48 protein-coding genes, 1 tRNA gene and 1 riboswitch (1 of these 50 running past the window's edge) are annotated in these 57671 nt (G+C 67.1%); of the genes, 30 read left to right on the forward strand and 19 right to left on the reverse strand.

From position 1 onward, the window contains the following. Positions 1-73: 73 nt before the first annotated feature. Both PV768_RS02820 and PV768_RS02825 read right to left on the reverse strand, forming a co-directional pair. Positions 74-988 carry a DNA-methyltransferase gene (locus PV768_RS02820; RefSeq protein ID WP_421092228.1) on the reverse strand — a complete coding sequence of 305 codons (915 nt, stop codon included), beginning with the start codon at positions 986-988 and terminating at the stop codon, positions 74-76. Positions 989-996: 8 nt separating this feature from the next. Beyond that, on the reverse strand, positions 997-2688 hold the full coding sequence (locus tag PV768_RS02825) for a DEAD/DEAH box helicase (RefSeq protein WP_421092229.1): 1692 nt from the start codon (positions 2686-2688) through the stop codon (positions 997-999). A 26-nt stretch (positions 2689-2714) separates the two neighbouring features. On the opposite strand from PV768_RS02825, the gene PV768_RS02830 reads away from it, so the two are divergent. Beyond that, positions 2715-2855 carry a hypothetical protein gene (locus tag PV768_RS02830; protein ID WP_157241710.1) on the forward strand — a complete coding sequence of 47 codons (141 nt, stop codon included), beginning with the start codon at positions 2715-2717 and terminating at the stop codon, positions 2853-2855. A 137-nt stretch (positions 2856-2992) separates the two neighbouring features. Here PV768_RS02830 and PV768_RS02835 read toward each other — a convergent pair whose 3' ends face one another. Further along, complete coding sequence (locus PV768_RS02835; RefSeq protein ID WP_421092230.1) at positions 2993-4513, reverse strand: RNB domain-containing ribonuclease; 1521 nt, start codon at positions 4511-4513, stop codon at positions 2993-2995. Between the two features lie 76 nt (positions 4514-4589). Next, positions 4590-5345, reverse strand: a complete 756-nt coding sequence (gene thiE / locus PV768_RS02840) for a thiamine phosphate synthase (protein WP_421092231.1) — start codon at positions 5343-5345, stop codon at positions 4590-4592. A 28-nt stretch (positions 5346-5373) separates the two neighbouring features. Then, a riboswitch (TPP riboswitch) is annotated at positions 5374-5491 on the forward strand. Here thiE and thiO point away from each other — a divergent pair. The 4 genes from thiO (at position 5486) to PV768_RS02860 (ending at position 8241) form a co-directional block, all read left to right on the forward strand. Further along, positions 5486-6805: a glycine oxidase ThiO gene (gene thiO, locus PV768_RS02845; RefSeq protein ID WP_421092232.1), complete on the forward strand. Its 1320-nt coding sequence runs from the start codon at positions 5486-5488 to the stop codon at positions 6803-6805. It overlaps the preceding riboswitch by 6 nt. After that, positions 6802-7038, forward strand: coding sequence for a sulfur carrier protein ThiS (thiS, locus tag PV768_RS02850; protein ID WP_321213979.1), 237 nt, complete (start codon positions 6802-6804; stop codon positions 7036-7038). Before thiO ends, thiS begins: the two co-directional genes overlap by 4 nt. Before the next feature lie 5 nt (positions 7039-7043). Further along, entirely contained in the window at positions 7044-7859 is an 816-nt protein-coding gene (locus PV768_RS02855; protein WP_421092233.1) for a thiazole synthase, read from the forward strand. Positions 7860-7902: 43 nt separating this feature from the next. Then, positions 7903-8241, forward strand: a complete 339-nt coding sequence (locus tag PV768_RS02860; RefSeq protein WP_421092234.1) for a 4a-hydroxytetrahydrobiopterin dehydratase — start codon at positions 7903-7905, stop codon at positions 8239-8241. A gap of 92 nt (positions 8242-8333) precedes the next feature. Here PV768_RS02860 and PV768_RS02865 read toward each other — a convergent pair whose 3' ends face one another. The 3 genes from PV768_RS02865 to PV768_RS02875 are packed head-to-tail and all read right to left on the reverse strand — an operon-like array spanning position 8334 to position 9616. After that, positions 8334-8636, reverse strand: a complete 303-nt coding sequence (locus PV768_RS02865) for a hypothetical protein (RefSeq protein ID WP_321213977.1) — start codon at positions 8634-8636, stop codon at positions 8334-8336. Between the two features lie 40 nt (positions 8637-8676). Next, positions 8677-8901: a DUF3107 domain-containing protein gene (locus PV768_RS02870; protein ID WP_321213976.1), complete on the reverse strand. Its 225-nt coding sequence runs from the start codon at positions 8899-8901 to the stop codon at positions 8677-8679. Between the two features lie 49 nt (positions 8902-8950). Continuing rightward, positions 8951-9616 (reverse strand): TetR/AcrR family transcriptional regulator, encoded by a 666-nt coding sequence (locus tag PV768_RS02875; protein ID WP_104998498.1) that lies wholly within the window; start codon positions 9614-9616, stop codon positions 8951-8953. Between the two features lie 83 nt (positions 9617-9699). Between PV768_RS02875 and moeB the strand changes: the two genes are divergently transcribed. Beyond that, positions 9700-10899, forward strand: a complete 1200-nt coding sequence (gene moeB / locus PV768_RS02880; protein ID WP_421092235.1) for a molybdopterin-synthase adenylyltransferase MoeB — start codon at positions 9700-9702, stop codon at positions 10897-10899. A 200-nt stretch (positions 10900-11099) separates the two neighbouring features. On the opposite strand, the gene PV768_RS02885 is transcribed toward moeB, so the two are convergent. Continuing rightward, complete coding sequence (locus tag PV768_RS02885; RefSeq protein ID WP_323056608.1) at positions 11100-12416, reverse strand: glutamyl-tRNA reductase; 1317 nt, start codon at positions 12414-12416, stop codon at positions 11100-11102. 158 nt (positions 12417-12574) lie between these two features. On the opposite strand from PV768_RS02885, the gene hemE reads away from it, so the two are divergent. From hemE to hemL, 10 genes are all read left to right on the forward strand, one after another. After that, a complete protein-coding gene (gene hemE, locus PV768_RS02890; protein WP_157241720.1) occupies positions 12575-13669 on the forward strand; it encodes a uroporphyrinogen decarboxylase in 1095 nt (364 codons plus the stop codon). 4 nt (positions 13670-13673) lie between these two features. Further along, complete coding sequence (gene hemG, locus PV768_RS02895; RefSeq protein ID WP_421092236.1) at positions 13674-15131, forward strand: protoporphyrinogen oxidase; 1458 nt, start codon at positions 13674-13676, stop codon at positions 15129-15131. A 106-nt stretch (positions 15132-15237) separates the two neighbouring features. Beyond that, positions 15238-16143 (forward strand): hypothetical protein, encoded by a 906-nt coding sequence (locus tag PV768_RS02900; protein WP_421092237.1) that lies wholly within the window; start codon positions 15238-15240, stop codon positions 16141-16143. A gap of 116 nt (positions 16144-16259) precedes the next feature. Further along, positions 16260-16961 (forward strand): hydrogen peroxide-dependent heme synthase, encoded by a 702-nt coding sequence (gene hemQ, locus PV768_RS02905; RefSeq protein WP_157241723.1) that lies wholly within the window; start codon positions 16260-16262, stop codon positions 16959-16961. Next, on the forward strand, positions 16958-18226 hold the full coding sequence (locus PV768_RS02910) for a ferrochelatase (RefSeq protein WP_421092238.1): 1269 nt from the start codon (positions 16958-16960) through the stop codon (positions 18224-18226). Before hemQ ends, PV768_RS02910 begins: the two co-directional genes overlap by 4 nt. Further along, positions 18223-19221 carry a hydroxymethylbilane synthase gene (gene hemC / locus PV768_RS02915; protein WP_321213970.1) on the forward strand — a complete coding sequence of 333 codons (999 nt, stop codon included), beginning with the start codon at positions 18223-18225 and terminating at the stop codon, positions 19219-19221. Before PV768_RS02910 ends, hemC begins: the two co-directional genes overlap by 4 nt. 8 nt (positions 19222-19229) lie before the next feature. After that, positions 19230-20096, forward strand: a complete 867-nt coding sequence (locus PV768_RS02920; protein ID WP_321213969.1) for a uroporphyrinogen-III synthase — start codon at positions 19230-19232, stop codon at positions 20094-20096. A gap of 60 nt (positions 20097-20156) precedes the next feature. Then, positions 20157-21137 carry a porphobilinogen synthase gene (gene hemB, locus PV768_RS02925; RefSeq protein WP_421092239.1) on the forward strand — a complete coding sequence of 327 codons (981 nt, stop codon included), beginning with the start codon at positions 20157-20159 and terminating at the stop codon, positions 21135-21137. Continuing rightward, positions 21137-22234 carry an LLM class flavin-dependent oxidoreductase gene (locus PV768_RS02930; RefSeq protein ID WP_321213968.1) on the forward strand — a complete coding sequence of 366 codons (1098 nt, stop codon included), beginning with the start codon at positions 21137-21139 and terminating at the stop codon, positions 22232-22234. The genes hemB and PV768_RS02930 overlap by 1 nt, the downstream gene beginning before the upstream one ends. 36 nt (positions 22235-22270) lie before the next feature. Continuing rightward, a complete protein-coding gene (gene hemL / locus PV768_RS02935) occupies positions 22271-23602 on the forward strand; it encodes a glutamate-1-semialdehyde 2,1-aminomutase (RefSeq protein WP_421092240.1) in 1332 nt (443 codons plus the stop codon). Positions 23603-23684: 82 nt separating this feature from the next. On the opposite strand, the gene PV768_RS02940 is transcribed toward hemL, so the two are convergent. The 4 genes from PV768_RS02940 to PV768_RS02955 form a co-directional block, all read right to left on the reverse strand. Next, positions 23685-24422, reverse strand: coding sequence for an amino acid ABC transporter ATP-binding protein (locus PV768_RS02940; RefSeq protein ID WP_157241729.1), 738 nt, complete (start codon positions 24420-24422; stop codon positions 23685-23687). Then, complete coding sequence (locus PV768_RS02945) at positions 24419-25183, reverse strand: amino acid ABC transporter permease (protein ID WP_104998485.1); 765 nt, start codon at positions 25181-25183, stop codon at positions 24419-24421. The genes PV768_RS02940 and PV768_RS02945 overlap by 4 nt, the downstream gene beginning before the upstream one ends. 16 nt (positions 25184-25199) lie before the next feature. Beyond that, on the reverse strand, positions 25200-26135 hold the full coding sequence (locus PV768_RS02950; protein ID WP_157241730.1) for a substrate-binding periplasmic protein: 936 nt from the start codon (positions 26133-26135) through the stop codon (positions 25200-25202). Between the two features lie 332 nt (positions 26136-26467). Next, positions 26468-27178, reverse strand: a complete 711-nt coding sequence (locus PV768_RS02955; protein ID WP_421092241.1) for a 3'-5' exonuclease — start codon at positions 27176-27178, stop codon at positions 26468-26470. A 63-nt stretch (positions 27179-27241) separates the two neighbouring features. Between PV768_RS02955 and PV768_RS02960 the strand changes: the two genes are divergently transcribed. The 3 genes from PV768_RS02960 to PV768_RS02970 are packed head-to-tail and all read left to right on the forward strand — an operon-like array spanning position 27242 to position 34613. After that, positions 27242-27658 (forward strand): MGMT family protein, encoded by a 417-nt coding sequence (locus tag PV768_RS02960; RefSeq protein WP_421092242.1) that lies wholly within the window; start codon positions 27242-27244, stop codon positions 27656-27658. After that, entirely contained in the window at positions 27655-31023 is a 3369-nt protein-coding gene (locus tag PV768_RS02965) for an ATP-dependent helicase (RefSeq protein ID WP_421092243.1), read from the forward strand. Before PV768_RS02960 ends, PV768_RS02965 begins: the two co-directional genes overlap by 4 nt. A gap of 8 nt (positions 31024-31031) precedes the next feature. Next, positions 31032-34613 carry an ATP-dependent helicase gene (locus tag PV768_RS02970; protein WP_421092244.1) on the forward strand — a complete coding sequence of 1194 codons (3582 nt, stop codon included), beginning with the start codon at positions 31032-31034 and terminating at the stop codon, positions 34611-34613. Here the strand turns inward: PV768_RS02970 and PV768_RS02975 are convergent. After that, entirely contained in the window at positions 34600-35847 is a 1248-nt protein-coding gene (locus tag PV768_RS02975; RefSeq protein ID WP_421092245.1) for a macrolide 2'-phosphotransferase, read from the reverse strand. The genes PV768_RS02970 and PV768_RS02975 overlap by 14 nt on opposite strands. 143 nt (positions 35848-35990) lie before the next feature. On the opposite strand from PV768_RS02975, the gene nudC reads away from it, so the two are divergent. Genes nudC through PV768_RS02990 form a run of 3 tightly spaced genes read left to right on the forward strand, consistent with a single transcriptional unit; the run spans position 35991 to position 39806 of the window. Then, a complete protein-coding gene (nudC, locus tag PV768_RS02980; protein WP_421092246.1) occupies positions 35991-37013 on the forward strand; it encodes an NAD(+) diphosphatase in 1023 nt (340 codons plus the stop codon). Between the two features lie 58 nt (positions 37014-37071). Beyond that, positions 37072-39207 (forward strand): ATP-dependent DNA helicase UvrD2, encoded by a 2136-nt coding sequence (locus PV768_RS02985; protein ID WP_421092247.1) that lies wholly within the window; start codon positions 37072-37074, stop codon positions 39205-39207. Positions 39208-39251: 44 nt separating this feature from the next. Continuing rightward, the gene (locus PV768_RS02990; RefSeq protein WP_323056595.1) at positions 39252-39806 is read left to right on the forward strand and encodes a M48 family metallopeptidase; all 555 of its coding nucleotides are present in this window, start codon (positions 39252-39254) and stop codon (positions 39804-39806) included. 33 nt (positions 39807-39839) lie between these two features. Here PV768_RS02990 and PV768_RS02995 read toward each other — a convergent pair whose 3' ends face one another. Then, complete coding sequence (locus PV768_RS02995) at positions 39840-41315, reverse strand: zinc-dependent metalloprotease (RefSeq protein WP_421092248.1); 1476 nt, start codon at positions 41313-41315, stop codon at positions 39840-39842. Positions 41316-41448: 133 nt separating this feature from the next. Here PV768_RS02995 and PV768_RS03000 point away from each other — a divergent pair, with 133 nt between their 5' ends. The 4 genes from PV768_RS03000 to PV768_RS03015 all read left to right on the forward strand — a co-directional run bounded on the left by PV768_RS03000 (position 41449) and on the right by PV768_RS03015 (position 47103). Further along, entirely contained in the window at positions 41449-42648 is a 1200-nt protein-coding gene (locus tag PV768_RS03000) for a YlbL family protein (protein ID WP_416235542.1), read from the forward strand. 167 nt (positions 42649-42815) lie between these two features. Continuing rightward, positions 42816-45788 carry a UPF0182 family protein gene (locus PV768_RS03005; RefSeq protein WP_323056691.1) on the forward strand — a complete coding sequence of 991 codons (2973 nt, stop codon included), beginning with the start codon at positions 42816-42818 and terminating at the stop codon, positions 45786-45788. Positions 45789-45955: 167 nt separating this feature from the next. Further along, positions 45956-46029 (forward strand) — tRNA-Met (locus PV768_RS03010). A gap of 141 nt (positions 46030-46170) precedes the next feature. Next, a complete protein-coding gene (locus PV768_RS03015; RefSeq protein WP_421092249.1) occupies positions 46171-47103 on the forward strand; it encodes a cytochrome b/b6 domain-containing protein in 933 nt (310 codons plus the stop codon). A gap of 19 nt (positions 47104-47122) precedes the next feature. On the opposite strand, the gene PV768_RS03020 is transcribed toward PV768_RS03015, so the two are convergent. The 3 genes from PV768_RS03020 to PV768_RS03030 form a co-directional block, all read right to left on the reverse strand. Further along, a complete protein-coding gene (locus PV768_RS03020; protein WP_421092250.1) occupies positions 47123-48556 on the reverse strand; it encodes a cryptochrome/photolyase family protein in 1434 nt (477 codons plus the stop codon). Positions 48557-48664: 108 nt separating this feature from the next. Beyond that, positions 48665-49456: a PspA/IM30 family protein gene (locus PV768_RS03025; protein ID WP_157241740.1), complete on the reverse strand. Its 792-nt coding sequence runs from the start codon at positions 49454-49456 to the stop codon at positions 48665-48667. Between the two features lie 106 nt (positions 49457-49562). After that, positions 49563-51602, reverse strand: coding sequence for a TPM domain-containing protein (locus PV768_RS03030; RefSeq protein ID WP_421092251.1), 2040 nt, complete (start codon positions 51600-51602; stop codon positions 49563-49565). Positions 51603-51885: 283 nt separating this feature from the next. Between PV768_RS03030 and PV768_RS03035 the strand changes: the two genes are divergently transcribed. From PV768_RS03035 to PV768_RS03050, 4 genes are all read left to right on the forward strand, one after another. Beyond that, positions 51886-53436 carry a trypsin-like peptidase domain-containing protein gene (locus PV768_RS03035; protein ID WP_421092252.1) on the forward strand — a complete coding sequence of 517 codons (1551 nt, stop codon included), beginning with the start codon at positions 51886-51888 and terminating at the stop codon, positions 53434-53436. Positions 53437-53711: 275 nt separating this feature from the next. Continuing rightward, the gene (locus tag PV768_RS03040; protein WP_104998470.1) at positions 53712-54503 is read left to right on the forward strand and encodes an electron transfer flavoprotein subunit beta/FixA family protein; all 792 of its coding nucleotides are present in this window, start codon (positions 53712-53714) and stop codon (positions 54501-54503) included. A gap of 14 nt (positions 54504-54517) precedes the next feature. Beyond that, complete coding sequence (locus tag PV768_RS03045) at positions 54518-55471, forward strand: electron transfer flavoprotein subunit alpha/FixB family protein (protein ID WP_421092253.1); 954 nt, start codon at positions 54518-54520, stop codon at positions 55469-55471. Positions 55472-55475: 4 nt separating this feature from the next. Then, positions 55476-56255: a PIG-L deacetylase family protein gene (locus PV768_RS03050; RefSeq protein WP_421092254.1), complete on the forward strand. Its 780-nt coding sequence runs from the start codon at positions 55476-55478 to the stop codon at positions 56253-56255. 100 nt (positions 56256-56355) lie between these two features. Here PV768_RS03050 and PV768_RS03055 read toward each other — a convergent pair whose 3' ends face one another. Together PV768_RS03055 and sigK are read right to left on the reverse strand one after the other, a co-directional pair. Beyond that, complete coding sequence (locus PV768_RS03055) at positions 56356-57234, reverse strand: anti-sigma factor (protein WP_421092255.1); 879 nt, start codon at positions 57232-57234, stop codon at positions 56356-56358. A gap of 1 nt (position 57235) precedes the next feature. Then, on the reverse strand, positions 57236-57671 hold the 3' portion of the coding sequence (gene sigK / locus PV768_RS03060) for an ECF RNA polymerase sigma factor SigK (protein WP_321213956.1). Its footprint extends 203 nt past the window's final position; 436 of the gene's 639 nt are visible here — the last part of the coding sequence; its start codon lies off the right edge, out of view; the stop codon is at positions 57236-57238.

Raw genomic sequence — 57671 nt, forward strand, 5'->3', positions numbered from 1 at the left:
AGCGCAGGCCCCACACCGCACTCAAAGGCGCCTCACCGGCCAGCCGTGTCACCAACCAACCGGGTTAGTACAGCTAGGTGTCGTTTTGCTGGGTCAAAACGACACTTGGCGCTACCTGGTTGGGCGGGAACGCGGTGAGCTCCGCGTGGGCACCCAGGCGCCTGGCCATGATGTCGATCGCCGGCTGGTTCTGGTCCACGCACACGAACTTCCGGTCCATCTTGGCCGCCACTGCACCCAGGGTCCCGGAGCCGGCAAAGAAGTCCAGGCACCAGTCTCCGGGCCTGCTTGAGGCGGCAACCACCCGGCGGACCAGGCCCTCGGGCTTTTGCGTCGGGTATCCGGTTTTCTCCTTGCCGGTGGGGGAGACGATGGTGTGCCACCAGACGTCGGTGGGCAGTTTCCCCAGTTCGCGCTTGGCGGGCGTCACAAGGCCCGGTGCCATGTACGGCTCGCGGTCCACCTCCGCGCTGTCGAAGTGGTACTTCGCCGGGTTCTTGACGTACACCAGGATGTTGTCGTGCTTGGTGGGCCAGCGGTTCTTGGCGCGGGCTCCGTAGTCATAGGCCCAGATGATCTCGTTCAGGAAGCACTCGCGGCCAAAGATGGCATCCAGCATCACTTTGGCGTAGTGCACCTCGCGGTAGTCGAGGTGCAGGTAGAGGGTGCCGTCATCGGCCAGCAGGCGCCACGCTTCCACGAGCCGGGGCTCCAGGAAAGACCAGTAGTCGCTGAACGCGTCGTCATACCGGTGGAGCGCGCCCTTGATGGTGTCGTAGGAGCGCCCCTTGAATCCGACGCGGTCGCCGGCGCCGTCCGCATTGGCCACCATGGTGGTCTGCTGGCGCCGTTGGGCCCGGCCGGTGTTGAACGGCGGATCCACGTATATCAGTGTGAAGGCGCCGTCCGGCAGCGAGGGAAGGAAGTCCGCGTTGTCCGCGTGGACCACCAGGCTGCTGCCGTCCGGCGCCCAGACAGTGTCAGTCATGGAGGGGTTTAGGCCTCGGTGCTGCCGGGCTGCGTGGCCTTGTCGGCGCCCACTACCTCGCCGTTGCGGCGGCGGGTGCGCGTGCGGGGGCGGCGGGTGCGGGAGGGCTGCTCTGCTTCGCCTGCACCGGCGTTGGCATCACCGGCAGTGACGGGAGCTGCGGCAGGCTCGGACGTACGACGGCGGCGCTCACCTGTGCGGGCAGCGGAGTCGCCGCTGCGCCCGCCTTCGCGCTTGGCGCCGCGGTCCCGGCTGTCGCGTCCCCGGCCGTCGCGGTCGCGGGAACTGCCGGCGTCGCGGCCCCCGCGGGCGTTCTTTTTGCCCGTTTCGCCCAGGTCTTCCAGGACTTCGGCGTCAACTCCGGCCAGGGTGCGCTTGTCGCGCGGGAGCCGGCCTTTGGTGCCCTCGGGAATGTCCAGGTCTTCAAAGAAGTGTGGGGAAGACGAGTAGGTCTCCACAGGCTCCGGCACGCTCAGGCCCAGGGCCTTGTTGATCAGTCCCCAGCGGGGCATGTCGTCCCAGTCCACGAAGGTGACAGCGGTGCCCTTATTGCCGGCGCGGCCGGTGCGGCCCACGCGGTGCAGGTAGATTTTTTCGTCTTCCACGCACTGGTAGTTGATGACGTGGGTGACGTCGTCGACGTCGATGCCGCGCGCGGCGACGTCGGTTGCCACCAGGACGTCCACCTTGTTGTTGCGGAAGGCCCGGAGGGCCTGCTCGCGGGCGCCCTGGCCGAGGTCGCCGTGGATGGCGGCGGCCGCGAAGCCCCGGTCCACGAGTTCCTCGGCAACCTTGGCGGCAGTGCGTTTGGTCTTGGTGAAGATGATGGTCCGGCCGCGGCCGCGGGCCTGCAGGATGCGGGCGACAACCTCGATCTTGTCCATGCTGTGCGCGCGGTAGATCAGCTGGCGGATATCGCGCTTGGTGAGGCCTTCATCATCCGGATCAGCAGCACGGATGTGGGTGGGCTGGGTCATGTACCGCCGGGCCATGGCAATGACGGGGCCGGGCATGGTGGCGGAGAACAGCAGGGTCTGGCGGACCGCCGGCGTGGCCGCGATCAGGGTCTCGACGTCAGGCAGGAAGCCGAGGTCAAGCATTTCGTCGGCCTCGTCCAGGATGACGACCTTGACGTTCTTCAGGCTCAGGTGCTTCTGCTTGAAGAGGTCGATGAGGCGCCCGGGGGTACCCACCACAACCTCCACGCCGTTCTTCAGGGCTTCCACCTGGGGCTCGTAGGCCCGGCCGCCGTAGATGGTGGCGATGCGCGCGTTCCGCTTGCGGGATGCAGTCTGCAGGTCGTTGGCCACCTGAACCGCCAGTTCACGGGTGGGGACGATGACCAGTGCCTGCGGTGCACCCGGGACGGCAAGCTTTTCGTAGCCGGCGTCGTCCCGGCCCACTACCCGCTGCAGGGCGGGGATGCCGAAGCCCAGGGTCTTGCCTGTGCCGGTCTTGGCCTGGCCGATGATGTCGTGTCCGGAGAGGGCAACCGGCAGGGTCATGGCCTGGATGGGGAAGGGGTGGGTAATGCCGGCGTCGGCCAGGGACTCCACGATGTCGGCGCGGACGTTGAAGTCCGCGAAGGACTTCTCCTCAATCTCGTGCGGCTTCTCGTCGGAGATGATGGTTTCTTCGGGCTCAAGCGTTTCGGTGCCGGAGTCGTCCGTCAGAAGCTGGTGGGTATGCAATTCACTCACGTGGAGTTTCCTTATTCATTTGGGCAATGGCGCTGCCTGCTCAACGGGCCGGCCGGCAGGCCGTTCCGGAGCACGCTCAGGCGCGCAAGCAATTCCAGTGGAAGCCGATCGCGGGCTATCTTTATGCTGGCACTGGTGACCAGCGGGTGGTTCTCAAGATCGCGTAGGGGCGGGCTTGTTGGTTTCAAATCAAGGAAATCAACGACCGGGCATCCATTTCTACCTCTTCAGTCTAGCCGCAAGGGCACCGAAATCCGGCTTTTGCCCGCACTGCGGGCCGGATATGCCACAAAACCGCCCCGGGTCACGGCGCCTTCGGCACCAGCTCGAAATGCACTTCACGGGTAGCGATGTCCGAGGACATGAGGCGCACCCGGACCTTGGTTCCGGCCTCCAGTTCACCGGCGCAGCGCGCTGTCACTGCAGGTTCGGCGATCTGGATGATCCCGGAGCCGCCGTTGCCGTTCTTGCCGTTGCCGTTTTTGCCCTTGCCGTTGCCGTTCCGGCTCATGCCGCCGTTCCCGTTCTCCTTCTGGGGCTTCGACCCTGAAATCACGATCGCGTCGAACTCCTGTCCGATGTGGTTGATCAACAGTGCCGCCTCCACCGTGTCCAGCGCCATTCGCTCCATCCGGGACGCCAGCTGGTCCGAGCCCGCCATGATCTCGGGAAGCGACGGCAGGGCGTCCCGCACCCACGCGGGCACCTCGCCGCCATTGCTCAAGGCCTCGCAGGTGACCAGCACGAAGCGGTCCACCAGGCGGCGAAGCGGGGCGGTGGTATGGGCGTACGCGGCGCCGATGGCGGACTGAACGGCGTCATCCGGGACGGTGCCGTCAAAGGCCGTATAGGCGGCCCCACGGAAGAGCATCCCTGCGGAGTGGAGGATTGCGAGCTGGCGGGGATGGGTGGGGTCCAGGCTGCGGAGGTATTCGCCGTAACTGACTTCGCCGTCCCAAGGCTTTCCGAGGGCCTCTGTCTGCAGCCGGAAATGGTTCAGGGAACGCTCGTCCGGGGCCGGCATGGTGCGCAGGATGCCCACTTTCCCGGCCAGCATGAGCTGTGCGGCTGCCATGCCGGTCATCAGCGATATCTGTGCGTTCCAGTCCTCCACGGGCAGCTGCGGGGCGGCGGCAATCCGGTAGCCGCCGTCGGGAAGCTGGACAATCTCCTGGTCCGGCATGTTCAGGCTGGCACCCTCCCGGGCGCGCTCCAGCTCCACGCGCTTGAGCCCCACCTCTTTAAGGAGGCGCAGCACAGGGGAAGGGCTGCCGGCGTCCAGTTCCGCCTGGGCGCTTTTGTAGCTGAGCTTGGTGCGGCTGCGCATCCGGGCACGCCGCACGGCCACGGCCGTGACCTCCGCGTCAACGTCAAGACGGAAGTCCCACACGAACGCGGAACAGTCCTGTCCCGGCAGGAGGCTTCCCGCCCCCTCGCTGATGACTTCGGGATGCAGCGGTATGCGGCCGTCCGGCGTGTAAAAAGTCTGTCCCCGACGCCGCGTCTCAGCGTCCAGCGGGCCGCCGGGAGTAACAAACGCCGGCACGTCGGCGATGGCATAGAGAACGTGGTAGCCGTTGCCGTCCCGCTCGATGAACAGCGCCTGGTCCAGGTCGGTGGACGATGCCGGATCGATGGTAATGAATTCAACGAAAGTCAGGTCATGGGACGGCAGCTGCAATGCGGAAACCGCGGCCTCGGCGTCCTTCACGGCATCATCAGGGTAGGCGCCCGGCAGCTCAAGCTCACTCCGGAGCGCGCCCAGCGCCGCTTCGAGTGCGTTGGTGTGCTCGTGGACATTGGGGGCCAGCCGATGGTGTGACACGAAAATCAGCGTAGCCCGAATTTCGTCAATAGTGCACGGAAGCGGCCCGGAGAGGCACGGCAGTTCCGGCGCGGGATTATGGGCGGGCGGCGTCCAGGGCGCTGAGGAGCGAAGCGGCGGCCGCGGCGGGATTGTCAGCCTCGGTAATGGCCCGCACCACCACGATCCGGCGTGCGCCGGCTTCCACCACCTCTTCGACGTTGGAGTGGTCGATGCCGCCAATTGCGAACCAGGGGACACCGCCGTCGGGCGTGTCCTCCTGCCCGTCCGCCCCGGCAACAGCCGTGGCGGCGTACCTCACCAGGTCAAGCCCGACGGCGGCCCGTCCGGGCTTGGTGGGTGTTGCCCACAGCGGCCCCACGCAGAAGTAGTCCAGCGCCGAGGGGCCCGCGGCGGCAGCCAGGGCGGCGTCCACCTGCTCCGGGCTGTGGCTGGACAGGCCGATGGCCGCGTTGCCGTTCAACAGCGTCCGGGCCGCCTTGAGGGGCAGGTCCTTTTGGCCGATATGGAACACCGGGGCTCCGGACAGCACGGCGATGTCCGCCCTGTCATTCACCGCCCACAGCCGGCCGTGCCGCACCGCCGATTCCTTGAGTACGGCCAGGAGCTCCAGCTCCTCGGCGGCTTCGATGGACTTGTCCCGCAGCTGGATGATGTCCACCCCGCCCGCGAAGGCGGCATCGACGAACTGCCCGAAATCGCCCCGCTCCCGGCGCGCGTCCGTGCAGAGGTAGAGGCGTGCGGCCTGCACGCCGGAACTGCCTTCGGCGTTGAGAAAGGCGTCGGTAGCCGGGACGGGGGATGCAGCGGCAGGAGGGTGGGACACATTCATGGGTGCCAGCCTAGTTCCTCTACACTGGGCCTCGTACTGCGGGAGCCGCGGCAGCTGTCATAAAGCGCCGGGCTGAGAGGGCGTCAGAGCCGACCGCTTGACCTGATCCGGCTAATACCGGCGTAGGGAAGGAGACACTTATGCCCAATGCGCTCGACGCCCCGTACCGGCCCGCGCCCGGCTCCGCACTCAAGGCCGACGTTGCGGTCATCGGCGGGGGAGTCATCGGCCACGGCATCGCCTGGGAGGCGAGGCGGTCCGGATATTCAGCGGTGGTAATCGATGACGCCCCCGGCTCCGGTGCCAGCTGGGCCGCGGCGGGGATGCTTGCCCCGGTGAGCGAACTGCATTACCAGGAGGAGGACCTCCTGGAGCTCATGCTGGAGGCCTCCGGGCGCTGGCCGGGTTTCGCCGCTGGCCTTGCCGCGGCTGCCGGTTCGGATCCCGGGTATCTTACGACGCCGACCCTCGCCGTGGGTGCCGACGCTGCGGACCGGCAGGCGCTGCTGGACCTGCGCGAGGTGCAGCAGGCCAATGGACTGACGGTTGAGCCCCTCACCATCCGTGAAGCCCGGCGCCGGGAGCCGCTGTTGAGCCCGGCCATTGCCTCGGCGCTGAATACACCGGCGGACCACCAGGTGAACCCCAGGCTGCTGGTCGCCTGCTTCCGCCGTGCCCTGGCCCGGCACGCCGGCGGAACCGGCGGAAGCTTCGTGGCCGGAGCCGCCGAGGGCTACGCCGTGCCGGACCGGGCAGCGGGCCTGCTCTGGCGGGACGGAGCCGTCGCCGGTGTCACGCTGGAGGGCGGAGGAACGGTGGCGGCCAGGGAGACCGTAGTGGCCAACGGACTGCACGCTGCGGCCCTGACCGGGCTGCCGGAAAAGCTGCACCTGCCGTTGCGGCCGGTCCACGGTGACATCCTTCGCCTCGCCGTCCCCGCCCACCTCCAGCCGCTGCTGACCTCCACCGTCCGCGGACTGGTCCGCGGGATCCCTGTGTACATCGTCCCCCGGCAGGACGGCACCGTGGTGATCGGGGCAACGCAGCGTGAGGACGCACTGGGGAAGGACAGCGGAACCAGCGCGGGGGCAGTGTCGGCAGGGGGCGTCTACCAGTTGCTGCGCGACGCCCAGGTCCTGGTGCCTGCGGTGGCGGAACTTGAGCTGCTGGAATGCACGGCCCGGGCCCGTCCCGGCACACCTGACAACGCCCCGCTGCTCGGGCGGGTCCCCCTGGAGGACGGCCCGTCAGGGCAAAGCCGCGTGGAGGGGCTCATCATTGCCACCGGTTTCTTCCGCCACGGCGTCCTCCTCACCCCGGCAGCGGCCGCGATATGCCGGGACCTGCTCGAAGGCAGAGAGGACCCCCGCTGGGCCCCCTTCAATCCCGGCCGCTTTTCCGGCGTCGCCGTTCGGCCTGCTGCAGCGGCCACCCTACCCAACCCCAAGGAGACAGCATGAACATCACCCTGAACGGAACCGGACATACAGTCGCCGACGGCGCGTCCATCACCGCGCTCGTCACCGAGGTCACCGGCCGCGCACTGGCCGCTGACGGCCACGCAACCGACGGTCGGAAATTGGGCGTCGCCGTTGCGCGCAACGCCCAGGTGGTGCCCCGGAGCCAATGGTTCGCTACCGCACTCTCCGAGGGTGACGACGTCGAACTTGTCACGGCAGTACAGGGAGGCTGAACACCATGACGGAAACCCGCAGCACCCTCGACGGCACCCGGCCGGACCTTCATGACCCCCTGGTGATCGACGGCGTCACGCTCGCGTCCCGGCTCATCATGGGCACGGGCGGCGCGCCCAGCCTTGACGGCCTCGGCGCCGCGCTCCTGGCCTCCGGCACCTCCCTCACCACCGTGGCCATGCGCCGCTATTCACCCCAGGAGGCAGGCTCGCTTTTCCAGCTCCTCCTGGACCACGGCATCAAGGTCCTGCCCAACACGGCGGGGTGCTTCACTGCCCGGGACGCCGTCCTCACCGCGGAGCTCGCCAGGGAGGCCCTGGAAACCGACTGGGTGAAGCTGGAAGTCATCGCCGACGAACACACCCTCCTGCCGGATGCCGTGGAACTCGTGGACGCCACCGAACAGCTGGTCAACCGGGGATTCAAGGTTTTTGCGTACACCAATGACGACCCCGTCCTTGCGCTTCGGCTCGAGAACCTGGGAGCTACCGCGGTCATGCCGCTCGGCTCGCCCATTGGCACCGGCCTGGGCATCCTCAACCCGCACAACATCGAGCTCATCGTGTCCCGGGCCTCGGTTCCGGTGGTGCTGGATGCGGGAATCGGCACGGCGTCCGACGCCGCCCTCGCGATGGAACTCGGATGTGATGCCGTGCTCCTGGCCACGGCGGTGACCCGGGCACAGGACCCGGCCATGATGGGCGCCGCCTTCAAGCACGCCGTCATCGCAGGTAGGCTGGCGAAAGCGGCAGGTCGCATACCTCGCCGTGAACACGCGCTGGCGTCGTCGGCGATGGAAGGCCGGGCCGAGTTCCTGTAGGGCCCGCTTTCCGCCGGCCGGCGCCTTGATTCAAGGAGCAGCAGTGGCCGGCAAAGACGCCCTTCCCCCGGAACGAATCGACGAAGCCTTGGCTGGACTGCCTGATTGGCGGGCCGACAATGGCGGATTGGTCACTGTCTTCAAGATGCCGACGGCGGTTGCCGCACTTGAGCTGATTGCCGCCGTCGGACGTCTTGCCGAGGAACAAAACCACCATCCCGACCTCGACTGGCGTTACAACCGCGTCTTTATCCGCTACACGTCCCACGACGCCGGGGGACAGGTGACTGACCGGGACATCGCGGCAGCTGCGGGAGCAAGTGAAGCTGCGGCAGCGTCGGGGGCCGTGGCCGAGCCGGCGAAGTACGTGCCGGGGCGTTAGTAGCCTCGCCACCAGCCACTGGTCCCTAAGCAGCAGTGGCCGCCACCCCTGGCGGGATGGCGGCCACTGCTGCCGGTTGCCTTGCGCCGGCCCTATGCCCGGAGGATCGCCGTAAGCCTTTCGGCGTCCCGGCGCGCACGCGTGCGGCCAAGATACACGGCTGCTCCTGTTGCGGCGCCGGCGCCCAGCACGATGGGCAGGACCCACGGGATCCAGGTCAGCCCTGGCAGGTAGCCGAAACCGGCCGCCATAAGGACAATCCAGGTCAACGCCGCCATTGCTACGGCGACCCCCGCGGGCAGGCCTGCGCCATACTTGGCGTGCCGCTTGTCGTTTGCCCAGATGATGAAGCCTGCCGCGGCGGCAGCCAGTACAACGATGGTCAGCGAAAGCATGGATCTCCTTGGGCTTCGGACGCGGTTTTTCGGCCGGGCGCTAGAACTGGCCGAAACCTACGCGCCGTGCCTCTTCTGCGCCGATTTCCACGTAGCCGAGCGCATTTCCGGGAACAATGATCACGCGTCCCTTTTCATCCTTCAGGCGAAGTTCGCTGCCCGCGGTGATGGCTTCCCCCACGACCTTGGCCACAGAAGCCGCGTCCTCGGTTGATTCGAGCACAATTTCGCGGGCAACATTCTGAACGCCGATCTTAATTTCCACAGGGGCCTCCCAGCCAGTCAAAGTTCGTTGGTGATGTCTTATTTTTAGTCTAGGACTCTTTGGGGAAGCGCGAGATTCCGCGCCAAGCTAAACGGTAGATGAGGTCGCTGGCCACATTGATGTCCAGGTTGCCGTCCGTTTCAAGCCAGTACCTGGCACTGACCTGCGCCATCCCGGCCAGTCCCCGGCCCAGCAACTGCGCTTCGAGATGGGGGAGCTTGGTGTCCTCGGCGATGACGCGGGCGATGGCATCGGCAAATGTCCTGTTGAACGTCTCCAGCCGCGAGCTGACGTCGGGATCGTTGATCAGGTCGGACTCAAACACCAGCCGGTGGGCCTGGTCATCGCTGGCGATGAACTGGAAGTAGGCGCGCATGACGGCCTGAACGCGTTCGTCGTTATCGGTGGTGGAGTTCAGCGCACCCAGCATCAGTTCGGTGAGGGAGGCCAGATGGCTTTCAAGCAATGCGAGGTACAGCTCGCGTTTTGAGGGAAAATGCTGGTAAAGGACGGGTTTGCTGACGTGCGCCGTCTCGGCAATCTCGTCCATGGCCGCGCCGTGGTACCCGTTGGCCACGAAGACTTCCTGGGCTGCGTTGAGGAGCTGCGCGCGCCGCTCGTCACGCGGAAGCCTGGCCGACCGCTGACCCGCGGGACGCGGGGGAGTTTGCGGTTCGGCGGCTGACGGGCGGTCAGCCCGTGCTTCATGGACCACAGTTGTCCTACTTTCCGTTGCAGTTACTTCCACTTTACTGCGGGGTAATATGACCCGGCAGTATCCGGGGGATACATTGAAGTATGGCTTCGACATTCACCGCAAATGTTTCACCCGTGTCCTTGGATCCGCTGGTGGAACCGGGCCCGGACCTTACCCCTGCCGAGGTGGAGCGCTATTCCCGGCACCTCATCATCCCCGAGATCGGCTCGGTGGGTCAGCGGCGGCTCAAGAATGCGAAAGTGCTCGTTATCGGTGCCGGCGGGCTCGGCTCCCCGGCACTCCTGTATCTTGCGGCCGCCGGCGTCGGAACGCTGGGAATCATCGACGACGACGACGTTGACCTTAGCAACCTGCAGCGCCAGGTCATCCATGGCGTGGCGGATGTTGGCCGCCCCAAAATCGAGTCCGCCCGGGACGCCATCGCGGCCCTCAACCCGCTGGTGGACGTGCGGCTGCACAATGTCCGGCTGGACGCGTCCAACGCGCTGGAGCTGTTCGCCGGCTACGACCTGGTCCTCGACGGCGCGGACAACTTCGCCACCCGCTACCTGGTCAACGACGCCGCCGCCATCCTGGGCAAACCCTACGTCTGGGGTTCCATCTTCCGGTTCGACGGCCAGGTGAGTGTCTTCTGGGAGAAGTTCGGGCCCACCTACCGGGATCTCTACCCTGAGGCGCCGCCGGCAGGCTCGGTGCCCTCGTGCGGCGAGGGCGGCGTGTTCGGCATGCTGTGCGCAGCCGTGGGATCGCTTATGGTGACGGAGGCAGTCAAGCTGATTACCGGCGTCGGACGTTCCCTGTTGGGCCGTGTGGCACTGTTTGACGCCTTGGGCGGAAGCTGGCGCGAGATCCGTGTTTCAAAGGACCCCGCGGCCGCGCCCATCACGGAGCTGACCGACTACGAGGCCTTCTGTGGCGTCACGCCGGCGGCCCCCTCCGACACGGAGCACACCGTCACGGCCACCCAGCTGGCCACCATGCTCGCCGCGCGCAAGGCGGGGCTGAAGGACTTTGAGCTGGTGGACGTCCGCGAATCGGGGGAGTTCGACATCGTCCGGATCGACGGCGCGAAGCTCATCCCGCAGGGCCGGATCCTTGCAGGCGAGGCGTGGAATGAGCTCCCGCAGGACAGGGATATTGTGTTCCACTGCAAGGCCGGGTCGCGTTCGGCCAATGTGCTCGCCGCGGCGCAGAAGGCGGGCTACCAGCGGGTGAGCCATCTCGACGGCGGCATCCTCGCCTGGGTGCGCGAGGTGGAACCCCACAAGCCCGTTTACTGATCCCCGCCCCTTTCAGCCCTCTCTCACCTGACGTCCCTTCTAACACGACGCTCTCGCACTTAATGCGCTGTTTTGATGGATGCTCTCTCACTTTCCTGAGGCAAGTGAGAGAGCATCGCCGGAAAAGGCGCATTAAGTGAGAGAGCATCGCCGGAAAAGGGGCATTAAGTGAGAGAGGATCCGCGCGGCGGGAGGCGCGGTCAGGCGGTTTCGAGGCCCCGGTGGTCCACCGGGCATTCGGCCTGCGGCGCCACCGATGCCGGCTGCTCCACGGTGATGCCGTAGAGGGCTTCCAGGGCGGCCACGTAGTCATCCTGCTGGCCGTTGGCGGCAAGTTCGCGGGCCCGCACCGTGGGCACATGGAGAAGCTGCTTGACCATGCGGCGGAGTGCGAACTCCACTTCCTCGGCAGCGGCGGTGCAGCCGTGCCGGGCCCGGACTTTTTCCATTTCGGAGTCCAGGACGCTCATGGTGTGGCGGCGGAGCGCAACGATCGCGGAATCCACGGAGCGGGCCTCGCGTTCCTGCTCGAACGCCTTGGCGGCGCCGCTGACGATTCCGCTGGCCTGGGCAAGCGACTCGGCCTGTTCCTGGGGTGCGGCGAGGCGTACCGATTCCAGGGTGAGCAGCTCCACGCCGTCAAGCTCGCCGACCCCCGGATCGAAGTCGTGCGTGAGCGCAAGGTCGATGGCGATCAGGGGCTGCGGGGAGTCGGCCCGGACTTCGGCCAGCTCGTCGGCCTCCACCCGGGTGTCGGAACCGCTGCAGCCGATCATCACGTCTGCTGCCGCGACCGCCGGCCGGAGTGAATCGGCGTCCAGCGCCGTGCCGCCGCGGGTGGCAACAAATCCTTCGGCGCGGCCGGACGAGGAGAAAACCGAGATGTCGGTGCAGCCGCGTTCACGCAGGAGCGCCATGGTGGCCCCGGCGTAGGCGCCGGTACCGAAGACCACAACCTTCTTGCTGGTCCAGTCCGGGTTTTCGGAAAGATCAGTGGCCAGGTCGAGTGCGACGGAAACGATCGAGAGGCCACGGGAACCGAGGGCAGTCTGTGCTCCCACGTCCTTGGCGGTCTTGGACGCCGCCTGGAAAAGCCGGACCAAACCGGAGCTTGCCGTGCCTTCATGCTGGGCGGTGATCAGTGCGCGCCGTACCTGTCCGGCGATCTCCCGCTCTCCGACCACTGCGGAGTCCAGGCCGGCGCTGACGGCAAAGAGGTGCTGGCTGACTTCAGGACCCGTGCGGGTGCTGAAGGAGCGTGAGACGAGCGGTTCGCTCAGTCCGCTGGTTTCGCTGATCTTGGCAACCAGGGCGGCGCGGGCCGCCTCCACATCGTCAGGCCGGGCGGCTTCGCCGTAGATTTCGTAGCGGTTGCAGGTGGCAAGGACAATCGCACCCGTCACTGCCGTCGATCCGGAGAGGGCGGATGTGGCGATCTCCGAAGAACCGTTGCTCAACTGAGCAACGGTCTCAAGATCGATGTCGGCGTGTGTAGCCACCAATGAAAAAAGAACCACAGCAGGTCAATCATAGCTTTTTCGTTACTCGGTAGAACAACTCCCCGTGCTGCCGGACGGGAGCGCGGGCTGTGATTCCTGCCACGGCGCGGCGGCAGGGCTCCCGCGTGACACTTTGTCGTTATCTTTTGCAGTCATTTTTCGGCACAATCAAAGGCATGACTTCCAGCCCCGCCACATCCGCTGCCGGCGTCCTCGCCGCAGACCACCCGCTGGTGGATGGCCGCACCGCAGACTCACCCCTCATCACGGCCTACCGCGGAGGCAAGCCGTCCCGGCGTCCCGTCTGGTTCATGCGCCAGGCCGGACGTTCACTGCCGGAGTACCTGAAGGTCCGCGAAGGCGTCGCCATGCTGGACTCCTGCCTGCGCCCCGAACTGGCTTCCGAGATCACCCTCCAGCCCGTCCGCCGCCACGACGTTGACGCCGGCATCTTCTTCTCCGACATCGTCATTCCCCTGAAGCTCGCCGGCGTGGGCGTGGACATCGTTCCGGGCGTGGGGCCGGTCCTGGACACCCCGGTCCGCACTGCTGCGGACGTGGCGGCGCTGCCGCAGCTCACCTGGGAATCGCTGGAACCCATCCGTGAAGCGGTCCGCCTCACCGTGGCCGAGCTCGGCAAGACACCGTTGATCGGCTTTGCGGGCGCACCCTTTACCCTTGCCGCCTACATGGTGGAGGGAAAGCCGTCCCGCGACCACCTGGGTCCGCGCACCATGATGCACGCTGATCCGGAAACCTGGCACGCCCTGGCCAACTGGGCCGCGGACGCCTCCGGAATGTTCCTCCAGGCACAGCTTGAGGCCGGTGCCTCGGCGGCCCAGCTCTTTGACTCCTGGGCCGGTTCCCTGGGCCTGGCGGACTACACGAAGTACGTGGCGCCGGCCTCGGGCCGCGCCCTGGACCATGTCCGGCACCTCGGGGCGCCGCTGATCCACTTCGGCACCGGAACGTCAGAGCTCCTGGTGGCAATGCGGGATGTGGGTGTGGACGTTGTGGGCGTGGACTACCGGCTTCCGCTCGATGAGGCGAACCGCCGGCTGGGCGGCACGGTGCCGCTGCAGGGAAACATCGACCCCGCCCTGCTCCCTGCTCCGTGGGAAATCCTTGAGGCCCACGTCCGCGACGTCATAGCCGCAGGCGCGGCTGCTCCCGGGCACGTGGTCAACCTGGGGCACGGCGTTCCGCCGGAGACGGACCCCGCCGTCCTCACCCGCGTGGTTGAACTTATCCACTCCATCTCCCCGGAGTAGGCCGATGGGCAGTACGTCGGCAACAACCGGGACGGCACTGGTGCTGGGCGGCGGCATCTCGGGACTGCTGTCCGCCCGCGGGCTGGCGTCCGCCGGGTACCAGGTGACGCTCCTTGAAGCCGGAGCTGAATGGGGCGGCTGCGTGGGCAGCCACACGGTGGCCGGCCTGACCCTTGACAGCGGCGCCGAATCCTTCGCCACCCGGTCCGACGCTGTCTCAGCGCTGGCCGCTGAGCTGGGACTGTCGGCCAAGATCGTGCCGCCCCGCCCGGGGGGTGCCTGGGTCCAGCTCCCGGACGGCCCGCGCGAGTTGCCGAAGACAGGTGTGCTGGGAATTCCGGCCAACCCGTGGGATCCCGAAGTCCGGCGTTCCCTCGGTCTCATCGGCACCCTCCGGGCCTCCCTCGATAGGTTCCTCCCGGCTTCGGTTGGGACCACAGCGGACGTTATCAGTGTCTCGGCACTGGTCAAGGCGCGCATGGGCACCCGTGTCCTGGAGCGGCTGGTGGCGCCGGTTGTGGGCGGCGTCCACTCGGCGGATCCCGGGATGCTCGACGTCGACATGGTGGCACCCGGGCTGCGCGAGGGGCTGCGGCGGTACGGGTCCCTGGCCGCCGCCGTCTCCGCCCAGCGCCGCATGGGGGCTGCTCCTGCCGCGCAGGGGGACACGCCGGCCCCTGCCGGTCCGGCCAAGGCAGGCTCCGCGGTTGCGGGGCTGGAGGGCGGCATGCACACGCTCATCTCCGCCCTGGTCTCCGACCTCCGCCGCCGGGGAGTCAGGCTGCTGCCCGGCACCCCGGCCGAGTCTGTGATCCGCACCCCTGAAGGCTGGCGCGTCAGGTCGGCAGGAGCAACGTTCGACGCCGGCCTGCTGGTAGTGGCAGTGGACGGTCCGGCCGCCGTCGGACTGCTTGAAGACGCGGTGCCCGGCCTTGCAGGGAAGCGGCCGCCGGCAGGCCCGGACGTCAAGCTTGTCACGCTGGTCCTGGCCGGCCATGAACTTGACCGCCGGCCGCGCGGCTCAGGCGTCCTGGTGGCACCGCAGACTCCCGGTATTGAAGCGAAGGCACTGACGCACGCGACCGGAAAGTGGGACTGGCTGGCCGATGCCGCCGGGCCGGGACGGCACGTGGTCCGGCTCTCGTACGGGCGCGTGGACGGGGCCGGCGAACAGTCCGGTGGCCCGGACACGGATGAAGGACTCCTGGCCGCGTCGCTGCGCGATGCCCGGGCCCTGCTGGGCGTCCCCATCACCAGGGAAAACCTGCTGGGCTGGGACGTGGTCCGCTGGCGCGGGTCGCTGCCGTTCGCCGCCGTAGGCCATAAAGCGCGGGTGGCCGAAATCCGGGAAGCCTGCGCGTCGGCGGGGAACCTGGCCGTGGTGGGAGGCTGGGTGGCCGGCAACGGGCTTGCCGCCGTGGTGTCCGACACGAACGAACAGATCCGGGCCCTGGCCCGCTAGATGTCGCCGCTGGTCAGCGGCGCAGCAGGGCGTTACGGCGCCGCACAGGTGTTGCGGCCGGGCACTTCGCCGGTTTCCGTTTCCCCTTCCGATATGGCTAGGGTCGATGACTATGGTTTACATCAGGTCCGAACTTTTCACATCCCGGACCGGTATCCATGGGGGGCTCCGGCGCGGCACTGCGGCTGCGGCAGTCGGAGCGGTACTGGTCCTTGCAGCAGGCGTTCCGGCGTCCCACGGTGATGACGGGAATCCGCAATCCGGCGTCGATGCCGGCCCGGGCCAGGACGCCACGGGCCAGGACGCCCCGGGCCAGGGCCGGGATGGGAAGGAAGCGCGGCAGGCGGCAAGCCTTTCGGTATTGTCCGTCCCCGCAGCGCTCCTGCCGGCGGTCACGACTTCGCTGGCGCCGGCCGTGACCACGGCTCCCACGACAGCTTCCTTGGCACTTCCGGCACCCTTGCCGTCGATACCACTCCCGACGCCGTCGGACGTTCCGCTTCTCCCGGCCGCGACGGCTCCGGCAGCAATCGTTCCGGTGCCATCCTCGCCATCGCCGGAGTCCCAGGCCCAGGAGCTTCCCGCAGCCGAGGCTCCTGCCGCCCCCACCCCGGAAACCGTTGCCCAGGCCGCGGCTCCGGGTACGGTGCCCGTGCCGTCGTCGGAATCTGCCGGAGAGGTGAACGGCGCCGCGGCAGCCGGCGGAAACCCGCCCGCGATGGAACTGCCGGCAGGCGAAAGCGGAGCCGGCCAGGCCGGGCCCGGCGGGGAATCCGTGGCCGGGGCTGAAGCGCCGGTACCCGCGGCCGCAACGCAGGCTGCCGCCGCGCCACAGGAAGCCGGAGGCCCCGGCCCGCAGGCCGCGGGCGTCCCCCGCAGCGCGGCGCAGAGTGTTGGCGCCATCGTCAAGTCGCAGCCGGAACTGGAAGCCGTGATGGTCGGGCTCGGCGTTGGCCTGGTGGGCCTGGCTGCCGCGGCCGGTGCAGCCTACTTCCGGATGCGGAAGCCGTAGCCGAAACCGGTGGATGCCGCATGCAGCCCCGGCGCCGGCGTGACTTTAATCACTTCTACCGCTTGTAGAAGTCGCTGGTTTCGCCTTGGTGGGCAGAAGGGGGCAAACTTGTAACCATGAGCCACACTTCTGCCGAATCTGTCACTAAAACCGAAGAATCAGCCGAGCAGTTTTTCACCCTCTGGACGGTATTCAAGCGCTCCGAAAACCTGATCCGCAGCGCCGACGCCGCCGCTGACTTCGAGACCCTGCTGGAGCGGCTTGCCCACGCCGGGGTGACCCACCGCGGAAGCTACGACGTCTCCGCGATGCGGGCTGACGCCGACGTCATGGTGTGGCTCCACGGCCCTAAGCCGGAAGCCCTGCAGCAGGCCATCCGGGACATCCGCCGCTGCAGCCTGTTTGCCGGCACAGAGATTGTGTGGTCCGCCATGGGCGTGCACCGCGAGGCCGAGTTTGCGAAGAACCACACCCCGGCGTTCTCCCGTGGGGTTGCGCCGGCGGAGTGGCTGTGCGTCTACCCGTTCGTCCGGTCCTACGAGTGGTACATCCTCCCCGAGGACGAGCGGGGCGCCATGCTTCGCGAGCACGGCCTCCTGGGCCGGGAGTTCCCGCAGGTCATCTCCAACACCGTTTCTTCGTTCGCCCTGGGCGACTGGGAATGGATCCTGGGCCTTGAGGCCCCGGAACTGGTGGACCTGGTGGACCTGATGCGCCACCTGCGCAACACCGAGGCCCGCAACCACGTCCGTGAGGAAGTCCCGTTCTACACCGGACGCCGGATCTCCCCGGCCGAAGTGGCGGAGGTGCTCGCATGAACCTGCCGGTTTCCAGCAACGCCGCCGCCGTCAATCCGGTCACCGAAGCCGGGCGGATGGCGCCCAAGAACTACGACGCCGTGCTCCTCGCCTCCTTCGGCGGGCCGGAAGGCCAGGAGGACGTCATCCCCTTCCTCCGCAACGTCACCCGCGGCCGGGGCATCCCGGACGAACGGCTGGAAGAGGTCTCGCACCACTACCGCGCCAACGGCGGCATCAGTCCCATCAACCAGCAGAACCGCGAGCTCAAGGCTGCCCTGGAGGCGGAACTCGCCGCCCGGGGGATCGACCTGCCCGTCCTCTGGGGCAACCGCAACTGGGCACCGTACATCCCGCAGACCCTGCAGGACGCGTACGACGCCGGCCACCGCCGCCTGCTGATGATCACCACGAGTGCCTACTCCTGTTACTCCAGCTGCCGCCAGTACCGCGAGGACATCGGCATGGCCTTGACGGAGACCGGCCTGGACGGCCGGCTGGAAGTGGACAAGGTGCGCCAGTACTTCGACCACCCCGGCTTCGTGGAGCCCTTCATTGAGGGCGCCGCCGCAGGCCTCGCCGACGTCCGGGAAAAGCTCGCAGCGGCCGGCACTCCCGACGCGCCCGTCCAGATCCTGTTCGCCACCCACTCCATTCCCACCCGGGACGCGGAAGCGGCCGGCCGGTCCGAAGGCGAACCCCGCGAGTTCGAGGAAGGCTCGGCCTACGTGGCCCAGCACCTTGCCACCGCGGACGCCGTCATCCAGCGCGTCAAGGACGAAACCGGCCTGACCGCCCCCTGGTCCCTGGTGTACCAGTCACGCTCCGGCGCTCCGCACGTGCCATGGCTCGAGCCGGACATCAATGACGCCATCGAGGAGCTGGCCGGCCAGGGCGTCAAAGGCATCGTCATCGTGCCGCTGGGGTTCGTCAGCGACCACATGGAAGTTGTCTGGGACCTTGACACCGAAGCCCTGGAAACCTGCGCCAACCTTGGACTCGCCGCCACCCGCGTCCCCACGCCGGGCACGCACCGCAAATTCGTCAACGGCCTGGTGGACCTGATCTCCGAACGCACCGTGGCGAACAACATCAGCGGCCGTCCGGCGCTGACGGACCTCGGTCCCTGGTACGACGTCTGCCGGCCGGGATGCTGCCAGAACTTCCGTGGCGAGAAGCCCACCATCGCCGGAGCAGACACCACCGTTGGCACCGGGCACGCCCCCTATCCCGGCGAAGCCGGGACGGGGCAGCCGGCCTCTTCCGGGGGAGCGCCGCAGCAGTGACGGTCCGCATCGGCACCCGTGCCAGCAAGCTGGCGCTCACCCAGACGCAGCAGACGGCAGACCAGCTTGCCGCCGTCGGAGGCTTCCCGGTGGAACTCGTCCACATCAGGACCGACGGCGACGTCCTCACCGGCTCGCTCTCGCAGATGGGGGGCACCGGGGTTTTCGTTGCCGCCCTGCGTGATGCGCTGCTGCGCAATGAATGCGACGTCGCGATCCACTCGCTCAAGGACCTGCCCACCGGGGCGGCAGTGGGGCTCAGCCTCGCGGCCACCCCGCGGCGCGTCGATGTCCGCGACGTCCTGTGTGCCCGCGACGGGCTGAAACTGGCTGACCTTCCCGCAGGTGCCAGGGTGGGTACCGGTTCGCCCCGGCGCGCAGCCCAGCTCCGCACCGCCCGCCCGGACCTGGAGATCGTGGACATCCGCGGCAACGTGGACACCCGCCTGGGGCGGGTTCCCGGGTTGCCGGGCAACACCGTCAGCGACGTGGTTCCGGGCAAGTCCTGCGACCTGGATGCCGTGGTTCTCGCAGCCGCAGGCCTGGAACGCATCAGCCGCCTGGATACGGTCAGCGAGTTCCTTGAAACGGACGTTATGCTGCCCGCTGCAGGCCAGGGCGCGCTCGCCATCGAGTGCCGCACCGCGGACGCTCCGCCGAGGCCCGGCTTCGCAGAAGGTTCGAAGGAAGTCCTGGCGCAGGCGCTGGCTGCGCTGGATGATCCGGACACCCGGCTTGCCGTCACGGCGGAACGGGCCCTGCTTGCACGGCTTGAGGCCGGATGCGCGGCGCCCGTCGGCGCCTACGCTTACCGCAAGGGCAGCCTGCTCCACCTGGAGGCGGCGGTATGTGCCGTGGACGGCACCGCCTCGGTCCGGGACAAGCGCGCCACCGACGGCCTGACAGAGGTGGGTGCCACGCTGCTCGGCATCGAACTTGCCGAAGCACTCCTGGCCGCCGGCGCCGCTGACATAGCGGACCTGCAGGCTTCCTGATCCCGGCCATGCCCAAGGCACCGTTGGCGGGGGCGCGGGTACTCATCACCCGCAGCCCGGAGCGCTCGCTGCCCCTCGTGGAGGCGCTGCGGAAGGCTGGAGCCGACGCATTGCTGCTGCCCTTGATCGACTTCGAACGGGCTCCGGACCAGCATTCCCTTGACGTTGCCTGCGATGCCCTGGCCGCCGGGGCCTTCGACTGGCTGGTAGTCAGCAGCGCCACCACGGTCCATGTGCTCGCTGCCAAGGCCGCCGAACGTGGCCTGGCGCTGGCCCGCTGGATCCCGGCTGCCACCCGCATCGCAGCCGTGGGCGCTGCGACCCGCAGGCTACTGGAGGCCCATGGGGTTGCTGTGGCCCTGGCGCCGGAGGAGGATCAGTCCGCCGCCGGCCTGCTGTCCGTGTGGCCGGACGGGGGCGGCAAGGTCCTGCTGCCGCAGGCGGACATCGCGCCGCCGCGCCTGGCGGAGGGACTTTCAGGGGCCGGCGGCAGCGTCACCGCCGTCACGGCCTACCGCACGGTGGACTACCCGGCGGCAGCGGAGCGCAGGCTCGCCATCCCGGCGGAGGCCGGGGCAGGGGAGGGGCAGCCGCCGTCGTACGCTTTGCTGACCCCGGCAACCGCCGCCGCCGAACTCGCCGCGGGACGCATCGACGCCGTGATCGCCGCTTCACCTAGCGCCGCGCGGCGCCTCCATGAGCTGTTTCCCCTGGGCCGCTGCCGGTTCGTGGCGATTGGGCGGCCGACGGCGGACCAGGCTTCCGCGCTTGGCTTGCCGGTGGCCGCCATCGCGGCCCGGCCCACGCCGGCCGGGCTTGTTGCTGCCGTGGCGGCAGCCCTCCAGCCGGAACAGGACGCAGGGAAGCCGCCCTGACGCGGGGGACGCCCGCCAACGGACACCCACCACGCTTGAACCAAAGCAAAGGACAGGATCATGACTTTTCCCAGCGACCGCCCCCGCCGCCTCCGCACCACGCCGGCCATGCGCCGGCTTACCGCCGAAACCCGCCTGGCGCCCGCCGAGTTGATTCTTCCGGCGTTCATCCGCGAAGGCCTGGCCGAGCCCAACCCCATCACCTCCATGCCAGGGGTTGTCCAGCACACCACCGACACCCTGAAGCGCGCCGCGGCGGAAGCCGTGGAGCTGGGGCTCGGCGGAATCATGCTGTTCGGCATCCCGGAAACCCGCGACGCCGAGGGAACGGCATCGCTTGACGCGGACGGGGTGCTGAACAAGGCCATCCGGGACGTGCGTGCCGAAGTCGGGGACAGCCTGGTGATCATGAGCGATGTGTGCCTGGACGAGTTCACGGACCACGGGCACTGCGGAGTGCTCGACGCCGACGGCTACGTGGACAACGACCGCACGGTTGGGATCTACGCACGGATGGCCGTGGCCCAGGCAGACGCCGGCGCCCACATGCTGGGGCCCTCCGGAATGATGGACGGCCAGGTTGCCGCGATCCGGTCCGCCCTTGACCAAGCCGGGCACACCAACACCTCCGTCATCGCCTACGCAGCCAAGTACGCGTCGGCGTTCTACGGCCCGTTCCGCGAAGCCGTTGATTCCCAGCTGAAGGGGGACAGGCGGACCTACCAGATGGACGCCGGCAACCGCACCGAGGCCCTGCGCGAAGTGGAACTGGACCTCGCCGAGGGGGCCGACGTCGTCATGGTCAAGCCCGCCATGAGCTACCTGGACATCGTCGCAGACGTCGCCGCCATGAGTCCGGTGCCGGTGGCCGCCTACCAGATCTCCGGAGAATACGCGATGATCGAGGCCGCGGCCGCCAACGGCTGGATCGACCGGCGCGCCGCCATCACCGAATCGGTACTGGGCATCCGCCGCGCCGGTGCCCACATGGTCCTGACCTACTGGGCCGCCGAACTGGCCGGCTGGCTGAAGGAGTCCTGATGGCTGGCTCACCGACACCCCGGCCCGTCGCTGTTCCGGAGAGTCCCACCGCCCCGGTGGCACCGGACCGGATACTCCTGGGCCTGAACACGTTCGGCGACGTCGGCGAGAATCCGGACGGAAGCCCGCAGCCGCATGCCCGGGTACTCCGCCAGCTGCTTGAAGAGGCTCAGATGGCGGACGCCGTCGGACTCCATGCGTTTGGCGTGGGCGAGCACCACCGCAAGGACTATGCCGTTTCAGCGCCGGAAGTCTTCCTCGCCGCCGCTGCCGCCCGCACCACCCGGATCCGGCTGGGCTCAGCCGTCACGGTCCTGAGTTCCGATGACCCCATCCGCGTGTTCCAGCGTTTCTCCACAGTGGATGCCCTTTCCAACGGCCGCGCTGAAGTCATGCTGGGCCGCGGCTCCTTCATCGAGTCCTTCCCGCTGTTCGGACTGGACCTCGCAGACTACGAGATCCTGTTCGAGGAAAAACTCGAGCTCTTTGACAAGGTGCGGGCACAGAAACCAGTGCACTGGGAGGGCCGTACCAGGCCGCCCGTGGCCGGGCTGAGCGTGTACCCGCCGCTCGAGCGGCACCTGCTGCCCACCTGGATCGGCGTCGGCGGCACCCCCGAGTCCGTGCTGAGGTGCGCCCAATACGGCTATCCCATCATCTTCGCGATCATCGGCGGGCAGCCGCGTGGCTTCCGGCCGCTGGTGGACCTGTACCGCGAGGCCATGGCCAAGTACGGCCACCCGATGCAGCAGGTTGCCACGCATTCTCCCGGACACGTGGCGGAGACCGACGAGCAGGCCAGGGAGGAACTCTTCCCGCACTGGCTGAAGCTGCGGAACAAGCTCGGCGCTGAACGGGGCTGGGGGCCTGCCGGACGGGGCGAGTTTGAGGCGCTGTGCGCTCCGGAAGGGGCGCTGTATGTCGGCTCCCCGGAAACGGTGGCGCGCAAGATCGTGCTGCTGAAACAGAACCTGGGCGTGGACCGCTTCGACCTCAAATACAGCAACGGGCCGCTGCCGCACTCTGCAATGATGCGCTCCATCGAGCTGCTGGGTACGGCCGTGGCGCCGCGCGTGGCTGAACTGCTCGGCACCTGACGCACCCGGCGCCGGCCACCTGAGAGAATAGGAACCATGACTGCCAGCAACCCTCGCAACGAGGAACTCTTCGACCGCGCCCGCCAGTTGATGCCGGGCGGGGTCAACTCACCGGTCCGCGCCTTCGGGTCCGTGGGCGGTACCCCGCGCTTCATGGTCTCCGCCAAGGGACCGTACCTCACGGACGCCGACGGCAAGGAATACGTGGACTTGGTCTGCTCCTGGGGTCCGGCGCTGCTGGGCCACGCCCACCCGGCTGTGCTGGAGGCCGTCCACGCCGCCGTGGACCGCGGCCTGTCCTTCGGAGCGTCCACCCCGGACGAGGCCAACCTGGCGGAAATCGTGAAGGACCGCGTACCCGCCGTCGAACGCCTCCGGATGGTGTCCACCGGCACCGAAGCCACCATGACCGCCGTGCGCCTGGCCCGCGGCTTCACCGGACGCAACCTCATCATCAAGTTTGCCGGCTGCTACCACGGCCACCTGGACGGACTCCTTGCCGCCGCAGGGTCCGGCGTCGCCACCCTCGCCCTGCCGGGTTCCGCCGGCGTCACCGAGTCCACGGCCGCAGAAACGCTGGTGCTTCCCTACAACGACCTTGCCGCCGTCAAGGAAGCCTTCGCCACCCACGGGCCCAACATCGCCGCTGTCATCACGGAGGCAGCGCCGGCGAACATGGGCGTGGTGACACCGGAGGAAGGCTTCAACCTGGGCCTGTCCCGCATCACCCGCGAACACGGGGCACTGCTCATCGTGGACGAAGTGCTCACCGGGTTCCGCACCGGCTATTCCGGCTACTGGGGGCTTACCGGCGGAGCGCCGGACGCTGCCGAGCCGTGGACCCCGGACCTGCTTACGTTTGGCAAAGTCATCGGCGGAGGAATGCCGACGGCGGCCCTCGGCGGGCGTGCCGACGTCATGGACTACCTGGCCCCGACGGGTCCCGTCTATCAGGCCGGAACGCTCTCCGGAAACCCGGTGGCGATGGCGGCCGGTGTGGCCACCCTGACCCATGCCACCCGGGACGTCTACTCCTTTATCGATGTCCGCTCGCTGGAACTTTCCTCGGCACTGTCCAGCGCTCTGGACTCCGCCGGGGTGGACCACTCCATCCAGTTTGCCGGCAACCTCTTCTCGGTGGCCTTCGGCACCTCAGCCAACGGCGTCCACAACTACGCTGACGCCCAGGCGCAGGAGAGCTTCCGCTACGCGCCGTTCTTCCACTCGATGCTGGAGTCCGGGGTGTACCTGCCGCCGTCGGTCTTTGAGGCCTGGTTCCTGTCCGCTGCTCATGACGACGCGGCCATGAACCGGATCTATGATGCACTGCCTGCCGCAGCCAAGGCGGCAGCAGCGGCCCGGGGCTAGAAACTCCGGAACATCCCGGCCACACATAAAGAAATCCCCGGCTGCGGGCTGCAGCCGGGGATTTCTTTATGTGCTTCGGGAACTACAGGACGTCCGAGAGGAAGCCCTTGAGGCGGTCCGTTGCCGGTGCGGTGAAGATCTGCTCCGGCGGCCCGGATTCGACAACCACTCCGGCGTCCATGAACGTCACGGTGTTCGAGACGTTGCGGGAGAAGCCCATTTCGTGGGTCACCACCACCATGGTCATGCCCCCCTTCGCGAGGTCGGCCATCAGCGCCAGGACTCCCTTAACAAGCTCGGGGTCCAGCGCGGAGGTGGCCTCATCAAAGAACATCACCTCCGGCTTCATGGCAAGTGCCCGGGCGATGGCAACGCGCTGCTGCTGGCCTCCGGAAAGGTTTGCCGGGCGGGCATCGGCCTTGTGCCTCAGGCCCACCAGGTCCAACTGCTCCAGGGCCTCGGCGCGTGCCTGCTCCTTGGAGAGTTTGCGCAGCTTCCGCAGCGCGAGGGATACGTTGTCCACCACGGTCTTGTGCGGGAACAGGTTGAACTGCTGGAACACCATGCCGATCCGTTGCCGCAGCTCGTCCGGGTTGTCCTTCAGGACCGAACGGCCATCCAGGAGGATGTCGCCCTGGTCCGGCTCGATCAGCCGGTTCATGACGCGCAGGAGGGTGGACTTGCCCGACCCCGATGGGCCGATCACCGAGGCAGTGGTGCCCTTCTCCACGTGCAGGTCGATGCCGCGGAGAACATGGTTGTGGCCGAAGGAGAGGTGCAGGTTCTTGCCGGTCAGGGTTCCGGAAGCGAATTCCGTCATGCCTGTGCCCCCTTGCCGATAGGTGCTGCCAGCTCATCCGGTTCCTTCTTTTCCGGCTTGCCGGTTCGCAGCCGGTGGTCGATGAAGTTCACGAAGTGGGTGAGCGGGACGGTCAGGATCAGGTACAGCACACCTGCGGCCACCAGCGGAGACAGGTTGCCGGTGTTGGCCATCGCGTCGTTTCCGATCCGGAAGATCTCCCGGTCCGAGGCGGCAAGCCCGAGCATAAACACCAGTGAGGAATCCTTCAGCAGCGAGATGAACTGGTTTACCAGGGCGGGAAGGACCCGCCGGATTCCCTGCGGCACCACCACGAGGCGCATGGAACTGCCGTAGCTGAAGCCAAGGGCCCGGGAGGCCTCCAGCTGGCCCTTCTCCACACTCTGGATGCCCGAGCGGAAGATCTCGCCGATGTAGGCGGCCGCGATCAGCGTCAAGGCCAGGATGCCCAGGGGGTAGGGGTTCCTGGATCCGGTGATTTCCCGGGCGATGGGACTGAGGCCAATGCCGATGACCAGGATCACCAGGATGGCAGGGAGGCCCCGGAAGATATCGGTGTAGATGCGCGCCACCCAACGGGCGCCCGCGTTGCGGGAAATCCCCATCATGGCGAGCCCGAGCCCCAGCAGGGAGCCGAGGATGCCGGAGGCGACGGCCAATATCAGGGTGTTGGGCAGGCCCACCATGAACAGGGCGGGAATGACTTTGGCCATTTCCTCCCAGTTGAAGAAGGTGTCAGCCAGCTGGTCCAAGAGATCCATGAACGTCCCGGCTCAATCAGCTCTGGGGAACCGTGGCGGCCTTGCTGCCCGGCTTCCAGTCAGAGGGCATCTCGCGGTCCGGGTACCATTCCTTGGTCAGCTTGGTCCAGGTTCCGTCGGCGATGACAGCGTCAAGGCCGGAGTTCAGCGCGTCGATCAGCGGCTGGTTGTCCTTGGCCACCGCGTAGGCAGTGAAGTTCTGCGTGTTAACGACGGATTCGACGATCGCGGTGCCGTCGCCTTCCTTCACCTGGCCGCTGGCCTGCTGCGAAGGAGCCACCCAGGCGTCCACCTGGCCGTTGCGCACGTTGGCGTAAACCGTGGCGTAGTCCGGGAAGCGGATGGGTTCCATCTTCAGGGTGTTGGTCACGTAGTCGTCCTGGACGGTGCCCTGGACGACGCCGATGCGGAGATCGTCCTTAAGGTCGGCAAAGCCCTTGATGCCGCTGTCGGTCTTGGCAACCACGGCCATGAAGCCGAAGTCGTAGCCGTTGGTGAAGCCGACGTTCTGGCGGCGCGCGTCCGTGGTGGAGATGGAGGAGGATCCGACGTCGAACTGCTTGGTGGAAACCTGGGAAAGCAGGGCGGAGAAGTCCGTGGCAACAAACTCGACCTCAAGGCCGAGCTTGCCGGCGATGGCCCGCAGCAGCTCGTTGTCGTAGCCGGTGAACTTGCCCGAGGGGTCAATGAATATGTTCGGCGGGGCGTCCGACAGGGTGCCCACCTCAAGCTTGCCTTCGGTGTTCAGGCCGAGCTTGGTCTTGTCGATCTGGTCAATCGGGGTGACGGTAGCGGTGGTGTACTTGTCCAGCGTCTGCTGGTCGCTGCCGGCGAGGGCGTCCGTGGGCGTGCCGCTCGGCTGGGCTGATCCTGAACCGCACGCTGCCAGGGAAACCGCGAGGGCGATTGCCACGGGAGCGGTTGTCAGCCACTTCATCGCTTTGATTTTCATCAGTCTGTCGCTTTCATTGAGTCATAAGTCAACCGGGCCGCAAGGCTGCGCTGGTGGCGCCTGGCACCTGCCCGAGGCTGTTCAAGCACTGCATGGCAGGGGTGACCGCAAAACTTTATTGTCTCACTTCAGTGTTTGGCGGCCGTGAGGCGAACAAGTGCTGGCTCTGAAGGCAAATGATCGAAGGAACTTTCGTATAGGCGCTGATGGCCCTCGTACTGGAGTCCTGCGGCCCCGTGCGGACGAATCCATGAGTCCCTCACCGGCCCCGTTGTGTGAGCAGTGCGACTGTGAAATATCTCTCGCCGTGGCCCTGCCGGAGACGGTCCCGGTCAGAAGCCGGCCGTAGTGGCGTCCTGCGGCGGAAGGACCGGCCAGTCACCTTCGATGACGGCTGCGGGCTTCGTCTTGCGGAGGTAGTCCTGGAAATCGGCGGCCTGGCTTACTGCCCACTCGACCTGCAGCTGGTGCAGCTGGCTGGCCGGCATGCTGAGTTTGGGAAACTTGCCGGCCATGGCGTCCAGGACCCTCAAGGTGGCCAGGGCATCAGCGGCCGACGTATGGGCGTTGTCCAGGACCACGCCGTATTCCTCGCACAACGCCGTGAGGGTCCGCTTGCCCTTCCGGTAGCGGTCCACCTGCTTGTTCATGATGTACGGGTCCAGGACCGGGAAGCGGGTCAGCTGAGGGACCCCGTACCGGGCCGACTCGGCAGCCAGCACCGTGAAGTCATAGCTGGCATTGAAGGCGATGACGGGGGTCCCGTCGTCGAACAGTCCCTGCAGCACGGCCGCAACCTCCCGGGTCACTTCGTGGGCAGGCCTGCCCTCACGGCGTGCCTGTTCGGTGGTGATGCCGTGCACGTCACTGGCCTCGGTGGGTATCTCTACCCCGGGATCCGCCAGCCACTCGTGTTCCTGGATGACGTCGCCCGTGTGGTTCACCACCGTCACCGAGGCGGTGACGATGCGTGCAGCCCGGGAGTTGCGCCCTGTGGTTTCGAGGTCGAAGGCTGCGCGGGGGAGGGTGTTCCAGGTGCTCATGCTTCAACGCTAAAGGGCACCACCGACAATTCCGTGGAACGCCACTGCGGCTAGATTGGATCAATGCGGATTGAGTATGTGGAGGCGGTGCTGGCCATTGTGGAACTGGTGCCCGCCGGATCCGCCGTCGCGTATGGCGACGTCGCCGAGCTGTTGGGTTCAGGCGGGCCAAGGCAAGTCGGCACGGTCATGAGCCACTACGGGAGCGGAGTCCCCTGGTGGCGGATTCTCAAGGCGAGCGGCCACGCACCGGACGGATACGAGGCTGAGGCCCTCCGCCGCTACCTGGCCGAGGGCACACCCCTGCTGGGCGCCTACCTCGACTTCCAGCGGACCGGCGAGGGGCGCTGGCGGGTGGATCTTTCGGCCGCCCGCTGGGCGCCAAGCGATGCCCAGTTCGACAGGATTGATGTGGTCGCCGAAATGCTGGAGCGGCGGCTGCACAGATTGTCGGCGGCCGATGATGGAATGTCCCTGTGACAGTAACCATGCCCCTCACCGGCCCCCTTGACGAATCCCGGGATGGCTCCGCGGACGGCCCCGCGCGTCATTCCGGTGAACCCGCCGGCCCGGGAGACGGCCGTACGCCCCCGCGGCAGGCCGGAGCTGCAGGAACCGGCCTGCGGCTGCTGCCGCCCAGCCAGGTGCATGTCGTGGCGCCCCTGCTCTCCGCCGACCAGCAGGCGGCCGTCGACGTCCCCCAGGGAACAGGGCCGGTTTTGCTGCCCGGCGCTCCGGGAACTGGCAAGACCACCGTCCTTGTGGAGGCCGCCGTCAGCAGGGTCACCCGTGACGGCGTGGATCCCGAGCGGATACTGATCCTGGCGCCCAGCCGCCTGGCTGCCGATGCCATGCGGGACCGCTTCACGGCCCGGCTGGACAGGAGCCTGAGCACCACCCCCGCGCGGACCTGGGCCTCCTACGCCTTTGACGTGATCCGGCGTGCCAAGGCGGAAGGGATCCTTCCCCTGTCCCGGCCGCCCAGGCTCCTCTCAGGCCCGGAGCAGGACCTCATCATCAAGGAGCTCCTTGAAGGCCATCGCCTGCCCGGCCTGGAGCTTCCCTGGCCCGCCGACATTGAAGGTGCCCTGGAAACCCGGGGCTTCCGGCAGGAAGTCCGGCAGCTGTTCGACCGCATCATCGAGTCGGGCCGTACCCCCGGCGACCTGGTAGGGCTGGGACACGAGTGCCGCAGGCCTGACTGGATCGCCGCTGCGTCCCTGTACGCCGAGTACCGGGACGTCCTGGACCTGCGGATGCCTGAGGCTTTCGATCCGGCCGGCATCATCACGGCAGTACGGCAGATTTTCCAGGACTCTCCCGGCTTCCTGGCGGCGGAACGGGACCGGCTGCAGGTGATCCTGGTGGACGACATCCAGGAAGCCAACCCCGCAGTCTTTGAGCTCTTGGCCGACATCGCCGGCGGGAAGGACTGCTACGTGGCGTTTTCACCGGACACTGTGGTGCAGGGCTTCCGCGGTGCCAGGCCCGACCTGGTGGCAGAACTGCCCGGGCTGCTGTCGCCCGGTGCACCCGTGGCGGAGCGTCCACTGCGGTACGCCCACCGGCAAGCGCCCGCGGTGGCCGAAGCCTGGCTTGGAGTGGCCGGGCGGATTTCACAGCGCGCGGGCGGGCAACTGGCCCGGCGGCTTGACCAACCCGACCCTGATCAACCCGACGACGCCAGACCCCAAGGGGCAGTGGAAGCACACCTTGTTCCGTCCGCCGTGCACGAACTGCGCTACGTTGCCCAGCGCATCCTGGACCAGCACATCAACCACGGGCGCGACCTTGCCGAACTCGCGGTGATCGTGCGCAACGGCGCCCAGGTGAGCGAGTTCCAGCGTTACCTGTCGGGCCAGGGGATTCCTGTGCGGGTCCCGGTGGCGGAGTCCGCGGTCCGGGACGAAGTGGCAGTGCGCCCGCTGCTTGATGCCTTCGCGATTGCACTGGATCCCGCGCTGCTGACCCCGGAGGCCGCAGTATCCCTCCTGACCTCCCGGATCGGCGGTGCCACATCGATCGAGCTCCGCCGGCTGCGGCAGTCGCTGAGGAGGGACGAGATCCTGGGCGGCGGAGGCCGGACCAGCGACGCCCTGCTGGTTGAAGCATTGCTGGAACCCGGCGCACTGGAAACGCTCGGCATCGAAGGCCGTGCCGCACGCCGGGCAGCACGCATGATCCAGGCGGGCCGCCACGCCGCTGCGCAACCTGGCGCCAACGCCGAATCAGTGCTGTGGGCACTCTGGGATGCCACCGGACTCGCCGGTTCCTGGACGGAAACCGCCCTTGCCGGCGGTCCGCACGGCGCGCGTGCGGACCGGGACCTGGATGCCATGATGGCCCTCTTCCACACCGCGGAGCGCTACGTGGACCAGATGCCCGGGGCCGGCCCCGAGCAGTTCCTCGAGTATCTCCTGAACCAGGAGCTTCCCATGGACACCCTCGCTGCCCGTGCCCAGGTGGACGACGCCGTGGAACTGTTGACTCCAGCCAGTGCGGCCGGGCGTGAATGGCCGGTGGTGATAGTGGCGGGCCTCCAGGAAGGTGTGTGGCCCAATACCCGGCTCCGCGGCGAACTTCTGGGAAGTACGCTGTACAGCGATGCGGTGGAACACGGGCCGGGGTACGCCCTGCAGCGTGATCCCCTGAGCCGGCTCCGCGACATCCGGTATGACGAACTGCGAAGCTTTTCCACTGCGGTCTCCCGCGCCCGCGAACTGCTCGTATGCACGGCTGTTTCCTCCGAGGATGACCAGCCGTCCTCCTTCCTGGACTACGTTGTGCCCCTGGAACCGGGCCAGGAGGGCCGTCCGTTCACGGCAGTGCAGCGGCCCATGGCGCTGCGGGCCCTTGTTGCCGAACTCCGGCAGCACGCCCAGCTGGACGGCGGGGACGCTCCGCAGGCGGATGAGGCGGCCAGGGTCCTCGCCCGGCTGGCAAAGGCTGACCCGCCGGTGCCCGGCGCGCATCCGCAGAGCTGGTGGGGCCTTCTTCCGCTGACGTCGGCGGCAGCGGTGGTTCCGCCTGGCGGTACCGTCTTTGTCTCACCGTCAAAAGTCGAGACCGTGCAGAAATCCCCGCTTGACTGGTTTATCCAGGCCGCGGGAGGCGAAGCTGCCACTGACTTCGCCCGCAGCCTTGGCACCCTGGTCCACGCCATTGCCCAGGAGCTGCCGGATGCGTCCGGCAGTGAGTATGTCGCAGAACTGGTCCGGCGCTGGCCCGCACTGGGAATGAAGGACAACTGGGAGGGCAGGCTGGACTTCCAGCGTGCCGAGTCCATGGTGCGCAAGCTGGCACAGTATGTACTCCTCATGCGAAGCGAAGGCCGAAGCCTGCTCGGAGTGGAACAGGATTTCGACGTCGCCCTCGGAAAGGTTCCTGTCGATGATGCTCCCGCGCGGGACGCTGTCCTGCGCGGCCAGGTGGACAGGCTTGAGGTGGACGCCGAAGGCAGGCTGGTCATCGTGGACCTCAAAACCGGAAAACGCCAGCCCGGTAAGGGGGAACTGTCACGGCATCCCCAGCTCGGCGCCTACCAGGCCGCGGTGCTCGCCGGGGGCTTCCAGGACCGACCGGACAGCCCCGCCGCTCCGCTCTCTGGCGGTGCCGTCCTGGCCCAGCTCGGCACCGGGGCAAAGAATCCCGCCATCCAGCATCAGGACGCCATAGACCCTCAGGAGAACTGGGCGATGGACATGGTGAAGGATGCAGCCGCCGTAATGGGAGGCACCACGTTCGAAGCACGGCACGATCCCTCGAAGGGAAGCCATGGCGGCCACGGCTGCAGGCTCCCCGAGGTGTGTCCGCTGTGCGTGCGCGGAAGGCAAGTGACCGAATGAGGCCGGACATGCAAAACTCCCCGACTGCCCTCTCCGCCCTTGCCCCGGTTTCCGGGCCCGGCGGGGATGCAGGGCCACCCCCGGAGCCCCGCTTCAGCCCCGAGGAGCTTTCGGTGCTCCTCGGGGAGAAGAACGTTCCTACCCCCGAGCAGTCGGCCATCATTTCGTCGCCGCTCGCGCCGAGGCTGGTCATTGCGGGGGCGGGATCCGGCAAGACAGCCACCATGGCGGACCGGGTGGTGTGGCTCGTGGCCAATGGCTGGGTCCGTCCCGAGGAAGTGCTGGGCGTGACGTTCACCCGGAAGGCAGCAGGTGAACTCGCTTCGCGCATCAGGGGAAAACTGGCCGCCCTCCAGCGCGTGGTTGTCCAGGATAGAGGTGTCCAGGACGGCGCCGACGCGGACAGCGGGGGCAGGGTGTTCCAGCACGGGCTGCTCAGCAGTGATGCGCTCGAACCGAAAGTTTCCACCTACCACTCCTTCGCCAGCGGCATCGTCTCTGACTATGGGCTCCGCCTTGGAGTGGAGCGGGACGTGGTCCTGCTGGGCGGCGCGCAGGCCTGGCAGTTGGCCAGCGAGGTCGTGGAGGGTTACGACGGCGAGTACGGGCATTTCCGCGCCGCCAAGTCCACGCTCGTGAAAGCAGTCATCCAACTTGCCGGTGAATGCGCCGAGCACCTCCAGGAACCCGAAGACGTCGAAGCCTGGCTGATGGCGCGGCTGTCCGACTTTGAGTCATTGCCGTATCTCGCCACCAAGAAAAGGAACGCCCCGCAGGCAGCGGCTGACCTCGCCGGCATGTTGAGGACCAGGGCAAGCGTGGCGGACATGGTTGGCCGGTACGCGGCGGCGAAGCGGGCCCGGGGAGCACTTGATTTTGGCGACCTGGTGGCCCTTGCCGCCCGCGTGGCGCAGGACGTGCCTTTGGCCGCCCACATGGAACGGCAGCGCTACAAAGTGGTCCTGCTCGACGAGTTCCAGGACACGTCCCACGCCCAACTGGTCCTGTTCTCCCGGCTCTTCGGCGGCGGGCACGCGGTGACCGCCGTTGGCGACCCCAACCAGTCGATCTACGGTTTCCGCGGTGCGTCGGCAGGCCAGTTGTTCCATTTCGTGCGCGAGTTCCCCGTGTGGAAAGGGAGGCCAGGACATGGGACAGAGCCAACCGGGGCGGAGGGCACCCCGGCAGGGGGAATGGCGGAAGGCGGGGCCAACTGGGCTCCCGCGCCGACGTCGTACCTGACAACGGCGTGGCGGAACGGACGGTCCATCCTGGCCGCTGCCAACGTGATGTCTGAATCTCTGGCCCGGTCAGCGGCGCAGCGCGGACCGGCGGGCGGGGGAGGGCCGGCCGCGCCCAAGGTGCCGCCGCTGCAGCCGAGCCCGTATGCGGCAGCGGGATCTGTGGTGCTGGGGCGGTTCGGAAGCGATGTGGAAGAAGCCTCAGCGCTCGCCGATGACGTCCTGAAGTACCGGGTGACGGATTTCGAGCTGAAGCCCGACGGTTCGCCGGTTCCGCCCGCCATCGCCGTCCTTTGCCGGCGGCGCGCACAAATGGAGCCCATCCGGCGGCAGTTGGAGGCCCGAGGCATTCCCTACGAGATAGTCGGACTGGGCGGACTCCTTGATACCCCCGAAATCGTGGATCTTGTTGCCACCCTGCGTGTCCTCGCCGACCCCGGCCGTTCCGATGCGCTGATGCGCCTGCTGGCAGGGGCGCGCTGGCGGATCGGCCCCGCAGATCTGATGGCCTTGCGGGACTGGTCCAGCCAGCTTGCCCGGCGTCGGGCCCAGGCTGGACGGGGCGATGACCAGCTTCCGGATGCCGGCCCGGCCGTCCTCGAAGGCGACCTTACCGACGGTGCCAGCCTGGTGGAGGCATTGGATTGGCTGCCCCGGGAAGGATGGACCTCATCGAACGGCAGGTCCCTGACCCCCGCTGCACGGGAGCGGATGGTCCGGTTCTCCACGGAGCTGCGTCAGCTCCGGGGCTACCTTGGGGATGACCTCACCACCCTGCTCGGGGAAGTGGAAAGGGCCATGCTCCTTGATATCGAGGTTGCCGCCAGGCCCGGCATCAGCATCCACCAGGCGCGCCGGAACCTCGATGCCTTCCAGGATGCCGCTGCCGGGTTCCTGCGGACGTCCCAACGCGTGGACATCCTCGCCTTCCTGTCCTGGCTGGAGGCTGCGTCAGCAGAAGAAAACGGACTGGAAGCACCACCGGGCGACGTCAACCGGGAGGCCGTGCAGCTGCTTACGGTCCATGCTTCCAAGGGGCTGGAATGGGATGTCGTTTTTGTCCCGGGACTGAACGCCAAGGACTTCCCCAGCGACCGCGACTCACGCTGGAGCAGCGGGTCCGCAGCCTTGCCCTGGCCGCTGCGCGGTGACCGGGCAGACCTTCCCCAGTGGGACCTCGACCAGCCTGACCAAAAAGGCTGGCTGGATGCGGAAAAGGACTTCAAGGCAGCTGTCCAGGCCCACGCGGAATCGGAGGAGCGCCGCCTGGCCTACGTGGCGTACACCCGGGCCAAGCATGTCCTGTGGGCGTCCAGCGCCGCCTGGGTGGGGTCCAGGTCGGGACGGGCGGAAATGTCGCCATTCCTGGCAGAGCTTGAAACTCTGGCCGCCGCGGCAAGCGAGGGCACGGTGCCGGCCGTCATCCATCCGCGCTCAGTGGAGGAGTCCTCACTGCCTGAGACCAGTCCGCTGACGCTCGATACTGAGGTGGCCGGCTGGCCGTACGATCCCCTGGAGGGGCCGGTGGACCCCCGCACGGGGGAGCGCCTGCGCTTGGCAGGCGGCCGGAGGCGCGCTATGGAATCCGCGGCTGCCCGGGTGGCAGCGGCGCTGGAGGACGCTCCCCGCGCGCGGACAGCCACCCGGGAGCCCGAACTTACAGGGGTTGCCGCCGGGTGGGCCCGGGAAGCAGCGTTGTTGCTCGAACGCCGGGCGAGGAGGTCTTCAGCCAACGACGTCCACCTTCCCGCCCACATTTCGGCATCCACGCTCGTTGACCTTGGCGAGGACCCGTCAGCCGTGGCCTGGCGGCTGCGCAGGCCCGTGCCCCGGGAACCGGGCATGTCGGCCCGGAAGGGCACGGCTTTCCACGCGTGGGTGGAAGAGTACTTTGGCACGGCCGGCATGCTGGACCTCGGTGAAGCGCCGGGCTCGGATGATCACATCGACGCGGCGTACGACCTCGACGCCATGGTGGCCACCTTCCGGTCGTCCCCCTGGGCCCACCGCTCTCCGGCCTTCATTGAGGTTCCGGTGGAGACACGAATAGGGGACGTGGTGGTCCGTGGACGTGTTGACGCAGTGTTCCAGGATCCTGACGGGCGCTGGGACCTGGTGGACTGGAAGACCGGCCGGCGGCCCTCCGGGGACCTGCTTCGGGCCAAGGCCGTCCAGCTGGCGGTGTACCGGCTGGCATGGTCGCGGCTGAAGGGCGTGCCGCTGGAGGACGTGCGCGCAGCGTTCTTCTACGTTGCCGATAACGAGGTGGTGCGGCCCCACGACCTGGGTACAGCAGGCCAGTTGGAGGAGATCGTGGCGGCAGCCCTAGCTTCCCCTAGTCCTTCTTGATGTCGACGATTGAGAGCGCCGCGGTGGAGGTGTCGTCCGGTCCGCCGGCGGACCCTTGGCCGGGGGTCTCCGGCTCCACCGGAAGTGGAGTCACGGCAACCGGAATTTGAGTCACGACGACGGCGGGCTGGGCCGGGACGGGCAGGACGGTGACCGGCGGCACGGCTGCCGGCACGTCGTCGTCGGCCGCCCTGATGCCTGGGACAGCCTCGGGAGCAACGCCCTCATGCCGTACCGCGTCAGGTGCCCCGGCAGCGGGGGCGCCCGGGGCCCCGGCAGCTGCCGCGGGCGGGAGGGGCTCAACGCTGATGGGCTGCCCGCCGTGCTCAGCGATGTCGCTTGCCAGCGTGTCCAGCATTTCTTCTGCCTCGGCAATCATGGAGGCATCGCCGGCAGCGATCCCCTTCACCAGGTACTGCGCGAGGGCGAATTCAGCGGAGAGCGCGGCCCGCCGGAGGAGGTGGTTGTCGGGGGTGTCACGGCGGCCGGAGGTGTAGGCCGCCAGGACGGCATCCACAAAATCATGCTCGTTGGAGGCGACCAGCCATGCGAAGTCGTCCGCGGGGTCGCCGATGCGGAGATCGGTCCAGCCGGTCACCGCCGTGACCCGCTGGCCCTCTACCATCAGGTTGTCCTCATGCAGGTCCCCGTGCACGACGCAGGGATTGAAGCGCCACAGGGACACGTCTTCCAGCGCGTGTTCCCAGCGAAGCAGCAGGGCGGGGGGAATCTTCCCGGTGGTGGCTGCCTGGTCCAGCTCATTCAGCCTGCGCTGCCGGAATTCATTCGGGGTGTAGCTGGGCAGGTCCGCGTTGCTGACCAGGGCCCGGGGAAGATCGTGAATGGCCGCCAGCGCGACGCCGATTTCGCGGGCGAGGGCATCCGGTCCAGCCGTGAGCTCTTCGACGCTGCGGGTGCTCCCGCCCAGATGCGAATACACGAAGGTGCTCAGGCTGCCCAGCCGCACACTGCCCGCAACCGTGGGCATCAGAAAAGGCAGCTCAGCCCGAATGCCCGGCGCGAAGGCGCGCAAGACCAGGAACTCGGTTTCCAGCCGTGCGCTGGCCTCGGCATGCCGCGGGGACCTCACCCGCCAGCGCTTCCCCTCCGAATCGAGGAGCAGGGCAGAGTCGAAGTCCGCGGGATCGTCCGGGGCAGAGCTAACGGCCGTCGGGGTCAGTCCGGGGACTGCCGCGGTTGCAACGGCTGCCAGTTCAATCGGTTTTCTTCTCACCATTCCACGGTAGATTGCCTGCCGTCCGGGAGGCCGGTCCGGCGGCGGCGAGTCTTGAGATACCTGCAAATCAGGGGAGGGGAGGTCGGCCGGGAAACGGCCTCGAAATGTCAATTGTCAGCGCCAGTCAGTACGGTGGACCTATGAGCCACGCCGAGTCTGTTACACCGGTCTACCAGGGGCAGCAGGCAATGCTGCCCGCCAACCACCTCAGGGACACACTGCTCCCTGTCAGGCCGGCGCTGGTGGACCGCGGATCGGCCGAGCGCACGGCTCCCGGAATAGTTGCCAGCCAGCTGGCCAACCCCGCAACGTTGGCCGTTGTCCTGTCGGGCCGGCGGGGGCTGGTACAGGGCGGCGGGTTGTTTACGGCCGCTGCGGCGCCCCTGCTTGAGGAACTCACCACGGCAGGCTCAGCCCCGGAACTGGTCATCTTCCTGGGCACCGCCCTCCCGGACTCGGACTTTCCCGCAGGAACCGGGCTGCTGCTGTTTGTCCTGCCGGAGCCGGCGGCTCCGGGAACAGCCGGAATCCCCTCCGACGCCCAGTGGGCCGGTTTCCGCGACGTGGCTGCCGGGCTGACCCCAACCCACACCGCGCTCTTTGTCGAATCAAGTGCCATCGCCAACTGGCATGCCGGCCACACGCATTGTCCGCGCTGCGGGAAGCCCACCGAGGTGGAAGCCGGGGGCTGGGTGCGTCGCTGCCCGGTGGACTTGTCGGAGCACTACCCGCGGACGGATCCCGCCATCATCGTCACGGTCGAGGGCCCTGACGGCCGGCTGCTGCTGGGCGGCGGAGGTCCTACGGATGCCAGGAACTATTCCACGCTGGCAGGCTTCGTGGAGCCCGGGGAGTCCCTGGAACAGGCAGTAGTCCGCGAGATCTACGAAGAGGTTGGGGTCCGGGTGACCGCGTGCCAGTACCTCGGATCGCAGTCCTGGCCGTTCCCTGCCTCGCTTATGCTTGGATTTACCGCCGTCACCGAAGACTCCGAAGCAACGCCCGACGGCGTCGAGGTCACCAGGGCGCGCTGGTTCAGCCGGGAGGAACTCCAGGAAGCCGTGCTCAGCGGGGAGATCACCATCTCCAGCCGGCTTTCCATTGCCCGCTCGCTGATTGAGCACTGGTACGGCGGACGCATCCAGGACCGGGCCGGGGCCTGACTCCTTTACGTATCCACCAGACTCCAGCACGCGGTAGTCGAGACCAAGAGCAGCAGAAGTGACTACAGAACATATTGACGGGACAGCCTCCCTGGAGGACCGCATCCTTGGCGGCCTGGACGCGGAGCAGCGCGAAGTCGCCAGCACCCTGAACGGCCCGCTGTGTGTCCTGGCAGGCGCAGGGACCGGCAAGACTCGCGCCATCACCCACCGCATCGCCTACGGCGTCCACTCCGGCGTCTATTCGCCGCAACGGCTGCTTGCGGTGACGTTCACGGCCCGGGCCGCTGCCGAGATGCGGAGCCGGCTGCGGGATCTCGGGGTGGGCAACGTGCAGGCACGGACATTCCACGCCGCCGCCCTGCGCCAGCTGCAGTTCTTTTGGCCGCAGGCGGTTGGCGGAACGCTGCCCAACCTCCTGGACCACAAGGCACAGATGCTGGCCGAGGCCGCGCGGCGGCTCCGGCTCAGCACGGACAGGGCCTCCATCCGCGATCTCGCCTCCGAAATCGAGTGGGCCAAGGTGTCGATGCTCACGCCGGCCAACTACCTGGAAAATGCCCAGGACAGGGGCGCCCCGGGAGGGTTCGACCTCACCGCCGTGGCCAGGGTCTTCCAGTCGTATGAGGACGTGAAGACGGACCGCAACGTCATTGACTTCGAGGACGTCCTGCTGATCACGGTGGGAATTCTCCAGGAGGACGAGAAGGTCGCTGCCACCGTCCGCGAGCAGTACCGGCACTTTGTGGTGGACGAGTACCAGGACGTCTCCCCGCTGCAGCAGCGGCTCCTGGACCTCTGGCTCGGCGGCCGGGACGAACTCTGCGTCGTCGGTGACGCCAGCCAGACCATCTATTCGTTTACGGGGGCTTCCCCCAAGCACCTCCTGGATTTCAAAGCCCGCTTCCCGCAGGCCAACGTGGTCAAACTGATCCGGGACTACCGTTCGACGCCCCAGGTGGTCAAGCTCGCCAACGACCTCCTGGCAGGCCGGCGGAGCGGCGGTCCACTGGCCGACGTCGCCTGGGCAACACCGCTCCAGCTCGTGGCCCAGCGGCCGGCGGGCCCGGCACCCCAGTTCACCGAGTGCGCGGACGATGAAGCAGAGGCTGCCACTGTTGCCCAGAAGATCAAGGCCCTGCTCGACGCCGGCACGCCCGCAAGCGAGGTGGCCGTCCTGTTCCGGACCAACGGCCAGTCCGAGGCGTACGAACAGGCCCTCGCTGCGGCCGGCATCGGGTACCAGCTGCGCGGCGGCGAGCGGTTCTTCGCCCGCAAGGAGGTCCGGGACGCCATCCTGCAGCTTCGGGCCGCAACCCGGGCCGTCGCGGAGACGGATTCCCCCGAGCCGCTGGGGCAACTGGTCCGGGACATTGTCTCGTCCCTCGGCTACACGGACTCCGCCCCCCACAGCGGCGGCGCACTGCGGGAGCGGTGGGAATCGCTGGCGGCCCTGGTGGCGCTTGCCGACGAACTGGTCCAAACCCGGGGTGCCCGGTTTGGCCTGGCCGACTTCGTCAACGAACTCCAGGAACGTTCCCTCGCCCAGCACGCCCCCACGGTCCAGGGCGTGACTCTTGCCTCGCTGCACGCGGCCAAGGGCCTCGAATGGGATGCGGTGTTCCTGGTGGGCCTCAGCGAGGGGCTGATGCCCATCTCCTTCGCTGACTCGCCGGAATCGGTGGACGAGGAACGCAGGCTCCTTTACGTGGGAATCACCCGTGCCCGGGAGCACCTGTCGCTGTCCTGGTCCACTGCCCGGACCCCGGGCGGACGGGCAAACAGGAAACCGTCCAGGTTCCTTGACGGGCTGCGCCCGGATTCGGTGGCGACTTCAACCACCCGGGGGAAGGTCACGGTGTCCCGCCGGAAGGCCGCCGCTCCTGCCATGTGCCGGGTCTGTGGAAGCATGCTCGCCACCGGCGCGGAACGCAAGGTGGGCCGGTGCAATTCCTGTCCGCCGAGTTATGAGGAGCAGACTTTCGATGCCCTGCGGAACTGGCGCCGCGAAGTTGCCCTCGCCGCCGAGGTGCCGGCGTTCGTCGTGTTCACCGATGCCACGCTCACGGCCATCGCCGAGGCGCGCCCCGCCTCGCTCGAAGAGCTGGCCGGGCTGGCAGGAGTGGGCCCGTCCAAGCTGGAACGGTACGGGGAGGACGTTCTGCGCGTCCTCACGGAAAGCACTTCCCTGTGAGGCCCGGCCAGGGCGCAAAGACGGCCGGAGCGGTTACTGCCCCTTTGACCACTGACGACGGTGCGCCCGTCGTGGTGCGGCGTTCGGCCCGGCGCACCCGCACGGTGGCGGCCTTCTGGGAGAACGGAAGCGCAGTTGTGGCCATCCCGGCGCGGTTTACCGCCGCCCAGGAGGCCGAATGGGTCCACCGGATGGTGGCCAAGCTGCAGCGCCAGGGGGAGCGGCGGGCAGCAGCGGGCAAGCGGCGCCCGGCCACGGACGCCGCCCTCGCCGCCCATGCCGCCCACCTGTCCGCACAGTACCTCGGGGGGCGGGCAGTGCCGACGTCGGTGCGCTGGGTCAGCAACCAGAATTCCCGGTGGGGTTCGGCTACTCCCGCTGAGGGCACCATCAGGCTCTCGGACAAGCTGCGGCCAATGCCGCAGTGGGTCATCGACTATGTCCTGCTCCACGAGCTCGCCCACCTGCTGGTGGCCGCGCACAATGCCGCGTTCTGGAAGCTGCTGGAGGCCTATCCCGAGACCCAGCGGGCCAAAGCGTTCCTGGAAGGTGTCTCCTTCGCCACCGGGCGCGGCATGGCCGATCCGGACGCGGACTGAAGCCGCACCCGCAACAATGCGGGCCCGGACGTCCTAGCCTTTCGGCTGGCCGTCCCGCCCCTCCTCCGGCCGCCCGCCGTCGCCGTCGTCCTTTGCGGTGCCGCCCTGGTCCTGGCCTTCGGCGCCGCCCTGGCCCTCAGCGCCGCTCCTGCCTTCGGGGGCGGCGTCGAAGCCGCCACTGAGGAGTTTCTCCAGGGCGTCGTCCACTTCGCTGTCGCTGGCTTCGGCCAGTTTGCGGCGCCCGCTGAAGCCCTTGGGGTCATCCAGGTCCTCGGGGGTGGGCAGCAGGTCCGGGTGGTGCCAGATGGCGTCGCGGCCTTCGATGCCGCGCTCTTCCTTCAAAGTGGCCCACAGCGTGGCGGCATCCCGCAGCCGGCGGGGCCTCAGCTCCAGGCCCACCAGGGACGCAAAGGCGTGCTCGGCCGGACCGCCGGTTGCCCGGCGGCGGCGCACTGTTTCGCGGAGCGCGCCCGCGGACGGCAGCAGCTTCTCTGTGGCGGCCGCCGTGAGCTCGTCCACCCAGCCTTCCACCAGCGCAAGCGCCGTCTCAAGCTTCTCAAGGGCCTGTTCCTGTGCGGGTGTCCGCTGCGGCATGAACACGCCCTGGGACAGGGCCTCCTGGATGCCCTCGGGGTTGCCGGGATCAAGGTCCCGCGCAAGTTCCTCAATCCGCGAGGTGTCGATATGGATGCCGCGGGCGTAGGCCTCGATGGCGCCCAGCAGATGGCCGCGCAGCCACGGCACCTGGACAAAGAGCCGCGCGTGCGCAGCTTCCCGTACCGCAAGGAAAAGCCGGATGTCATTCTCGGGCAGGGACAGGCCCTCACCGAACGCCGCAACGTTGGCCGGCAGCAGCGCCATCTCGAGGTCGGCCAGCGGAACACCGATATCGGTGGAGCTGACCACATCAGCGGACAGGGCGCCGATGGCCTGCCCCAACTGCATGCCGAAGATCGCCCCGCCCATGTTCTGGAGCATCGAGGATGCCCCGCCCATCATTGACTTCATCTCTTCGGGCATCTGTTCCGTCATTGCGGAGGACAGGGCGTTCGCGATGCTGTTCGCAACCGGCTCGGTCAGCCGTTTCCACGTTCCAAGGGTGGCTTCCACCCACTCCGCCCGGGACCACGCGTGGCCGATCAGGCCGGTGGCGGGAAGGTCTGTCACGGGGTCAAGCCACAGTTCCGCAAGGCGCAGGGCCTCGTCGACTTCGCGGGACTGCTGGGCAGTGACTGAAGGGTCGCTGCTGCTCGCCGCGACCCGGCGGGCGTTGTCATGGGCAAGCTGCCAGTTGACGGGACCTTCGGAAGGCGCACTCATCATTGCCTGCACCTGGGAGAACATCTGCGCGAGCAGGTTGGGGTCGTTGGGCAGCCCGGCAGCCTTGGCCAGCTCGGCGGGGTCGAAATTTTCCATCCCCTTGCCGCCCATGAGGTTCTGCAGCATTTCGGTCAACGGATCCTTGGGGGTGTCATCCCCATTGGACGAATTGAGTGGATTGGAGGCCATGATCCCGCCGATCGTCGGTTTGACTGTCAACCTTCACGGTACCCCGGCCATGCCCGGCTGTCTGCCGGACCGCCGGCCCGTTCGCTCTAGGCAAAGCGTTGGCAGGCACTGGTCACCGCGTAGTCTTGGTTGGGTGACTACAACCCGTGGCGGCCACCCCTCAGAGGACCACGCTCCTGAGCTCTTCACCCGCGGGTTACCTGCGCAGACAGAAGAAGCACCAACAGAAGAAACCAACGACGGCGGTCCGGCCGTCGGCAGGCTGCTGCCGGACCGTGCGCCGCGCGACCCTAAAGTGTCCGCCATGCTGTTGGCCGGGATGTCGGCCCTTGGGCTGGGAATCGCCGTCGGTACCATTCCGGTGCCGTACGTCATCGAGTCACCCGGACCCACGTACAACACCCTGGGTGAGAGCCAGGGAAAGCCGGTTATCAGCATCACGGGCCGGGATGCGTACCCGGCGAAAGGCAACCTGGACCTCACCACGGTCTACGTGGACGGCGGACCCAACGGGCCCGTCAGCATCCTTGATGCCTTTTCCGCCTGGCTTGCCCCCTCCAAGGCCGTCCACCCGGTGGAACTGATCTACCCCACCGGCACAACCAGGGAAGAGGCTGAGGAACAGAGTTCCGTGGCCATGACCACCTCCCAGGAGAACGCCGTGGCGTCGGCCCTCAAGGAGCTGGACATTCCGTTCGGGCAGCAGCTCCAGGCAGCGGGCCTCTCGGAAGGTTCCGCATCCGCCGGGAAGATCGAGCCCGGGGACATCCTCAAAACCATCAATGGCCGGGACATCACCTCACTGGCCGTTGTCCAGGAGGAACTGGCGGCAGGAAAAGGCGCGCCGGCCACCGTGGTGGTGGAGCGCGGCGGGCAGCCGGTCACGGAGACCATCACCCCCAAGGACAACGGCGAGGGCCGCTTCATCCTCGGCGTGATGCTCAAATACCTGTTCACGTTCCCCTTCACGGTCGACATCTCGCTTGAGAAGGTGGGCGGCCCCAGCGCCGGGCTGATGTTCTCGCTCGGCATTATTGACACCGTCACCCCGGGCGACCTGACGGGCGGCAAGCACATCGCGGGGACCGGCACCATCTCCCCGGACGGCCTCGTGGGACCCATCGGCGGGATCGAGCAGAAAATGCAGGGTGCAAGGGCCGGGGGAGCCACCATGTTCCTCGCGCCGGCCGCCAACTGCCGGGAAGTGGTGGGGCAGATCCCCGACGGGCTGCAGGTGGTCCGGGTGGAGAACCTCGCGGAGGCGCGTGACGCCGTCGAACGCGCCGGCAGCGGCCAGGACACGTCCGGCCTTCCGGCGTGCACAAGCAACTAGACTGGGCGCAACTAGACTCGACAGGAACTAAGCCTTACCGCCACTCGTGGCAATTGTGACGGACGAAACCAGCTGTTTGACCGGTGCCGGACGTCGCTCGCACGCACGCATCGAATAATCTGACGACCAGCTATGAGGTACCCAGTTTGTCCCGTCCCGCCAGCACCATGTCCACAGGCAGGCCCCCTTCACGACGCGGGGCGTTGACGCCCACCCTGATCGTTGTTGCCCTGGTGGTAGTGGGCTTCATCTTCTTCGCCAACGTCTGGACCGACGTCCTTTGGTACCGCCAGCTCGGCTTTATTGAAGTGTTCGTGACCGAGAACCTGGCCCGGATCGGCATCTTCGCGGCCGGTTTCGCGGTTATGTTCCTGGCGGTCTTCTTCGCGATCCGGATCGCCTACCACGCCAGGCCGGTTTATGCGCCCGACTCCGAGATCCGGGACAACCTCAACCGGTACCAGGCGCAGCTGGAACCCGTCCGCCGGGTAGTCATGGTGGGCCTGCCCGTCCTGTTCGGCCTCTTCGCCGGCAGCGCAGCCGCCAGCCAGTGGCAGAAAGTCCTCCTGTTCTTCAACCAGGAGCCCTTCGGGCAAGCGGATCCCGAGTTCAACATGGATATCAGCTTCTACCTGATGACGCTTCCGTTCTTCGGCTTCGTGACCGGATTCCTGATCAGCGTGGTGGTCATTGCCGGCATCGCAGGCATCCTCACCCACTACCTCTACGGCAGCATCCGGCTGATGGAACGCGGCGTCTTCACCAGCCGGGCGGCGCAGATCCACATCGCTGTCACCGGCGCCTCCTTCCTGGTGCTCCTGGGCATCAACTTCTGGCTTGACCGCTTTACGACAGTGCAAAGCAACAGCGGGCGCTGGGCCGGCGCCCTCTACACGGACGTCAACGCCGTCATCCCCACCAAGGCCATCCTCGCGGTGGCTGCGGTCCTCGTTGCCATCCTGTTCGTCGCCGCCGCGGTGATCGGCAAATGGCGACTGCCCGTCATTGGAACCGCGATGCTGGTCATCACGTCCATCCTCGCCGGGGGCGTCTACCCGTGGGTGATCCAGCAGTTCCAGGTCCGTCCTTCGGAAGAGACGCTGGAAAAGGAATACATCCAGCGCAACATCGACAACACTCGGGCTGCGTATGGCCTGGACAAGATCCAGGTGGACCGCTACAACGCCACCAACACGGCCAGCACCGGAGCCCTCGCGCCTGATGCCCAGACCACCGCGAACATCAGGCTGCTGGACCCGAACCTGATCTCGGACGCGTTCTCGCAGCTGGAACAGTACCGGCCGTACTACCAGTTCCCCGAAGCCCTCAACGTTGACCGCTACGAGGTGGACGGCAAGATCCAGGACACCGTGATCGCGGTCCGTGAACTGAACCCTGCCAACGTCGCAACCAACCAGCAGGGCTGGCTCAACCAGCACGTGGTTTATACACACGGATACGGCGTGGTGGCAGCCAAGGGCAACAAATTCACAGTGGACGGCAAGCCGGAGTTCCTGCAGTCGGGCATCCCGTCAACCGGTGTCCTCGGCGACGACTCCACCTATGAACCGCGGATCTACTTTGGCGAGTCCTCGCCGGACTACTCAATTGTTGGCGCGCCGGAAGGTGCTCGTGCTCGCGAGCAGGACAGGCCCTCCGGCCGGGAAGGCGAGGGCGAGACCCAGTACACCTTCCAAGGCAACGGCGGACCCAACGTGGGGACGTTCTTCAACCGCGTGCTGTACTCCATCAAGTTCCAGTCATCGGACCTGCTGCTCTCGGACGGCGTCAACCAGGAGTCCCAGATCCTGTACGACCGCAACCCCCGGGAGCGCGTGGAAAAGGTAGCTCCCTACCTGACCGTGGACGGCAATGCCTACCCTGCAGTGGTGGACGGCCGGGTCAAGTGGATCGTGGACGGCTACACCACCAGCCAGTACTACCCGTACTCCCAGCAGGAGCAGCTCTCGGATGCCACCGCTGACACCCAGACCACGTCCGGCCGGGCGGTTGCCCTGCCCAACAGCACGGTCAACTACATCCGGAACTCCGTCAAGGCAACGGTGGATGCGTACGACGGTTCGGTCACGCTCTACGCATGGGACGACCAGGACCCGCTGCTGAAGTCCTGGCAGAAGGTGTTCCCCTCGACGCTGAAGCCGTACTCGGAAATGTCCGGCGATGTCATGAGCCACGTCCGGTACCCGGAGGACCTGTTCAAGGTCCAGCGCCAGCTCCTGGGCGAGTACCACGTGACCAACCCGTCCACCTTCTACCAGACCAAGGATGTCTGGAGCGTTCCGGCGGATCCCACGGTTGATTCCACCAGCGGCGTCAAGCAGCCGCCGTTCTATATGTCGCTGCAGATGCCGGACCAGGACAAGCCCGCCTTCCAGCTGACGTCGTCGTTCATCCCGCAGATTGTCAATGGAAACGCCCGCAACGTGCTCTACGGCTTCCTTGCTGCTGACTCGGATGCCGGCAACCAGGCAGGGGTTAAGGCGGAGAGCTACGGCAAGCTGCGGCTGCTCCAGATCCCACCGGAGATCCAGGTCCCCGGTCCGGGCCAAGCGCAGAACAAGTTCAACTCGGACCCCACGGTGTCGCAGGCGCTGAACCTGCTGCGCCAGGGCGCGTCGGAAGTCCTTAACGGCAACCTCCTCACCCTTCCGGTGGGCGGCGGCATCCTGTATGTGCAGCCTGTCTACCTCAAGTCCACCGGCGAGACGTCCTACCCGACGCTGCAGCGCGTCCTGGTGGCGTTCGGCGACAAGGTGGGCTTTGCGCCCACCCTGGATGAGGCGCTGAAGCAGCTGTTCGGTGGAGACTCCGGAGCTGCTGCCGGCGACTCGGACAACAACGGCCAGGCGCCCGCCGGTCCCGGCGCCCCTGCCAGCCCCGCTGGTGCGGATGCCAAGGCGGACCTGAAGGCGGCGCTGGACGAAGCCAACGCGGCCATGCAGGCAGGGCAGGCGGCACTGGCTGCCGGCGACTTCGCGGCGTACGGTGAGGCGCAGAACCGGATCGCCGCTGCCCTCAAGAGGGCCGTCGAGGCGGAGGCCAAGATCCCCGTGGCGGCACCCGAGGCATCTCCCGCTCCGGCGTCCACGGCTACGCCTTCGCCCTCGCCGAGTAAGTGATTGTGACTGGTACCTGACTGATACCGCCCGGTAGTTGATTACGTACGACGGCGGGACGCGGCACCTGCTCCTTCGGGGAGCAGGTGCCGCGTCCGTTTTGGCGAGACGGACATCACGCCGCTCCGATTTGGCCTGGAGTTCACGTGCCGGTAAAGTAGATCTTGCGACGCGGGGTGGAGCAGTTCGGTAGCTCGCTGGGCTCATAACCCAGAGGTCACAGGTTCAAATCCTGTCCCCGCAACTATGAGAAGACCCCGACCGGCATATCAGCCGGCCGGGGTCTTCTTTTTCCTTGGATACGAGTAGTTCCTAGTATTCTCTTTCGCAGAGCCTCACACGTCGTGAGCACTTGGCCAGTCATTCTCGAGAGGAATGTTGTTCGATGTCCACACCCACGAAGAAGCCCGGTACCGCGGCGGGTAAGCGGTCGCGACTCTACTGGGGGGTACCTGCCGCCCTGGGAGGGCTGGTCCTCGTGGTGTTGATTGCCAGGTGGCTGATGGGCCTTCCTGCCGTGGCTTCCTTCGTTGCCGACTATCCGGGACATTCCGGGCTTCCGGCCGCTGCTCCCGTGGGCTTTCCTGCCTGGCTTGCCTGGCAGCACTTCCTCAACGCCTTCTTCCTGCTCCTGATCATCCGGACCGGGTGGCAGGTGCGCACCACCACCCGTCCCAGCGGCCACTGGACGCGGAACAACAAGGGCCTGATCAAGACCAAGAACCCGCCCGCCAAAATCACGCTTGAGCTGTGGTTCCACCTGACACTCGATGCGCTGTGGATCCTCAACGGCCTGGTGTTCGCTGTACTGCTCTTTGCCACCGGGCAGTGGATGCGGATTGTTCCCACGAGCTGGGACGTCTTCCCCAACGCGCTGTCAGCCGCCCTGCAGTATGCCTCGCTGGACTGGCCCACCGAGAACGGCTGGATCAACTACAACGCGCTTCAGCTGCTGACGTACTTCGTGACCGTCTTCATCGCGGCTCCGCTGGCCTTCATCACCGGCCTCCGCATGTCCGGTGCCTGGCCCAAAAAGGCGGCAGGCCTCAACAGGGCCTTCCCCATTGAATGGGCACGGGCTGTGCACTTCCCCGTGATGATCTACTTCGTGGCGTTCATCGTGGTGCACGTGTTCCTGGTGCTCGCCACGGGAGCCCTCCGCAACCTCAACCACATGTACGGTGTGCAGGACAACGACGGGTGGTTCGGTTTCTGGGTCTTCCTCGCTTCGGTCGTGGTCATGGTGGCGGCCTGGTTCCTGGCCCGCCCGCTCTTCCTGCGGCCCGTCGCCTCCCTGATGGGCAAGGTCAGCCGCTGACCCAGGACCGCCTGGGATTTCAGCCGTCCTTAAGCCGCTGGTAGGCCTCGAGTGCCCGTTCCCGGGACTCCGGGAGGTCCACCAGGGGAGCGGGATACCCCCGCAGGTCACCGCCGGCCTTCCACGGCTCGTGGATGCCTTTTCCGTCCAGTCCTGCCAGCTCAGGGATGTAGCGGCGCAGGTAGTTCCCGGCGGCGTCGAACTTCTTGCTCTGGGTCACCGGGTTGAAGATCCGGTAGTACGGGGACGCGTCCGCTCCTGAGCCTGCCACCCACTGCCAGTTGGCGGGGTTGCTCGCGGCGTCGGCGTCCACCAGGGTGTCCCAGAACCAGGCCTCCCCGGTCCGCCAATCCGCCAGGAGGTTCTTGACCAGGAAGGACGCCGCCGCCATCCTCACCCTGTTGTGCATCCAGCCTGTCTGCCAAAGCTGCCGCATCCCGGCATCAACGAACGGATATCCGGTGCGGCCCTGCTGCCAGGCCTTCAGTTCCTCGCTGCCCAGGGACTGCCACTCAAAGCGGTCAAACTCCGCCCGGTAGTTACGGGTGGCCAGTTCCGGGTTGGTGTACAGGAGGTGCCAGCAGAACTCGCGCCAGCCGAGCTCGGAACGGAAGATCCCGACGTCGGCCGGCACCTCCCGCGGAAAGCTGCTGCGGATTTCCCGCCAGATCCTGAAAGGACTGACTTCGCCGAAGCGCAGGTGCGGAGACAGGCGGCTTGTTCCTTCCACCCCCGGCACATTGCGGCCGGTGCCGTAGTCCCGTGCAGGACCGTCCAGGAAATCCTCCAGCCGCCGGTGGGCACCTTCTTCCCCAGGCTCCCAGGTTTCGGCCAGCCCGCCGCTCCAGTCGGGGGAGGAGGGCAGGAGCTGCCAGCCCTCAAGCTCGTCCCCGGCCGGCATGCCACCTGTTCCCTTGGGCGGCGCCGGCAACTTCAGCGGAGCGTCGAGGGGGCCGCGCACGTCACCGTTCGCGAGGCAGGCCCGCCAGAACGGTGTGAACACTTTGTAGGGGCCGCCGGCACCGGTGCGGACCGTCCATGGCTCAAACAGGAGGTTCGCCTGGTAGCTGGAGGCTTCAATACCGTTTTCTCCGGCCCACGCCTTGACGGCGGCGTCAAGTGTGCGTTCCGGCAGGCTGTAGCGGCGGTTCCAGAACAGGTGGCCTGCGTTGGTCTCGGCTGCGAGTTGGCGGATTACCTCCTGCGCAGGGCCGCGGCGGAGGACCAGTCGGGAGCCGTTGGCCTCGAGCGCCGCCGCCAGGGAGGTGAGGGAGTGATGCAGCCACCACCGGGTGGCCCCGCCGAGTGGCCGGACGCCCTCGGACTCCTCGTCGAGGATGAAGACGACCGTCAGGGGCAGGCCCAGCGCAGCCGCTTCCACCAGGGCCGGATTGTCGTCCAGCCGAAGGTCGTCGCGAAGCCAGACGATCGAGGTCACACCGGAGGAGTCCATAGCACCACGCTACACAGGGACAGGGACAGGGACAGGAAGGGCCGGGGCCCGTCTGTGGCCCCGGCCCTACTTCTTCACTACGGAAGTGGCGGCATGTCCCGCCTCCGTTCAGAGTTTGTCGAAGTCAGCTTCCTCGACGGTGGATGCCGAGGCCGCGGAACCTGAAGTGCCGAGGGCCGGCTTGGTTGAATTGCCCGACTTCAGGGCGGCCAGGCGCGCTTCGATCTCCACCTGCTCTCCGAGGTCTTCAAGCTGGTTGAACTGGGCGTCCAGGCTGGAAGCTGCGAGCTCCTCGTGGCCGCGGACCTTGGCTTCCTCGCGGCGGATCTTTTCTTCGAACCGCCCAACCTCGCTGGTGGGGTCCATGATGTCGATGCTCTTGATGGCGTCGTGGACCTGGGACTGCGCTGCAGCGGTCTTGGATCGGGCCACCAGTTCGTTGCGCTTGCTGGTCAGCTGGTTGAGCTTGCCCTTCATCTGGTCCAGGCCGGTCTTCAGCTTCTCCACCACTTCGCGCTGGGAAGCAATGCTCGGCTCCGCGCCCTTGGCCTCATTTTCGGCGGCCATCTGCCGCTGCAGGGCTACCTTGGCGAGGTTGTCGAACTTCTCGGCGTCCACCACGTCGCCGCTGGCGCGGAATTCATCCGCCTTGCGCGAGGCCGCGAGTGCCTTGTTGCCCCAGTCGCGGGCGTTCTTGACATCCTCGTTGTAGTCGTCCTCGAGCATCCGGAGGTTGCCGATGGTCTGGGCAACGGCAGACTCTGCTTCTGCGATGTTGTTGGTGTAGTCCCGGACCATCTGGTCCAGCATCCTCTGCGGATCCTCAGCGTTGTCCAGCAACGAGTTGACGTTAGCCTTTGCCAGCTGCGCGATGCGGCCGAAAATGGACTGCTTAACCATGGTGTTACCCTTTCGTCCTGCTCTGTGGTGACCACTGAATCCAGTGAACAATTATGTGGTGCGTGCCCGTGGGCCGGACTGCACAGCCTTTGGGCCAGCCGGGCGTCTAGAAGTCCCCGCCGCCGCCGGAGTCGCCGCCCCAGCCGCCCATGTCTCCGCCGCCGAAATCGCCGCCGCCCCAGCCGCCGCCGTCGCTGTGGCCGCCGCCCCAGCCTGCGCCGCCGCCTCCATGGAGGATGGAGTTGATCAGGATGCCACCCAGGATGGCGCCCCCCAGGCCCCCGCCGCCGCCACCGCCGAACATCCCGCCGCGGCCGTAGCCCTGGTTGGCGTAGCCGCCGAAGTGGTCCACATCCGCCTGCGCCAGCTGGGCGGCCTGCGCCGCCAGCGCGTGGGCCTGCTGGGCGTAGGTGAGGGCCGTGACCGGATCGGTGCGCGAGATGGACAGGGCGTAATCGAGGTTCCGCTGCGACTCGGCAAGCCGGGTGCGTGCCTCAGTGCCCACACCGCCGCGGCGAGCGGTGATGTAGTCCGACGTTGCGCTGATCTGCGCCTGGGCGGACATGATGGTCTGCTGGAGCGAGGCCTGGGCCCGGCGCGCCTGCTCCTGCTGGTCCCTGATGCCGCTGAGGGCCTGGTCCAGCGACTGGTGGGCAGTTTCCACCCGCTGCAATGTGGCGATCGGGTCAATCTTGCCGCCCTGGATTTCCGCCTTGACCTGCGCGAGGGCGCTTTCGACGCCGGCCACCGGTCCGGCCAGTTCCGGGTGTGCCCCGGACTGGACCATGGCCCTTGCCTGGGCGAGGTCCTGCGAGGTGTCCACAACGGCACTCTCGAGGCTGCTCCTGGCCTCGTCGAGGTTGGATGAAACTTTGGCGATGGCATCGAGGAGGACGTTCGTCTGGTGCAGGCTCTCCTCGGCTGCCCGGACAGCTACCGCGGCCAGGCTGTCCTCGCCCTCACCCAGCTTCTGCTGCGCGGTGGCGGTTGCATTCTGAACGAACGCCAGGCGCTCCTTGGCCTGCAGGATGTTGTCCGAGACCTGGGTGAGGGCGCTCTCGGCATACTTTGAGCGCAGCGCAGTGAGTGACTGCTCGGCCGTGTTGATCTTCGCGTCTGCTTCCCGCGCCCCGGCGTTGACCGTGGCCAGGGCCTGCGGAGCGTTCTTCTCGAGTTCGCGCAGGGAATCGAAGTCCGCTTTCTGCTCCTGCAGCGAGGTCAGGGCGGCTTCGGACCGGCGGATGATTTCGACAAGCCAGGTCCGCTGCTGTTCCTCGGTGTCAGGAATGTGGTCGTCCAGCTGCTGCTGCAGTTTGAAGGATTCGCTCAGGTGGGCTTTGGCTTCGGCCAGCGCCTTCGTGAAGTTCCCGACGGCGGAATCTCCGTACTGCGCCTGGGCGAAGCCAAGCTCCTGCTCGCTGGACTTGATGGCGTCGTCCGCCTCGATTAGCAGGGAGCCGCTCTTGCGGCGCAGTTCCTCGATGCTCAGCGAGGCCAGAGGATCCGCCGGAGCTTCCTGTCCGCCATGTCCCGCGCCCGCCGCCTGTCCTGCGGCCTTCTTTCGCTTGTTCCGGAAATAAAGGTAGGCGCCGGCACCACCGGCAGCAACAATTCCGGCTCCCACCAGGACAGCCGCTCCGGCACCATCACCGGGGACATTGCCACTGCCGCCCCCGGCTGCATCACCAATGGCCGCTGCGGCGTTGATCGCCGCCTGCGCGTAGTTGTCGTTCGCGAGCTGCGGGCCGATTGCCTTGCTCTTGATGTTCTCGATCTGGGCGGTGGTGATCTTGCTGCCACCCTTGTTGAGGACGTACTGCCTGGTATCGGTGGCGACCGCGAAAATCAGCGCATTGGATCCGAGGTTGGCCTTTTCGGCCACCGCATCTGACCAGGCTTCACGATCGGCGGGGTTCTCAAACTTCTTGACGATGACGACGTGCAGCACGGTGGCGTGGTCCGCACCAAGCTTCTTGATGGCGTCCTGGACCTCACCCTTTTTCGAACCCAGGACTCCCGAAGGATCCACAATTTTCGTTGCGGGATCCAAAGTGACCGGTGGTTCGGCCCAGGCCGCGCCGGCGGGCATCGCCAGGAAAGCGGTTAGGCCGATCACGGCGAGGATACGTTTGAACTTTGACCGCATGTGCAACCCTTCAGCACGCCTGACGCCAGTTCGGGACGAACCGGTCGTCTGAGAATGCACAGCGCCCCCACGCTTGGTGTGAAGCCGCAGGTCGCTGTGGCAATTCATCTTGATTCTATGGTGCACCCCAGAGCCAGTCCATCGGCCCGACTATGCCACCAGCGAAACGCCGGAACCACCGCCGCCGGGGCTGGAAAGTCTTCAGCAAGCTCTCAGCAAACATAAGAGATTGTTCCAGCCGGTGAGTCCATAGTTAATGCAGACGAGGATGAAAGGAAGTCCCATGACTGAGAACCAGACGCCCGGGCAGGGCCCGAGGAACGACGGCCCGGACCGGGATCCCTGGGAGCAGCAGCACCCCGGCCAGCCGGAGGGCAATGCTGCCGGAACCGGTAAACCCGGCCCGCGGGAGTACCCCACCGAGCGGCTGGACCGGCACGGGGACAATCCCACGCAGGAGATCCCCGGCGCTCCGCGTCCGGTCTATCCCCAGCGCCAGCCGTTCTACGGACAGAACACTCCGCAGGAGCCGGCACCCGGCCAACAGCAGGCGCCGCAGCCCGGCCATGGCTTCTACGGCCAAGGCGGCCAGTACGGAGCCGTGGGCCTTGCCCCCAACCCCAAGGACGCGCCGCGGCGGAAGGCCTCGTTCGGCGTCGGTACGCTCGTGGCCAGCATCCTCGCTGCCGGGCTGGTGGGAGGCGGAGTGGCCACGGTCGGTTCCGCGGGACTGGTTAACACCGGTGCCGGCTCGACGGTGACCGGCAACAGCCAGCCGGGCACGGTCATCGTCAACAACAAGGACAACGTGAATGCCATCACGGCTGCTGCCGTTAAGGCGTCGCCCAGCGTGGTGACCATCAGCGCGTCCACCGGCAGCGCCGGCGGCACCGGCTCCGGCATCATCCTCAACGACCAGGGGCATATCCTCACCAACACCCACGTGGTCACCCTGGACGGCCAAACGGCCAACGCCGCGCTCGAAGTGCGTACCAGTGACGGTCGTGTCCTCGGCGCCAAACTCGTGGGCACCGACCCGCTGTCCGACCTAGCGGTCATCAAGGTGGACAACGCCTCCGGCCTCACCCCGGCGACCTTGGGCGACTCCGGAAAGCTGAACGTGGGTGACACCGCCATTGCCATCGGTTCGCCCCTGGGCCTGACAGGCACCGTGACCGACGGAATCGTCTCCACCCTCAACAGGACCATCAGCGTGGCCTCGGCCGCCGCACCGGAAGGCGACAAGGCCGAGGACGATGGCGGCGGCTTCCAGTTCGCACCTCCCGGCGGCGGCGAAAGCCAGCAGCCGGCCAACCAGGGCGAAATTTCCATCAACGTCATCCAGACAGACGCCGCCATCAACCCCGGCAACTCGGGCGGTGCCCTGGTGAACAGCAGCGGCGAAATCATCGGCGTCAACGTGGCCATCGCATCAGCGGGCTCAAACGCATCGTCCACCAGCGGCAACATCGGCGTCGGCTTCAGTATCCCCATCAACCACGCCAAGCGCGTCGCCCAGGAAATCATTGACACCGGCAAGGCTTCCCATGGCCAGCTGGGCGTCAGCGTTCGGAAGAAGGCGGCATCCAGCACCTCGTCCGAGTTCTCGGTCGGCGCGGACGTGGCCACGGTGGAAGCCAATTCGGCTGCGGCCAAGGCCGGGATCAAGGTGGGCGACGTCATCACGAAGTTCAACGACCTCGCCATCGGTGAACCCAACCAGCTGACCGCGGCTGTCCGCGAACAGCGTGCCGGTGCCACCGTGAAGATCACCGTCCTGCGCAACGGCGCGGAACAGACCTTCGACGTCACCCTCGGCACCGCTGCCGGCTAGCAGCGGCGGCCCGCCAAGGCGTAGTCAGCAATGCCCGACGGCGGCGTCCCCACCTTGGGGGCGCCGCCGTCGGATATTAAACGATGGGCGGGCAGCGGGGGCAGCGGCGCGCATGTCCAGCCCACTGACACAGGCGTTAACGGAAGAGGGCGCCGGGGCGCGCCTATATGGTTAGCTAGGAGCTACCCGTATGCCGGGGCATTCCGCGGCCATGACCTCACCCGGCTGGCTGTCCACAAGCATGGAAGGCTGCTGTAAATACAGTGGAAGATACATTGAAGATCATCGTCCTGGTCAAGCATGTACCGGACGCGCAGTTTGACCGCCACCTCAATGGGGAGGACTACACGACTGACCGCGACGAGAGCATCCTGTCCGAGCTTGACGAATACGCACTCGAGGCAGCCCTGCAGCTGGCCGAAGCCCGCGGGGGAGCCAAAGCAGGCAACCAGGTCATCGCGCTGAGCATGGGCCCTTCGGGTGCCGTCAACGCCATCAAGAAGGCGCTGCAGATCGGGGCGACCGAGGGCGTGCACCTCACGGATGACGCACTGGCCGGTTCGGACGCCGCCGCCACGTCCCTGGCGCTGGCAGCAGCAGTCCGGCACCTGGGCAGCGTGGACCTGGTCATCACCGGCATGGCGTCAACCGACGGTGAAACCTCCCTCGTTCCCGCCCAGCTGGCCGAACGGCTCGGCCTCCCGCAGGTCACCTTCGCCTCCACGTTGGAGGTCGACGGCGGACGCCTCACCGCACGCCGCGACGCTGACACGTCGTCCGAGACGGTGGAAGCACCGCTCCCGGCCGTCGTCTCCGTGACGGACCAGATCAACGAGCCGCGCTACCCCAACTTCAAGGGCATCATCGCAGCCAAGCGCAAGAGCATCACCACGCTCTCCCTCGCTGACATCGGTGTGGACCCGGCGCAGGTGGGGCACGCCGGTTCCTGGACCCGCGTGCTCAGTGCGGAGGAACGACCGCCCCGGACCGCCGGGACCATCATCACCGACGAAGGCGATGCCGGCATCAAGCTCGTTGACTTCCTGGCCGCCCAGAAGCTGCTCTAAGAGGGACCACAGACATGGCAAAAGTACTTGTATTCATTGATAACCCCGAGGCTGCGCTCAAGAAGAGCAACCTTGAACTGCTCACTTTGGGCCGCTCACTCGGCGAGACGGTAGTTGCGCTGAACGGGGCGCTGCACGACGACGTTGCGGCCACCTTTGCCGAGTACGGCGTCAGCACGGTGTTGTTCCCCTCGGCAGGGGACCTCGATGACTTCCTTGTTGCCCCGAAGGCTGCCTACCTGGCAGCTGCGGCTGGACAGGCCGGGGCCGGCATCGTCCTGCTCGACAATTCGCCTGAGGGCAAGGAGATCGCCGCGCGGGCGGGCATCCGCCTGAACGCCGGCGTCATCACCGACGTGGTAGCCGTGGACGCTGACGGCACCGCGCACAAGTCAGTCCTCGCGGGCTCCTACAACACCGCCTGCAAGGCCTCCACCGCGGTCAGCGTGCTGACCGTGAAGGCCAACAACGTCACCCCGGAGCCGGCTGCGGCGCCAAGCTCACCGGAGACGGCCACGGTGGACGTTCCCGCCGGCAGCACCGCCGCGGCCGCGCGGATCACCGCCCGGGAGCAGAAAGTAGCCAGCGGGCGCCCGGACCTGACCGACGCCCGCATCGTCGTCGCCGGCGGCCGCGGCCTTGACGGTGACTTTGGTCCGGTTGAGGAACTTGCCGACGCGCTGGGCGCAGCCGTGGGTGCCTCCCGTGCCGCCACCGACGCCGGCTGGATCAGCCATGACGCGCAGGTGGGGCAGACCGGCAAGACGGTGTCCCCGCAGCTCTACATCTCGGCGGGAATCTCCGGTGCCATCCAGCAGAAGGCCGGCATGCAGACGGCGAAAGTGATCGTAGCCGTCAATAAGGACGCGGAATCACCGGTTTTCGAGATCGCGGACTTCGGCATCGTGGGCGACCTCTTCGACGTCCTCCCGCAGGCCACAGCCGAGATCAAGAAGCGAAAAGGCTGACTCCTTGACTTCCTCTCCTGCACAGGAACAGGGCCCGTTCAACCCGGACATCCACCGGATTGGGCGGGTGCTCTGTTTTGCGGCACATCCCGACGACATCGACTTCGGTGCTGCGGGCACCATCGCCGCCTGGACGGCGGCCGGGGTCCATGTCAGCTACTGCATCATGACCGACGGCGACGCCGGCGGCTTCGACCCCGCCCACCGGGCGGACATCATCGCCCTGCGCGACGCTGAACAGCGCCGGGCCGCCGAACTGGTGGGGGTCACTGAAATCCACTACCTCCACCAGCGTGACGGCTACCTTGAGCCGTCGCACGAGGTGATGAAGGGCGTGGTGAAACTGATTCGGGAAATCCGTCCCGACGTCGTGCTTTCCATGCACCCGGAACGGAACTGGAAGCGCATCCAGAAGAGCCATCCCGACCATCTGGCCGTAGGCGAGGCCGTGACGCGTGCTGTCTACCCGGCAGTGGAGAATCCGTTCGCCTACCCTGAACTGGCGGAAGCCGGCCTGGGGGCCTACAAACTGCCGTGGCTGTGGCTCTATGCCGGGCCGGAAGAACGGGAGAACCATTTCGTGGACGTCACGGAGCACGTGGAGTCCAAGCTTCGGGCAATCCATGTCCACGTCAGCCAGCATCCCGACGTGGAGGCGATGGAGGCAACCGTCCGGCGGGGCATGAAGCTGAATGCCGCACGCGCCGGCCTGCCGGAGGGGCGAAGCGCCGAGGCATTCCATGTGGTTGCGGTCAACGGTCCGGGAACCATCGCGGGCTTCTGACACATTTCCCCGGTGGGAAGACCACAGGCGAAAGCGCCCCGTTCCATGTCCTTCCGGAAGATGGAACGGGGCGCTTTCAGCTGGTGCGGGAGCGTTCCCCTTAGGCGCCCAAGGGTGCGGCAGCCACCGTGGGCAACGTGGGCGACCGGGACCCGCCCGCCGGCTCCACGGTGATTCCCAGCGCCGCTGCGGAGGAGATCCCTTCCACCACAGCCGGCTTGGAAAGGGCTTCCTCGTCCATCAGGCCCTGGGATACGGGTGCCGAACCATCCTTGGGGATCAGCCACATCTGGTACACCTTGCCGGCGGGCGGCGCAGGAACGCCGTTCATCTTGACAACGGCGGCATCCTCGGAGGACGAAATGAGCAGGGTGGCGGTGCCGCCGCCGGCCACATCCACCGAGGCCTCCCGCAGGTCCCCTGCCCGCACCACCTGGTTGATGGGATCGTTCAGGTCCGCCAGGTATGAACCCACTCCCACGCCGCCGAGGGCGATGGCGGCCGCGGCGGCCACTCCGGCCAGCCAGCGGCGGGTGCCGGAAGGCCGGCGCCGTTCCTCCCGGCGCTGCCGCGCCTTGGCGAGCTCGTCCCCGGCAACCGGCTGCCCTGTTGCCGACGGCCCGGCGGGCGCGGCGGCAGGCCCCGCGGCGGGGGCCGGGTCGTCCGCTTCCGGGTGGTTGTCCTGTGCAGGAAGTTGGGCGACGATGCGGTCGAAAAGGTCGGCCGGCGGCTCTTCCTCGACCCGGAAAGTCCTGGCCAGAGTTTCCCTTGCCTGGCGTACCCGGTCGAAAAAGAGGGTACGTTCCGATTCCGGGGCAGCCGAGATGTACTGCTCGATCGCCCGGCGTTCTTCGTCGGTCACCGCGTCCAGGGCATACAGCTCCGCCAGGTCCACGGCCCGGCCGGAAGCCAGGTCCATGGCTACGGTGTCACCAAACGAACCTGGACGGCCGTCGCGGCCATGGTTCATGTCACTCATCTCAACTCACCTCCAGACAGGTCTTCAGCCGGATTAATCCGTCACGGATCCGGGATTTTATGGTCGGTACTGCTGCGTTCAGGCGTTCGGCAACTTCCCGGTACGTGAGGCCGCCGTAGTAGGCCAGCCGCACCGACTCCTGCTGGGTTTCGGTCAGCGTTCCCAGGCAACGGACCACGGCCTCGGCTTCCAGCCTGCTCCCGACCTGGTCCGACACTGTGTCGTGGTCGATGTCCTGGGTGCTGGCGCCGTATTTGGCCTCGCGGTCAGTGGAGGACTGCGAGGACCGGACCCTGTCCACAGCGCGGCGGTGCGAAATGGTCATTAGCCAGGAGAGCGGGCTCCCGGCCTTGGGATCGAACTTCGCCGCGTTCTGCCACACCTGGAGGAAGACCTCCTGCGTGGTGTCTTCGCTGAGTTCGGGGTCGATCAGCACG

This window comes from Pseudarthrobacter sp. CC4, assembly GCF_048957775.1.
Taxonomy (GTDB): domain Bacteria; phylum Actinomycetota; class Actinomycetes; order Actinomycetales; family Micrococcaceae; genus Arthrobacter.

What these genes read in the sequence shown, in the direction of transcription:
- PV768_RS02945 (WP_104998485.1), bottom strand. Translation starts at nt 25,183, where the DNA reads ATGGATCTCTTGGACCAGCTGGCTGACACCTTCTTCAACTGGGAGGAA.
- hemB (WP_421092239.1), top strand. Translation starts at nt 20,157, where the DNA reads ATGACTTTTCCCAGCGACCGCCCCCGCCGCCTCCGCACCACGCCGGCC.
- PV768_RS02865 (WP_321213977.1), bottom strand. Translation starts at nt 8,636, where the DNA reads ATGCTTTCGCTGACCATCGTTGTACTGGCTGCCGCCGCGGCAGGCTTC.
- PV768_RS02995 (WP_421092248.1), bottom strand. Translation starts at nt 41,315, where the DNA reads ATGGCCTCCAATCCACTCAATTCGTCCAATGGGGATGACACCCCCAAG.
- hemL (WP_421092240.1), top strand. Translation starts at nt 22,271, where the DNA reads ATGACTGCCAGCAACCCTCGCAACGAGGAACTCTTCGACCGCGCCCGC.
- PV768_RS02970 (WP_421092244.1), top strand. Translation starts at nt 31,032, where the DNA reads ATGCAAAACTCCCCGACTGCCCTCTCCGCCCTTGCCCCGGTTTCCGGG.
- PV768_RS02820 (WP_421092228.1), bottom strand. Translation starts at nt 988, where the DNA reads ATGACTGACACTGTCTGGGCGCCGGACGGCAGCAGCCTGGTGGTCCAC.
- PV768_RS03035 (WP_421092252.1), top strand. Translation starts at nt 51,886, where the DNA reads ATGACTGAGAACCAGACGCCCGGGCAGGGCCCGAGGAACGACGGCCCG.
- PV768_RS02855 (WP_421092233.1), top strand. Translation starts at nt 7,044, where the DNA reads ATGACGGAAACCCGCAGCACCCTCGACGGCACCCGGCCGGACCTTCAT.
- PV768_RS02930 (WP_321213968.1), top strand. Translation starts at nt 21,137, where the DNA reads ATGGCTGGCTCACCGACACCCCGGCCCGTCGCTGTTCCGGAGAGTCCC.
- PV768_RS03030 (WP_421092251.1), bottom strand. Translation starts at nt 51,602, where the DNA reads ATGCGGTCAAAGTTCAAACGTATCCTCGCCGTGATCGGCCTAACCGCT.
- PV768_RS02920 (WP_321213969.1), top strand. Translation starts at nt 19,230, where the DNA reads ATGCCCAAGGCACCGTTGGCGGGGGCGCGGGTACTCATCACCCGCAGC.
- PV768_RS03025 (WP_157241740.1), bottom strand. Translation starts at nt 49,456, where the DNA reads ATGGTTAAGCAGTCCATTTTCGGCCGCATCGCGCAGCTGGCAAAGGCT.
- nudC (WP_421092246.1), top strand. Translation starts at nt 35,991, where the DNA reads ATGAGCCACGCCGAGTCTGTTACACCGGTCTACCAGGGGCAGCAGGCA.
- hemE (WP_157241720.1), top strand. Translation starts at nt 12,575, where the DNA reads ATGACTTCCAGCCCCGCCACATCCGCTGCCGGCGTCCTCGCCGCAGAC.
- PV768_RS03055 (WP_421092255.1), bottom strand. Translation starts at nt 57,234, where the DNA reads ATGAGTGACATGAACCATGGCCGCGACGGCCGTCCAGGTTCGTTTGGT.
- PV768_RS02950 (WP_157241730.1), bottom strand. Translation starts at nt 26,135, where the DNA reads ATGAAAATCAAAGCGATGAAGTGGCTGACAACCGCTCCCGTGGCAATC.
- PV768_RS02900 (WP_421092237.1), top strand. Translation starts at nt 15,238, where the DNA reads ATGACTATGGTTTACATCAGGTCCGAACTTTTCACATCCCGGACCGGT.
- PV768_RS03045 (WP_421092253.1), top strand. Translation starts at nt 54,518, where the DNA reads ATGGCAAAAGTACTTGTATTCATTGATAACCCCGAGGCTGCGCTCAAG.
- hemG (WP_421092236.1), top strand. Translation starts at nt 13,674, where the DNA reads ATGGGCAGTACGTCGGCAACAACCGGGACGGCACTGGTGCTGGGCGGC.
- thiO (WP_421092232.1), top strand. Translation starts at nt 5,486, where the DNA reads ATGCCCAATGCGCTCGACGCCCCGTACCGGCCCGCGCCCGGCTCCGCA.
- thiS (WP_321213979.1), top strand. Translation starts at nt 6,802, where the DNA reads ATGAACATCACCCTGAACGGAACCGGACATACAGTCGCCGACGGCGCG.
- PV768_RS03020 (WP_421092250.1), bottom strand. Translation starts at nt 48,556, where the DNA reads ATGGACTCCTCCGGTGTGACCTCGATCGTCTGGCTTCGCGACGACCTT.
- PV768_RS02960 (WP_421092242.1), top strand. Translation starts at nt 27,242, where the DNA reads ATGCGGATTGAGTATGTGGAGGCGGTGCTGGCCATTGTGGAACTGGTG.
- PV768_RS03015 (WP_421092249.1), top strand. Translation starts at nt 46,171, where the DNA reads ATGTCCACACCCACGAAGAAGCCCGGTACCGCGGCGGGTAAGCGGTCG.
- PV768_RS02830 (WP_157241710.1), top strand. Translation starts at nt 2,715, where the DNA reads ATGGCGCTGCCTGCTCAACGGGCCGGCCGGCAGGCCGTTCCGGAGCAC.
- thiE (WP_421092231.1), bottom strand. Translation starts at nt 5,345, where the DNA reads ATGAATGTGTCCCACCCTCCTGCCGCTGCATCCCCCGTCCCGGCTACC.
- moeB (WP_421092235.1), top strand. Translation starts at nt 9,700, where the DNA reads ATGGCTTCGACATTCACCGCAAATGTTTCACCCGTGTCCTTGGATCCG.
- PV768_RS02940 (WP_157241729.1), bottom strand. Translation starts at nt 24,422, where the DNA reads ATGACGGAATTCGCTTCCGGAACCCTGACCGGCAAGAACCTGCACCTC.
- hemQ (WP_157241723.1), top strand. Translation starts at nt 16,260, where the DNA reads ATGAGCCACACTTCTGCCGAATCTGTCACTAAAACCGAAGAATCAGCC.
- PV768_RS02910 (WP_421092238.1), top strand. Translation starts at nt 16,958, where the DNA reads ATGAACCTGCCGGTTTCCAGCAACGCCGCCGCCGTCAATCCGGTCACC.
- PV768_RS03005 (WP_323056691.1), top strand. Translation starts at nt 42,816, where the DNA reads ATGTCCACAGGCAGGCCCCCTTCACGACGCGGGGCGTTGACGCCCACC.
- PV768_RS02955 (WP_421092241.1), bottom strand. Translation starts at nt 27,178, where the DNA reads ATGAGCACCTGGAACACCCTCCCCCGCGCAGCCTTCGACCTCGAAACC.